We start from the raw sequence: 57,671 nt of genomic DNA, 5'->3' as shown, positions 1-57,671 counted from the left end.
ATTTATGTTGAAAAAATTGTTTGCGATGGCCGCTGTTGCCATGCTGGCCTTCTCTGCGCACGCAGCGCGTTTTAATGCAGGTGAGGACTATCAAGTACTTGACCTGCCAAAAACACAATCACCAACAGTGACCGAATTTTTCTCTTTCTACTGCCCTCATTGCTACAAGAGTGAAGGCTTGATGGAAGAGCTGAAAAAGAAAATCCCTGAGAATGCGACCTTCCAAAAGAGCCATGTTTCTTTCATGGGTGGCAACATGGGTAAGGCACTGAGCAAAGCGTATGCAACCGCCGTCATGCTGGACGTTGAAGACACCATGGTACCGGTCATTTTCAACCGTATTCACCTGCTTCAAAAGCCACCACGTGATGAAGCAGAAGTGCGTCAGATGTTCATCGATGAAGGTGTGGATGCGAAGAAATTCGACGGCACGTACAACAGCTTTGCTGTCAATGCGATGGCTAACCGTTTTGACAAAGGCTTCAACGATTCAGGCCTTCGCGGTGTACCTGCGGTGATTGTTAACGGCAAATACCACGTGACGCCAAAAACCATCAAATCAACAGATGACTACTTCGCATTGGTTAATTTCCTGCTGACCCAATAAGTCGCAGCGAATATCCAAATGCAAAAAAGGGGCCTTGAGCCCCTTTTTTATTTCCACTGTCTACGTGTCATGCCACCGTATCTGCCTGTCGTTTTTCTACCTGCGTCTGTGCGGGCGGCTCACCGTAGAGCACTGACAACTCATCGTCTTTCTCTTCCCAACGCTGATGAAGCCATTGCTGAAATTGGCGCTTGAACGTTTTGTCATTGAAGTAATCCCCTTTTACCTCGCTATCAAGTGGCAAGGTATAAATACGTACAACGACTTTTTTCATCTTTCCTGAAAGCAAGGCTTTAAAAGGGACATCTCGGTTTTCAGGGTAAGCCAAGGTGACGTTAATGATCGCATCAAACTGCTCGCCCATCGCCCCGAGTGTGTAGGCAATCCCACCGGTTTTAGGCGGCAGTAAGTGGCGAAAAGGTGAGTGTGTGGCATCCCTTTTTTCTTCGGTGAATCGCGTGCCCTCCACAAAATTCACCACGGTGGTGGGGGTGTGGCGGAAACGCTCACAGGATTTTCGCGTGGTTTTGAGGTCACAACCTCGTTTTTCAGGGTGCTTGAGCAAGTACTGGCGGGAATAGCGCTTCATAAAAGGCATATCCACGGCCCAACACGCGAGCCCCAAGAAAGGCACATACAGTAATTGCTGTTTGAGAAAAAACTTCGCCATGGGAATACGATTTCTGAACACAGAGAAAACAACGACGATGTCCGTCCAACTCATGTGATTGGCGATCAATAAATACCATTGGTCTTTGCTCAGTGACTCGCCGCCTTGTATGTCCCATTCCACCTTTGACGTGAGGTTGACCAACCCATGATTAAGTGTCGCCCATACCCACATAATGCCATTGCATGCACGCGTAATGGCGCGCTGCAATGCAGGCACAGGAAGCAGCATTTTGAACAACGCGAGACAGCAGATCAGAACAGATGCCACCGCGGTGTTTAAGCACACAAATAGAACGTTAAAGAAAAGTATCAAAGCGACGTGCCCACACACAGACTGGTAATGTTTATCAGGCGTAATAATACGTCGACAGAATAAAAAACACCATTCAGTGAGAGGTGGTCAAATGAGTGCATAAGCACCCACTTCACCGCTAACTCGCCAAGGCGGTAAGTTGTTTCAATAACCTATCCATCGAACGATAGCCCAAAGCTTCAGCAAGGTGTCCGCGCTGTATATTGGGCTCCCCCGCTAAATCCGCGATGGTTCGCGCCACTTTAATGATGCGGTGATACGCACGAATCGACAGCCCTAAACGGTGCAACGCTGTCTCTAGAAAATCCGCGTCTTCTTTTGCCAGCGGGCAATAGGTTTCAATCTCTCGGCTTGAAAGCAGACAGTTAGGCTTGCCTGCTCTGGCTAACATCACGGCACGCGCATTTTCCACTCGCGCTTTCACGACCTCCGTCGTTTCACCGCGATCGCCCCCTTCAGCTAATGTACCCCGTGGCAGCGCAGGGATTTCAATCGACAAATCAAAGCGATCTAAAAACGGCCCTGAAAGACGGTTTAAGTACTTCAAGGTTGCCTGCGGGTTAGAGCGAGAGAGTTTGCCTTCATAATGGCCTGTGGGGCTGGGATTAAGCGCACCAATCAATTGAAAACGGGCGGGAAAGCAGGTTTTGCTGTTTGCTCGGGAAATAACAATTTCCCCTGACTCCAAGGGCTCTCGAAGTGAATCGAGTACCTTACGCTCAAACTCGGGCATCTCATCAAGAAACAGTAAGCCGTTGTGGGCGAGGGATATTTCACCTGGCTTTGGGGTTGTACCACCGCCAACAAGGGCGGGCATTGAACTCGAGTGATGAGGGGTTCGAAAGGGGCGCTTTTTCCAATTCCCTTCGTGTAGCGGTCGTTCCGTCAACGACGTGATCGCCGCCGTTTCTAATGCCTCTGCATCACTCATGGGCGGCAGCAAATCTGCCATGCGTGATGCCAACATGGTCTTGCCTGTGCCTGGCGGGCCAAGAAACAGCAAATTGTGCGACCCCGCAGCAGCAATTTCCAACGCCCGCTTTCCTTGCTGCTGACCAATGATGTCTTGCATGCAGCGAGAATTGGTGACGTGCTCAACATCGGTGTTTTCGGGCTCTTTGAGCATCAATGCCCCCTGCCCGCTCAAATGACGGCACACTGACATCAAATCTGGCGCGGACACATGAATATCTCGCCCCACCAGCGCCACCTGCCCACCATTATCATCAGGTACAACAAGGCTTCTGTTTGCATCAATACTGGCGACAGCCGCAGGCAATGCGCCTTTCACCGAGCGAAGTTGACCCGACAGCGCTAATTCACCCACAAATTCATGGCCGTTCAATTTTGTCATCGGGATTTGAGAGGACGCCGCGAGAATGCCAAGCGCAATCGGTAAATCAAAACGCCCCCCTTCTTTAGGCAAATCCGCAGGGGCGAGATTGACGGTGATCCGTCTCGCAGGGAATTCGAAACCCGAATTCACGATGGCGCTACGCACACGATCGCGGGCTTCTTTTACGGTGGTTTCTGCTAGGCCAACAAGACTAAATCCGGGCAGTCCGTTGCTGATATGTACTTCAACAGTAACAAGTGGTGCACTGACGCCGACACACGCTCGGCTTTGAATAATCGCAAGACTCATAAGGTTAAATGCTTAATTAGTTATTTATCATAAAGTTAAATGCATAAACCAATAGTATTGCTGCATTACAACGCGAAAATCCTGAAAACCGCTCACTTTTTACTTGTCATGCGACGAACGTCTGTGATACCACTAAGGGCAGACAACAAGTATGCAAACAAACGTTGACATAAACGATCACCACCTAACATTTGGTGGTTAACGTAAGAGAAAAAATGAATTTATCAACTCGCGCCCTCGTCATTATTATTTCAATTATCGTGGTGGTACTACCGCGAGGGGCAGCGACGTTTAGAAAGTAACAACAACATCGCAACCAGCCCCCGCATCGAAAGGTTCGGGGGCTTTTTAACATTGGAAGTCCGGTTGTAAACGCAGAAGGAAAACGCGGTATGGAAACACCACAGGAAGCAGAGCAGCAGCTTTTCTCTCCAATGCCGACAGGGAGGAAGCAAGGATGACAGGTGCACAATTAGTTGTCAGCGCATTGCGCGAGCAAGGCGTTGAAACCATTTTCGGGTACCCAGGTGGGGCGATCATGCCCGTCTATGATGCCCTGTATGATGGCGGTGTCGACCATGTCCTATGTCGACACGAACAAGGTGCCGCTATGGCTGCCATCGGGTATGCACGTTCGACTGGCGGTGTAGGCGTTTGTCTTGCAACCTCCGGCCCTGGTGCAACCAACCTGATCACGGGCCTTGCAGATGCCATGATGGACTCTGTGCCCATCGTCGCCATCACAGGCCAAGTCGCCAGCCCCCTTATCGGTACCGATGCGTTTCAAGAAGTCGACGTGCTCGGCCTTTCCCTTGCGTGTACCAAACACAGCTTTCTGGTGACTGACCAACGTGATTTAGCCAAAACCCTTGCAGAAGCTTTCGTGGTAGCGAAAGAAGGCCGTCCGGGCCCAGTGCTGGTGGATATCGCAAAAGATGTCCAACTCAGTCAGATTGACGAAACAGTCGCGCCGACGACGACGCTACCCTCCCCGCCAGAGGTGTCCATCACATCACTGCAAGAAGCCAACACACTGATTGCAGCAAGCAAACAGCCTATCGTGTATGTCGGTGGCGGTGTTCAATTGGCACACGCGACAGACACCTTGCGCCAATTCCTTAATCACAGCCAAATTCCGGCGACCTGCACCCTAAAAGGTCTAGGGTCGGTCCATCGCGATTATCCGTACTACTTGGGTATGTTGGGCATGCACGGCACAAAAGCGGCCAACCTTGCAGTTCAACAATCCGATCTACTGATCGCGATTGGCGCGCGCTTTGATGACCGCGTGACAGGTAAACTCGATACTTTCGCCCCGAATGCGACCGTGGTTCATATCGATATTGATGCCGCAGAGTTTAATAAACTGCGCCGCGCCAATGTACCTCTTCGCGGTGAGCTGAATGCCATCTTGCCCCAGCTAGGCGAGCCAGCAGATATCTCTGAGTGGCAGCAAAACATCAACACCATGATGAACGACTTCGGCTGGCGCTATGATCACCCGGGCGACGCCATCTATGCACCGCTGCTGTTAAAGCAACTTTCAGACATGATGCCAGATTCAACCGTGGTCGCGACCGATGTCGGCCAACACCAAATGTGGGTGGCACAACACGTCGCCCCTCGTCGTCCTGAAAACCTGCTGACATCTGCGGGCTTGGGGACGATGGGATTTGGCTTACCCGCCGCCATGGGGGCAAAAATGGCAAGGCCTGAAGATGAGGTTGTATTAGTTTCGGGAGATGGTTCATTTATGATGAACGTTCAGGAGCTAGGAACTTTAAAACGACGTAATATACCCGTCAAAATGGTGCTATTGGATAATCAGCGCCTAGGGATGGTTCGTCAGTGGCAGGAGCTATTTTTCGACAAACGCTTCAGCGAAACCAATTTGTCTGACAACCCGGATTTTGTCACGCTCGCAAGCGCATTTAATATTCCCGGCAAGACCATCACCTGTAAAGAAGAGGTCATCCCTGCCCTGCAAGAGATGATGGCCAGTGACACAGCCTACCTGCTGCATGTTGCTATCTCAGAGGAAGAGAACGTATGGCCGCTGGTTCCACCCGGCGCCGCCAACCAGGATATGTTGGAGAGAACATGAGCCAATCACATACCCTACTTATTGAAGCGGACGATAAGCCTGAATTGTTGGAGCGATTGCTTCGCATCGTGCGTCACCGTGGCTTTCGCCTCACCCGCTTAGACATGCATCATACTGACAGTAATGATGTGGTTGAAATTACCTTGAAGGTGGAGAGCACGCGACCTGTTGCCAACCTTCACAGCCAATTAGACAAATTATGGGATGTCTCACACGTACGTCTGCTCCCGCAAGAATAACAGTAGTGCGTTACTAAAAAGGATGAATACATGGCAAACACAGCGGATTATATTTGGTCTAACGGTGAACTCATTCCTTGGCAAGATGCCACGGTTCACGTTCTGACTCACGCGATGCATTATGGGACATCGGTGTTCGAAGGCATTCGTTGCTACGACACGCCGAACGGCCCTATCGTTTTCCGCCATCGTGAGCACATGCAACGTCTGAAAGACAGTGCAAAAATCTACCGTTTCCCGATCCCATACAGCGTCGATGAGCTGATGGAAGCCTGTCGTGAAACCCTTCGCGCCAACAAACTCAACTCGGCTTACATTCGCCCGTTGGGTTTTGTCGGTAACGTCGGTTTGGGCGTTTGCCCACCACCAGAAACCAAAATGGACCTCATCATTGCCGCTTTCGGCTGGGGTTCATACCTCGGTGAAGAAGCGCTGGCAAACGGCGTGGATGCGATGATTTCAAGCTGGAACCGCGCTGCACCAAACACCATTCCAACCGCAGCTAAAGCAGGTGGTAACTACCTTTCTAGCTTGCTCGTCGGTGGTGAAGCTCGCCGCCATGGCTATGCTGAAGGTATTGCATTGAGCGTGGATGGTTACCTCTCAGAAGGTGCTGGCGAAAACTTGTTTGTGGTGAAAAACGGTGTGATATCAACACCACCTGCCACCAGCGCAATTTTGCCGGGCATCACGCGTGACTCCATCATGATCCTTGCTCGTGACATGGGTTATGAAGTGCGCGAAGAAAACATCGCACGAGAAGCGCTGTACCTCGCGGATGAAGTCTTCATGACAGGTACCGCCGCAGAAATCGTGCCGGTTCGCAGCGTTGACCAAATCACCGTCGGTGAAGGCGCGCGCGGCCCAATCACAGAAAAAGTGCAATCCGCATTCTTTGGCCTGTTTAACGGCCAAACAGAAGATAAGTGGGGATGGCTCGATCCGGTCTCTCCGGAAGCCAAATAAGCAGTAAAAGAGGACAAGGAAATGCCTAAGTATCGTTCAGCCACTACCACTCACGGCCGTAACATGGCCGGCGCACGCGCCCTTTGGCGTGCCACTGGCGTGAAAGATGAAGATTTCGGAAAACCCATCATTGCCGTAGTGAACTCTTTTACCCAGTTCGTACCGGGACACGTTCACTTAAAAGACATGGGCCAACTGGTTGCTCGTGAGATTGAAGAAGCTGGCGGTATCGCCAAAGAATTCAATACCATCGCCGTGGATGACGGCATCGCAATGGGTCACGGCGGCATGCTTTACAGCTTGCCATCACGTGAACTGATCGCCGACTCCGTCGAATACATGGTGAATGCACACTGTGCAGATGCCATGGTCTGTATCTCTAACTGTGACAAAATCACCCCTGGGATGCTGATGGCTGCGATGCGCATCAACATCCCAGTGATCTTTGTTTCAGGCGGCCCAATGGAAGCCGGTAAAACCAAGCTTTCTGATCAGATCCTAAAGCTGGATTTGGTGGATGCCATGATCCAAGGTGCCGATCCAAAAGTGTCGGACGAGCAAAGTGAGCAGATTGAACGTTCAGCCTGCCCAACCTGTGGCTCATGTTCAGGCATGTTCACCGCCAACTCAATGAACTGTTTGACCGAAGCGCTGGGCCTTAGCCAGCCAGGTAACGGCTCTATGCTGGCAACACACGCCGATCGCGAGCAATTGTTCCTGAAAGCAGGCCAACGTATCGTTGATTTGACCAAGCGTTACTACCAGCAAGATGACGAATCCGTCCTTCCACGTAACATTGCGAGCCGCGCAGCTTTTGAAAACGCCATGGCGCTAGATATCGCCATGGGCGGTTCGAGCAATACAGTGCTTCACCTACTCGCCGCGGCGCAAGAAGGTGAAATCGAGTTTGATATGGCCGATATCGACCGTATGTCTCGTCGTGTTCCTCACCTTTGTAAAGTGGCGCCATCTACCCAGCAATATCACATGGAAGACGTTCACCGTGCTGGTGGCGTGATCGGTATTTTGGGTGAGCTTGCCCGTGCAGATCTTCTCAACACAGACGTACCAAATGTGTTGGGACAAACGCTGGCAGAGACCATCGCACAATACGACATCACAGTGACCGAAGATGAAGAAGTTAAAACCTTCTTCCGTGCAGGCCCTGCGGGTATTCGCACCACAAAAGCCTTTTCTCAAGATTGTCGCTGGGACACCGTTGATGATGACCGCGTAAATGGGTGTATTCGTACCCGTGAAAACGCGTTTAGCCAAGAAGGTGGCCTTGCCGTGCTTAGCGGTAACATTGCTGTCGACGGATGTATTGTTAAAACCGCAGGCGTAGACGAAGAGAACCTAGTGTTCCGAGGCCCTGCACATGTCTTTGAAGCGCAAGAAGATGCCGTTAACGGTATTTTGTCTGGCGCAGTAAAAGCAGGTGAAGTGGTTGTTATCCGCTACGAAGGCCCGAAAGGCGGTCCGGGAATGCAAGAAATGCTTTACCCAACCACGTACTTGAAGTCGATGGGCTTAGGGAAAGCGTGTGCGCTGATCACTGATGGTCGCTTCTCTGGCGGTACCAGTGGTTTGTCTATCGGTCACGTTTCTCCAGAAGCGGCGAGCGGCGGCACAATCGGTTTGGTGAAGCAAGGCGACATCATCGCAATTGATATCCCTAATCGCTCTATTGTGCTGGAAGTGGATGATGCTGAGCTGGCGACACGTCGTGCTGAAGCAGATGCACGTGGCTGGAAACCAGTATCTCGTGAACGTGTTGTGTCTTTGGCATTGAAAGCCTACGCAAGCCTCGCAACCAGTGCTGACAAAGGTGCTGTTCGCGATAAAAGCAAACTGGAGGGGTAATCATGACGCAGGCCCACCAACAGACTCAAGACGTTGCACCGCTCAGTAATGCCGATTACCTGCGCGATATTTTACGCGCACCTGTGTATGAAGTGGCGATTGTCAGTCCTTTGCAGGACATGCCGCGAATTTCCCAGCGATTGGGTAATACGATTCAACTGAAGCGTGAAGACCGCCAACCGGTGCATTCGTTTAAGTTGCGTGGCGCTTACAACATGATGGCTCAACTGACCGACACGCAGAAAAAAGCCGGTGTTATTGCCGCTTCTGCGGGAAATCACGCTCAGGGTGTTGCAATGTCTAGCAGCAAACTGGGCGTGAAAGCCACGATCGTGATGCCAAGAACCACCCCTGACATCAAAGTCGCCGCTGTGCGAAGCTTTGGTGGCAATGTGGTGCTGCATGGCAATAACTTTGATGAAGCCAAAGCCAAGGCCGTAGAACTTGCTGAAGCACATGGCTACACCTTTGTTCCGCCGTTTGATCACCCGTCTATCATTGCGGGGCAAGGCACCATCGGCATGGAAATGCTGCAGCAAAATGGTCACCTTGATTACATCTTCTTGCCCGTTGGCGGCGGCGGCATCGCGGCAGGTGTTGCTGTCATCATCAAACAGCTCATGCCCCACGTAAAACTCATTGCTGTGGAAGCAGAAGACTCAGCCTGTTTGAAAGCTGCGCTCGACGCGGGAGAACCCGTTACTTTGGAGAATGTCGGTACCTTTGCAGATGGTGTCGCTGTTAAGCGCATTGGTGATGAATCCTTCCGTGTTTGCCAAGAACACCTTGATGACATCATTACTGTGTCTAGCGACGAGATTTGTGCAGCGGTGAAAGACATATTCGAAGACACACGTGCCATCTCAGAGCCTGCGGGTGCATTGTCGCTGGCTGGCCTGAAGCGTTATGTCGAGCAGCACCAGCTTAACGATAAAAACCTTGCCGCTATCCTGTCTGGCGCGAATACAAACTTCCACAGTTTGCGCTATGTCTCTGAACGTGCGGAGTTGGGCGAGAAGCGTGAAGGTTTGCTTGCGGTGACGATCCCAGAACGTACTGGCGCATTTTTGGATTTTTGCAAAGTGCTAGGCGGCCGCGCGGTGACCGAGTTTAACTATCGCCATAGCGATGACGCAGAAGCGAACATCTTTGTCGGTGTGCGTTTGCTTAATGGCCAAGAAGAGCTTGATAGCATCATTGCTGATTTACGCGAAGGTGGATATGCGGTCGAAGATTTATCCGACGACGAAATGGCCAAGGTTCACGTACGCTACATGATTGGCGGACGACCAACCAAAGCCATGAAGGAACGTTTGTACAGCTTCGAGTTTCCAGAGTACCCCGGTGCCTTGCTGCGTTTTCTCAACACATTGGGCACACATTGGAACATCAGCATCTTTAACTACCGTAACCACGGTGCCGACTATGGACGCGTACTGTGTGGTTTCGAACTTGAAGAAGCGGACCTGCTGTCATTTACCACTCATCTGCGTGAGCTTGGGTATTCGTGGAAAGATGAAACGGAAAATCCGTCCTATCGATTCTTCCTCGCGAAGCAATAAGGACAGAAACAGAAATAAAAAAACCGGCGTCAGCCGGTTTTTTTTCACGTTATTCATTGTTTGGTGACGAGCCGATATCAACCATGTACGCCGCCAACAATAAAGCTTGCTCCATCACGAGGTGACGCGCGGACAGAGGTAATTTGTTAAACAACATTAATAATGTGTTTAACTCATCTCTGTGCGTAAACGCGATATCACTGCGTGTACTTTCACCGTATAACAACCAATTTAATGGTCGGCCAGTAACGTCAGCAATTACCGCAAGCGACGATATTTTTGGCTCAGTCTTTCCCGACTCGATATCCAAATACGTCTGACGTGCAACATCAAGATGTTGCGCCATTTCTACTTGCGTAATTTCGCGATATTCGCGCGCTTCTCGAATGCGCTGCGCAACGTGAGCTTTGACAATCAACATCACTTCTTGCCCCACAACTCGACGCTAAAGCGTTGTAGCGAAATTGCCACACCACCGTAAAGCGCTTAACAGCTAGATCCTGCATTATGCACAGCGGCGTTGGCTTCACATGTAAAGCGTCATTGAATTGTGAATCTAGGCCGTTGTTGCCTAAGCCAGATGACAAGCAAATAGTGCAATACCTATTTTGGCAGGCAAGGTCTGACCTAGCCTGCCGCGTAAGTAAGTGCTCAACCTCTTTGGGCTGATTTAGAGTAGTTAACTAAAAAAGATGCCATGTTTACGCTTTGATTTAGGATGGCTGTACGTGCCTCGTGAGGCAGTTTTGAGAAGTGTTCAAGCAGACGATTTACATCTTGCTTATATTGAACATCGTGCAGTTCTACATCTGCATCACCGTAAACAAACCAAACCAATGGGCGTTCTGTGATTTCTGCAATCTCAGACAGCATTCGAACGCGAGGTTCGGTTTTACCGGTTTCGATGTCTAAATACGTTTGGCGCGCTACTTCGAGTAGTTTTGCCATTTTTACCTGAGTGATACCTTTCCACTCACGTGCTTCTTTGATGCGTTTCGCTACTTGTGATTTTGAGTCAATCATACTTCACCTTCACTCCCTACGACGTGCAGCTCGTTTTTAATTTTTGCTGCTTTATCGACAATATGCACAATACGCGCCAACTATTTAGACAAGGCTTTAATTAATTAAAATCATATAGTTACGGATACAGAATGGTGTTGTGTTTATCTTTCTAGGCGTGATGTCTTGTTATCACTGCGAAATGATTTGCAAAATGCAAATATCAGCCAATATTTCGAAGTTGCAAATAGCAAAGAGCAAATTTCGTGTCTTATTTACGATACAAAAAAGGCGCTCCAAGCGCCTTTCAATGTATTTAACGAGCGGTAGATCTACATCTATACAATTGAAATATAAATTATTCTACCGTTACTGCTTTCGCGAGGTTACGTGGCTGGTCGACATCCGTACCTTTGATAAGGGCAACGTGATACGAAAGAAGCTGCATGGGCACCGTGTAGAAAATCGGCGCACTGACTTCATCAACATGTGGCATAGCAATGATCGTCATCCCTTCGCTTTCCTGGAATCCTGCCGATTCATCTGCAAACACATACAACTGACCACCACGTGCGCGCACTTCTTCGATGTTCGACTTAAGCTTCTCGAGCAGTTCATTGTTTGGTGCAATCACAATGACAGGCATATCCGCATCAATAAGCGCCAGAGGACCGTGCTTGAGCTCGCCAGCGGCATACGCTTCAGCATGGATGTAAGAAATCTCTTTGAGCTTTAGCGACGCTTCCATGGCGATAGGGTAAAACTCACCACGGCCAAGGAATAAGGCGTGATGCTTATCAGCAAACCCTTCGGCAAGCGCCTCAATCTGCTTATCAAACGTGAGTGCTTTTTCAATATTCGCCGGCAAGCGGTGCAACGCTTTTACGATCTCCGCTTCTTTCTCTGCACTCACCGTGCCTTTTTGCTTACCAAGCGCCGTCACCATCATCAGAAGAGATGTTAGCTGTGTCGTGAAGGCTTTGGTGGATGCCACACCAATTTCGGTTCCAGCACGCGTCATGATCGCAATATCAGATTCACGCACCAAGGATGAGCCCGCCACATTACACACTGTCATGGCAGCCATAAAGCCGCGCTCTTTCGCCAAACGCAATGCTGCCAGCGTATCCGCGGTTTCGCCCGACTGTGACAAGGTGATAAGCACACTGTTTGGACGTGTGACAAAGTTGCGGTAACGGAATTCAGATGCAATTTCGACATCACAGCTCACACCTGCAATTGATTCAAACCAGTAGCGCGCCACCATACCAGCGTTATAGGACGTACCACAGGCAATGATTTGGATATGCTCTGCTTTTTGCAAAATATCCTTTGCGCCATGGCCCAATGCGTCCACCAGCACGGTTTCAGCGTCGATTCGCCCTTCAAGTGTGTTGATGATTGCTGAAGGCTGTTCAAAGGTTTCTTTTTGCATGTAGTGGCGGTATTGACCTTTGTCCGCCGCATCATGCTCTGCGGTTGATTCATGAACAGTGCGCTCTACCGCATTGCCATCAACATCAAAAATGTCCACATTGCGGCGGGTAATTTCTGCAACATCGCCTTCTTCAAGGAACAAGAAACGACGCGTCACGTTTAACAGCGCTAACTGATCAGAAGCCAGGAAGTTCTCGCCGATCCCCAAACCGATCACCAATGGGCTTCCAGAACGCGCAGCGATCAGTCTTTCAGGATCTCGGCGATCCATCGCTACCGCGCCGTAAGCACCTTCAAGTTGTGAGACGGTGCGTTTGAATGCGTCAAGCAGCGAACCGCCTTGCTCAAGCTCCCAGTGCACAAGGTGTGCGATCACCTCAGTATCGGTCTGAGAGGTGAAAACATAGCCTCGACCAATAAGCAACTCTCTCAGTGGCTCGTGGTTTTCGATAATGCCGTTATGAACCACGGCAATGTTTTCACCCGACATGTGTGGGTGAGCATTTGCTTCACTTGGTTCGCCATGTGTAGCCCAGCGGGTGTGCGCAATCCCTGTACCACCCGCAATCGGCTGTTCGTCGAGCGCATCAGACAACATTTTTACTTTGCCCAATCGGCGTAAGCGGCTCAGTTGAGCGTCGGTGTCTACCACCGCTAACCCAGCGGAGTCATACCCGCGATACTCCAATCGACGTAATCCTTCTACCAGAATTTCCGCCACATCCCTTTGCGCCACCGCGCCAACTATTCCACACATAGCAAATCCCCGTAATCAATCAGGGGCGCAGATAACCTCTGTGCCCGTCTTTTCAATGGCCAGTTTTGTGGTACTGTCGATGTTGTTATCTGTAATCACGGTTGTGATAACTTGCCAAGGCAACTCCAGATTGGGGATTTTCCGTCCAATCTTTTCTGATTCGATCATCACGACAATTTCTCTGGAAACCTCAGCCATTACCTGGCTAAGCCCTACGAGTTCATTAAACGTCGTGGTGCCTCGAATGACATCTAAACCGTCAGCACCGATAAACAGTTGGTCAAAGTCATATGCGCGCAGCGCTTGTTCCGCCATTTGCCCCTGAAACGCTTCAGAGTGCGGGTCCCATGTCCCCCCCGTCATCAACAAGGTTGGTTCGTTCTCCAATTCTTTGATTGCTTGAGCAACACTCAAAGAATTTGTCATGACAACCAAGCCACGTTTTTGATTCAGAAGGGGAATTAACGCTGCCGTTGTTGAACCGCTATCCACCACAATACGATTATGGTCTCGAATACGGCTCGCCGCCATTTTCGCTATCGATAACTTTTGTTCCGAAACTTTAACTGCATTATCCGAAACCATTTCGTGCGGTACAGGTACAGCGCCCCCATAGCGACGAAGCAATATTCCGTTTTTCTCAAGCTCAGCAAGGTCTTTACGGATAGTAACTTCTGATGTTTCAAATAAGCCCGAGAGTTCATCTACGCTGACTTTTCCTTTCTCACTCAACATTGCCACGATAGCGTGACGCCGTTGTTGAGTATTACGTTTCGACATGTAACCACCAAACTTTCGTTTCGAAAGATAATATTCACTTTAACCTAAAGATCAAGAATCAAATGCGAGAAAACTCACAGCAATTTTGTTAAAGCGTGAAGATAGACATTATACAAGGGACTGGAATAACAGGGAGATTGAACATGAAGGGCAAAATATAGACGAAAAAAAGCAGGCTAATCAGCCTGCTTTTTTTATATGGTGCGGAAGGAGAGACTTGAACTCTCACACCTTGCGGCGCCAGAACCTAAATCTGGTGCGTCTACCAATTTCGCCACTTCCGCGTATTTCTTTTGTCTATCCCTTGAAGGGAAAGTAAATCTGGTGCGGAGGGAGGGACTTGAACCCTCACATCCGTTAGGACACTAGCACCTGAAGCTAGCGCGTCTACCAATTCCGCCACCACCGCATGTTTTGCTCAGACTCTGAGTTTGTCACTCTAGACACTTGGTAGTGCGTCAGTCTGTTTGAAAGCCAAAGACTTTCGGAATAAATGGTGGCTACGACGGGATTCGAACCTGTGACCCCATCATTATGAGTGATGTGCTCTAACCAACTGAGCTACGTAGCCAAACCAAAATATGGCTGGGGTACCTGGATTCGAACCAGGGAATGGCGGCATCAAAAGCCGCTGCCTTACCGCTTGGCGATACCCCAACAGCAATCACGCGATAAGCATGATCCTTTAAATATGGTGCGGAAGGAGAGACTTGAACTCTCACACCTTGCGGCGCCAGAACCTAAATCTGGTGCGTCTACCAATTTCGCCACTTCCGCATTTTGTCTCTATCATCTAAACCCCTGGAAGGGAGAAGATGGCGCGTCCGGGAGGATTCGAACCTCCGACCGCCTGGTTCGTAGCCAGGTACTCTATCCAGCTGAGCTACGGACGCGTTGTTGGCTGGGGTACCTGGATTCGAACCAGGGAATGGCGGCATCAAAAGCCGCTGCCTTACCGCTTGGCGATACCCCAACAGAGGCGCGTATAATATTGCGGATTCAGAGGGGCGTCAACCCCCTATTTTTCGTTTGATGGCGATTTAATCGCTTCAATAAAAAAACACCGCTTTTGCGGTGTTTTTTTATGCATAACAAGTGTTATTTCTTCTTAACGGGGCGGTTCCAACCGTCAAACGCACGCGCTTTGGCGCGAGTGATCACAAGCTGTCCTTCCGCTACATCACTGGTTAGCGTTGTGCCCGCACCGATTGTCGCCCCTTTCTTCACAGTAACTGGCGCGACAAGCTGAGTATCAGACCCGACAAAGACATCGTCTTCAATGATGGTTTTGTGTTTATTCGCACCATCGTAGTTACAGGTAATCGCACCCGCACCGATATTCACACGATCACCAATCTCAGCATCACCAAGGTATGTCAGGTGATTTGCTTTCGACCCTTTACCTAGACGGGCATTTTTCACTTCGACGAAGTTGCCTACGTGAGAGTCACCCACCAGCTCCGCACCAGGGCGTAAACGTGTAAATGGACCTACGGTGCAGTCTTCACCCACAGACGCTCCTTCAATCACGCTGTAAGGACGAACAACGGTGTTGTCATCGATTTCACAATCTTTCAGCACACAACCCGCACCGATAACCACGTTATCACCTAACGTCACAGTACCTTCAATCACGACGTTCACGTCGATTTCGACATCGGTACCGCATTGCAGTTGACCACGAAGATCGAAACGCGCTGGGTCACGCAGCATCACGCCGCTTTCTAACAATTTTTCCGCCTGAGCCGCTTGGAAAGCACGCTCAAGACGCGCCAATTGAATACGGTTATTAACACCTTCAACTTCAATCGCACTTTCTGGGTGTACAGCTTCAACCGCACGACCTTCATTGTGAGCAATAGCAATCACGTCTGTAAGGTAATATTCGCCCTGCGCATTTTCATTGTTAAGCGCAGACAACCAACGACGCAGGTCTCGGCCCGTTGCAACCATCACACCGGTATTGATTTCTTTGATCAGCTTTTGCTCTTGTGACGCATCTTTGTCTTCGACAATGGCCACAACAGGACCATTGCGACGAACGATACGACCGTAACCTGATGGGTCGTCAAGCACGACGGTCAAAAGCGCGATACCACCGTCAGGCTGCGCATCGAGCAAGTTCTCAATCGTTTGCTCGCTGATAAGCGGAACATCACCGTACAGCACCAAGACTTGCTCATCATCTCTGAATTCACTAGACGCCTGATCAACCGCGTGCCCAGTTCCCAGCTGCTCTGCCTGCAACACCCAATTTACAGGCTCTTGAGACAGCGCCGCTTTCATGTCATCGCCGCCATGTCCGTAGACTAAGTGAAGCTGCTGGGCACCCAATGAACAACAGGTATCGATAACGTGTTTCACCATAGGCTTGCCCGCAAGGGTATGAAGCACCTTTGGTAAATTTGAATACATACGGGTGCCTTTACCCGCGGCCAGAATGACGGCACTGAAATTCATGAGAAGAGGTATCCTTATTGCTCAGTATCAACTTCAACTATAATTGTTGTGTATTGTAGCGATTTCGATCAGGGAACGGGATTCAAATTATTAAGAATAAGAAAGATTTCCGTCACCCTGTCTCAATAAATCGACGAAGTGAGAATTTTTAGTGATAAAAAAGGCGACCTACTTGGTCGCCTTTTACTTTTGGCTGTTTATCCGGCCGGATATTAGCGCGCCTTTTTCGTCAGCTCGATAACTCGTAGCTGGGCAATCGCTTTGGCCAGGTCACTGGCCGCCTGAGCGAAGTCCATATCACCGTGCTTGTTGAGGATTCGATCCTCAGCACGTCGCTTCGCTTCTTCCGCCTTAGCTTGGTCCAAATCAACACCGCGAATCGCGGTATCAGCAAGCACAGTCACTGCGCTTGGTTGTACTTCCAACGTACCACCAGAAAGATAAATCACTTCCTCATGGCCATGTTGTTTAGTAATTCGGATCATGCCAGGCGTAATGGCGGTCAGCAGCGGGGTGTGACTTGGGAAAATACCAAGCTCACCTTCGCTACCAGTTACCTGAATAGATTCAGCACGGCCAGAAAACAATTGTTTCTCCGCACTTACTACATCCAGATGGAAGGTCATCGCTGCCATATCGCCTCCTAAAAAACCTTACAGGTTCTTCGCTTTTTCGAGGACTTCTTCGATACCACCACAGTACAGGAATGCCTGCTCTGGGATATCGTCGTACTCGCCACTCATCAGGCCTTTAAAGCCAGCGATGGTTTCTTTCAGCGAAACGTATACACCAGGTTGACCAGTGAATACTTCAGCAACGTGGTATGGCTGCGTCAAGAAACGCTCAATCTTACGTGCACGAGATACAGCAAGTTTGTCGTCTTCTGACAGTTCATCCATACCCAAGATAGCGATGATGTCTTTCAGTTCTTTGTAACGCTGCAGTACAGACTGAACGCCACGCGCAACATCATAGTGCTCTTGACCGATAACCAATGGATCTAGCTGACGAGAGGTCGAATCCAATGGGTCGATTGCTGGGTATAGACCCAAAGAAGCGATGTTACGTGAAAGTACAACTGTCGCATCCAAGTGAGCAAACGTGGTTGCTGGAGATGGGTCAGTCAAGTCATCCGCAGGGACGTAAACGGCCTGTACAGATGTGATAGAGCCACTCTTGGTAGACGTGATACGTTCTTGAAGAACACCCATCTCTTCCGCTAGCGTAGGCTGGTAACCTACCGCAGAAGGCATACGACCTAGCAGTGCTGATACTTCAGTACCTGCCAAGGTGTAACGGTAGATGTTATCGATGAACAGAAGTACGTCACGGCCTTCGTCACGGAACTTTTCAGCCATAGTTAGACCGGTCAACGCTACGCGTAGACGGTTACCTGGTGGCTCGTTCATCTGACCATAAACCATGGCTACTTTTGATTCTGCTGGGTTTTCGATGTTAACAACACCGGCTTCCTGCATTTCGAAGTAGAAGTCGTTACCCTCACGAGTACGCTCACCAACACCTGCGAATACTGATAGACCCGAGTGTTGCAGTGCGATGTTGTTGATAAGTTCCATCATGTTAACGGTCTTACCTACACCTGCACCACCGAATAGACCGATTTTACCACCCTTCGCAAATGGGCAAACCAAGTCGATTACTTTTACACCGGTTTCTAGCAGTTCAGTCGCGTTTGACTGTTCTTCATAGCTTGGTGCTGCACGGTGGATAGAGTAGCGCTCTTCTTCACCGATATCGCCACGCTCGTCGATTGAGTCACCCAGTACGTTCATGATACGACCTAGGGTTGCAGTACCTACTGGCACTTCAATCGGCTTGCCTGTGTTCTCTATTTCTAGTCCACGACGCAGACCATCAGACGAACCCATCGCGATGGTACGGACAATACCACCACCCAGCTGTTGCTGAACTTCCAGCACCAGACGCTCGCCTTCACGTTTCACGTTCAGGGCATCATATACCTGAGGTACTGATTCCTGTGGAAACTCCACGTCGACTACCGCACCGATGATCTGAACGATCTTACCTGTAGCCATCGTTATTCCTCTAAAATAGTTCGTTGGCCCTTGCCTTACACAGCCGCTGCACCGGAGACAATCTCCGAGAGCTCTTGTGTAATTGCAGTCTGACGGGCTTTGTTATACACCAGTTGCAGTTCATCAATGATGTCACCTGCATTATCTGTTGCAGCCTTCATCGCAACCATTCTCGCTGCTTGTTCGCACGCGAGGTTTTCCACCACACCTTGATAAACCTGTGATTCAACATAGCGAACCAACAAGGTATCTAGCAGTGGTTTAGGCTCAGGTTCATAAATGTAATCCCAAGCATGGCTGCGTTTCATTTCTTCGTCTTCTGACTTAGGCAAAGGCAGCAATTGATCGATCACTGGTTCTTGCGTCATGGTGTTTACAAACTTGTTGTACACCAGATACAGACGATCCAGTTGGCCGTCATCGTATTTCTTCAGCATCACACCGACCGTACCGATCAGATCTTCCAGTGATGGGTTATCACCCAAACCAGAAACTTGTGCTGAAACATTTCCGCCGTAGCTGTTAAAAAATGCCGTTGCTTTAGCACCAATAAGGGCAGTTTCAACCTCTGCACCTTTTTGAGTCCACGCTTGCATTTCAGTGATAGCACGCTTAAACACGTTAATGTTCAAACCGCCACACAGACCACGATCAGACGATACGATGATATAACCGACGCGCTTGGCTTCACGCTCTTCCAAATAAGGATGGCGATACTCTAATTTACCAAGGGCGACATGACCGATCACTTTGCGCATAGTAGTCGCGTATGGACGAGAAGATTCCATTGCGTCTTGCGAACGACGCATTTTAGAAGCTGCTACCATTTCCATCGCTTTGGTGATCTTCTGTGTGCTTTTCACACTTCCGATCTTGTTACGAATTTCTTTTGCGCCGGCCATCGTTACTCTCCGTTGTCAGAAGGCCGCATAAGCGGCCTTCTACGCATTACCAGGTTTGCGTTGCCTTGAAATCTTCAACCAACTTAGCAAGTTGCGTTTCGATTTCGCCGTTGTAATTACCCGACTCTTCAATCTGGGCAACCAACTCAGCATATTGCGCCTTAGCAAATGCAAGCAGAGCAGCTTCGAAGTCAGCCAGTTTCACCAACTCAACGTCAGTCAAATAGCCTTTTTCAGCTGCAAAAATTACCAAGCCCTGCTCAAACACAGACATTGGTGCATATTGCTTCTGCTTCATCAGCTCGGTCACTTTTTGACCATGATCCAGCTGCTTCTTCGTTGCTTCATCAAGATCTGATGAGAACTGAGCAAACGCCGCAAGTTCACGATATTGCGCCAGTGCGGTACGGATACCACCAGACAACTTCTTCATGATCTTGGTTTGTGCTGAACCACCTACACGAGATACCGAAATACCTGGGTCAACCGCTGGGCGAATACCCGCGTTGAACAGTTCGGACTGTAGGAAGATCTGACCATCGGTAATGGAGATAACGTTGGTTGGAACGAACGCAGATACGTCACCCGCTTGGGTTTCGATGATAGGCAGTGCGGTCAAAGAACCTGTTTTGCCTGTCACTTCACCGTTGGTGAATTTCTCAACGTAGTCAGCATTAACACGCGCAGCGCGTTCTAGAAGACGTGAGTGGAGATAGAAAACATCACCTGGGAATGCTTCACGACCTGGCGGACGGCGTAGCAATAGAGAAATCTGACGGTAAGCAACTGCTTGCTTAGACAAATCATCGTATACGATCAGCGCATCTTCACCACGGTCACGGAAGTACTCACCCATCGCACAACCTGCATAAGGCGCAAGGTATTGCAGTGCCGCTGCTTCAGAAGCAGATGCAACAACAACGACAGTGTTCTTCAGTGCGTCGTGCTCTTCCAGTTTACGAACCACGTTAGCAATGGTTGACGCTTTCTGGCCGATAGCAACATAGATAGAGTAGATACCAGAGTTCTTCTGGTTGATGATCGCATCGATAGCCATCGCAGTTTTACCTGTCTGGCGGTCACCGATGATCAGCTCACGCTGACCACGGCCGATTGGGATCATGGCATCAACTGCCTTGTAACCGGTCTGTACTGGTTGGTCAACAGATTGACGAGCGATAACGCCCGGTGCAATCACTTCTACAGGAGAAGTCAGTTTTGCTTCAATCGGACCTTTACCGTCGATTGGCTCACCCAAGGTGTTAACCACGCGACCCAGTAGCTCAGGACCTACTGGCACTTCAAGAATGCGACCAGTACCCGTTACTTTCATGCCTTCCTGAAGGTCGGCATATGGACCCATAACAACCGCACCTACAGAGTCGCGCTCAAGGTTAAGCGCCAACGCGAAGCGGTTGCCTGGTAGTTCAATCATTTCACCTTGCATCGCATCAGCAAGGCCATGGATACGAATGATACCGTCACTGACTGACACGATGGTACCTTCGTTGCGAGCTTCACTAACAACGTTAAAATTTTCGATACGTTGTTTGATTAGTTCGCTAATTTCCGTGGAATTAAGTTGCATGCTCCAATTCCCCAAATCAAGACTGCAATGCATCGCTCAGTCGACGGACACGGCCGCTTACTGAGTTATCAATGATCAAGTCTCCAGCTCGAATCACAACCCCGGCAACCAGGGTCTCGTCTACACTACAGTTCAGCTTCACTTTGCGCTCAAGGCGCGCTTCCAGTTTGCTGGCAATAGCATCTATTTGCGCTTGGTTAAGCGCGACAGCTGATAGGACTTCAACATCCACAAGCTTTTCAAGTTCACGGCGCAGAGCCAAAAACTGGATAGATACATCCGGCAACGCTGCAAGGCGTCCATTCTCAGCCATTACCTTAATCAGGTTCTGGCCTTGTTCATTGAGCTGTTCGCCACATACAGAAACAAAAATTTCTGTCAGCTTTTCCGCTGAATTCATACCACTGAGAAAATCTGCAATGGTTTCGTTACGGGCGACTTCAGCAGCAAAGGCAAGCATTTCAGACCATTGGTCTAACTCGCCTTTCTCTACTGCAAGATCGAAGGCTGCTTTAGCGTAGGGGCGTGCGATGGTAGTCAGTTCAGACATATCTGCCCCTCCTTCTTAAAGTTCTGCAGTGATTTTATCGAGAATATCTCGGTGAGCGTTTTCATCGATTGAACGCTCAAGGATTTTCTCTGCACCGATCACGGCTAGAGTTGCAACTTGTTTGCGCAGTTCATCGCGGGCACGGTTGCGTTCAGCCTCGAGTTCAGCCTGTCCTTGATTAAGGATATTTTCACGTTCAGCGTTAGCTTCTTCGCGGGCTTGGTCGATAATTTGTGCTTTACGCTTGTTTGCTTGCTCGATGATCTCAGTTGCAGAGCGCTTTGCTTCTTTAAGTTGATCTGAAGCATTAGCCTGGGCCAAATCCAGGTCTTTTGCGGCACGCTCAGCTGCCGCTAGACCGTCAGCGATTTTCTTCTGACGTTCCTCAATCGCTTGCATGATTGGTGGCCATACATATTTCATGCAGAACACAACAAACATGCTGAATGCGATCGCCTGGCCGATTAGAGTTGCGTTGATATTCACAACACCGCCTCCATTAGTTGGCTAAAGGTACGATTCAGACGACTTAACCCAGCTGACCGACGAATGGGTTCGCGAAGGTGAACAGCAATGCGATTACGATACCGATCATTGGAACAGCATCTAGCAGACCAGCGATGATGAACATCTTAACTTGCAGCATAGGAGCCATCTCTGGTTGACGCGCAGCGCCTTCAAGGAATTTACCGCCAAGCAATGCGAAACCAATCGCAGTACCCAGGGAAGCAAGACCTACAATGATGCCCACGGCAATTGCAGAAAAGCTCAATAAAGTTTCCATCACTATCTCCAGTTTCTTGTTGTCGGCCTAATATGCCGGAAGGTCTAACAAAAGTTGCTTACTTAAAAACGTATTAATGATCTGAATCTTCATGTGCCTGAGACAGGTACACGATAGTCAACATCATAAAGACGAACGCTTGGATGGTAATAACCAAAATGTGGAATATTGCCCACGGTAGTGACCCCAACCATTGCGCCCACCACGGCAGTAGTGCCGCAATCAGGATAAATACCACTTCACCTGCAAACATGTTACCGAACAAACGCATACCCAATGAAATTGGTTTCGCCAGTAGCGAGACCACTTCAAGAAGCAGGTTGAAAGGAATCATAACAGGGTGATTGAACGGGTGAAGAGCCAGTTCTTTAGCAAAGCCGCCAATGCCTTTCACTTTGATGCTGTAATAAATCATCAAGAAGAAGACACCCAGCGCCATCGCCAGCGTGATATTTACGTCTGCTGTTGGTACCACTTTAAGGTAAGGGATACCGAACCAATGTTCCGCCGGATAAGGAAGAAAATCGATAGGAATTAAATCCATCGTATTCATCAAGAATATCCAGACGAAAATGGTCAGAGCCAGTGGAGCAATCAGTGGGTTTTTTCCATGGAAGGTTTCGCGAACGTTCTCATCAACGAACTCGACTAGTATTTCCACAAAACACTGAAGCTTACCAGGGACTCCGGTGGTTGCTTTCTTCGCCACAGAGCGGAATAGCCACAAAAAGCCAAAACCGATCAAGACTGAGAAAAACAGGCTATCAATGTGCACGGCCCAGAAACTACCATCCTCAACCAGTCCTAACTTGTCAGTAGACAGATTAGACAGGTGGTGGGAGATATAACTAGACGGTGTAAGCGCTTCACCTGGCGCAGCCATAACTCATCCTATTTGTTGTTGTTAATGAATAAAACTGGCGCGAGGATGTTGATTCCAAGTACCAGCAAATAGGTCAGTTTGAGGGGAACAAGTTCCACCTCGGCATACAGGTAAACAACGGAGAATAAAACGACAGTTAGTAGAATTTTGAGTACTTCACCGCTGTAGAAAGACGCTACAACCAGCTTGGCCGCTCTTGCTCCACTAAACAGGAATGCACACAATGCAAAGGCTGCGTTGGCTACCACAAAGATGCCACCGCCAATGAGTGCGGAAATTCCCCAGTCGACATTGATGGTGGTCACCATCAAGATTGCCGTTGCTAACACGACGCACACCTGTAACAGCAGCAACCTTTTCGCAAGCTTGCGACCTGGTCGCGTGAGCGTCGATACCATGTATTCGTTCCTCGATTCCTTTCCTCGTAGCACTTTGTCGTGCTGGGAAAACTGCGAAAATTATACGGGTCACCCTTTTGAATGCAATCTCATCACCCCAAAAAGCGAGGCTAAATTTTACAACAGGGTAACCTGATCACAGTAAGCAAAAATATGTAACAAAATCTCAACGCGTGAAATCACACTTCTTTATCGAGAATTGCAAGAATTTGCATAAGTTTTTCGTTTTGATCAAAACTGATGACTAACTTTCCGCTGCCACTTTGGCTTTGTGAAAGTGTCACCTTGGTGCCAAGTTTATCTGCCAATCTGTCTTGCACTTCCAATATCTGAGGTGAAGGCTGATTTGCTGCAGACTCTACTGCTGGCGCTTGCATCTTTTTCACCAAAGCTTCGGTCTGTCTCACAGTGAATTTTTTATTCACCGCTAACACCGCCGCTTCGATTTGCGACTCACCTTCCAATGAAAGGAGTGCGCGCGCATGGCCCATTTCTAATTGGCGGCCAAGTAAGAGCTTTTTCACGCCGGCTTCGAGGCCGTTTAAACGTAATAAATTGCTGATTGTTGTACGCGATTTACCCAATGCCTCAGCCAATTGTTGGTGAGTCAGAGAAAAATCGTGCACTAATCGGTTGAGGGCTTCTGCCTCTTCCATGGCATTGAGGTCTTCGCGTTGAATGTTCTCTATCAACGCGATGGCGCTAGCGGCTTTGTCATTCAATTCACGTACTAAGCACGGTACGTGGGTCAAACCCGCTTTTTTCGATGCTCTCCAGCGACGCTCACCAGCAATGATTTCGTATTGCTGTGCGTCCACTTTACGAACAACAAGCGGCTGAATAACGCCTTGTGCGCGTATTGATTCAGCCAATTCGTCTAAGGCTTCAGGTTCCATTTCTTGTCGAGGTTGATACATACCAGGACGAAGAACAGCCAAAGGCAATTGTTGTAACTCACTATGATTAACGGCTTCCTGGCGTTCAACATTCATGTCGACGCGTGCTTGTGCTTTCGCACTCGTCGCAAGGAGGGCATCAAGCCCTTTGCCCAATCCACGTTTGGGAGTGTTCATTTAATTCCTTAAGAAGCGTTCGCTGCGTTTGCCGTAAATCTTGCTTGTTCTTCTCGGCGAAGCATTTCACCTGCGAGGGCAAGGTATGCTTTAGCTCCGCTTGAATATTTATCATAATACATGGCAGGTCGCCCATGGCTCGGCGCTTCTGCAAGGCGCACATTGCGCGGTATTACTGTGCGATACACTTTATCACCAAAGTGTTTCTTAATCTGATCGGACACTTCCGTGGCCAATCGATTTCTTGGATCGTACATGGTTCTGAGCAAACCTTCGACATGTAAATCCGCATTCACCACACTTGCTAGCTTGCTGATGGTATCCATCAACGCTGTTAACCCTTCCAGTGCAAAATATTCACACTGCATCGGCACAAGCACAGAGTTTGATGCTGTCATGGCATTGATTGTAAGAAGGTTTAACGAAGGGGGACAATCTATGAAGATGAAATCATAGTTTTCACGCACTTCCGCTAGCGCATTGCGCAATCTTACTTCTCGCGCAAACACTTCCATGAGTTTTATTTCGGCAGCGGTCACATCGCCATTTGCCGCGATAAGATGATACCCACCGGTTGTTTCCGTCACCACCACATCATTGAAAGGGGTTTCTTCCACAAGTAAATCATAGGCCGTGGCATCGACATCATATTTATCGACACCACTGGCCATTGTCGCGTTTCCCTGCGGGTCTAGGTCTATAACAAGCACCTTGCGCTGGGTTGCGGCCAAAGACGCAGCCAGATTAATACAGGTCGTTGTTTTACCAACGCCCCCTTTTTGGTTCGCAATTGCTATGACTTTTCCCACAAGTAAACCTCGCCAGACAATCCTATTTAGCCAAGATTACTAGATGACGTTGCCCTTCCAATCCGGGAACAGTCAAAGGTTTGATATCGGTCACAGAACAATCAGCAGGTAGGGCATCAATCTCAGCTTGGTCGACTTGTCCTTTCAATGCGAGGAAGTGACCATCCGCTGCAGGTAAATGGTGACACCAACTGATCATATCGTTCATTGAGGCAAATGCACGACTTAATACACCATCAAAACCTGCTTCCGGTTGGAAGTCTTCAACACGGCTTTGGACAGGGGTGACATTGTCAATTTTCAGCTCATGAATGACCTGACGAATAAAACGAATACGTTTCCCCAAGCTATCAAGCAAGGTAAATGATTTATCAGGGTTTACGATCGCGAGCGGGATCCCAGGAAGGCCTGGTCCAGTGCCAACATCAATAAACGTTGATCCTTCCAAATGCTGACTCACGACAATGCTGTCCATGATGTGTTTGATGATCATTTCTTGAGGATCGCGTACTGACGTCAGGTTATACGCCTTATTCCATTTGTGAAGCATTTCAACATAGCCGATCAATTGATCTTGTTGATGAGCAGGGATCTCCATCCCTGCCTGTTCAATGAGTTGCGCTAGACGTTGTTTCACAGCCCGTTAGGCTCCTTTTTTCAGCATGCCTTGTTTTTTCAAGTGCACCAAAAGAATAGAAATTGCCGCAGGTGTAATACCTGAAATACGCGACGCTTTACCGATAGTTTCAGGGCGCGTATCTTGCAATTTCGCAATCACCTCATTAGATAAACCTTTGATTTGTTTATAATCAAGTTCAATCGGCAATTGTGTGTTCTCATGGCGAATCGATTTCTCAATCTCGTCTTTTTGACGATTGATATACCCTTCGTATTTCACTTGAATTTCAACTTGTTCGCGCGCCTGCTGATCGTCATGAGCGGGGGCGAAAGCCGCTTGAGCAACAAGCTGATCGTACGTTACTTCAGGACGACGAAGCAGATCTTCACCGTTTGCTTCTCGCGTCATCGGCGCTTTTAGAATGCCATTGATCGCGTCTGCGTGTTCAGAGGTAGGGTTTACCCAAATACCGCGAAGACGTTGTGCTTCTTGCTCGATATTTTCCAGCTTCTGGTTAAAACGGGCCCAGCGCTCATCATCAACCAAGCCCAATTGACGACCCATTTCAGTCAGGCGCAAATCGGCATTGTCTTCACGTAGCAACAAACGGTATTCCGCACGGGAGGTGAACATACGGTACGGTTCTTTCGTACCCATGGTCGACAAATCGTCAATCAACACGCCCATGTAAGCCTGGTCGCGACGAGGACACCAACCTTCTTTGTCCTGCGCATACAACGCAGCGTTAGCGCCCGCTAACAAACCTTGAGCAGCCGCTTCTTCATAACCGGTCGTACCGTTGATTTGGCCAGCAAAGAATAAGCCTTGCATGTGTTTTGTTTCAAAGGTTTGCTTCAGATCGCGGGGATCGAAGAAATCGTATTCGATCGCGTAACCAGGGCGGATCACACGTGCATTTTCAAAGCCCTTGATCGAATGAATGATCCCCATCTGCACATCAAAAGGCAGGCTGGTGGAGATGCCGTTCGGGTAAAGCTCGTGGGTAGTTAAACCTTCGGGTTCAACGAAAATTTGGTGTTTGTCTTTGTCCGCAAAGCGCATCACCTTGTCTTCAATCGATGGGCAATAGCGAGGACCAATACCTTCAATCACACCTGCATACATCGGGCTGCGATCAAGGTTATTGCGAATCACATCATGTGTTTTTTCATTGGTGTAGGTGATGTAACACGGCACCTGACGCGGATGGTCAGCAGTGCTACCCATGAAAGAAAACACAGGGCGTGGGTTATCACCATGTTGCTCTTGCATCACACTAAAATCGACAGTGCGCGCATCAATACGAGGTGGTGTACCGGTTTTAAGTCGGTCAACACGGAATGGCAACTCACGAAGGCGATCAGCCAAGGCGATCGATGGAGGATCCCCCGCACGACCACCAGAATAATTCTCTAGACCAATATGGATTTTACCGCCGAGAAATGTTCCAACGGTCAAAACAACCGCTTTTGCACGGAATTTAAGACCCATTTCCGTCACAACACCTGTTACGCGATCTTTATCAACGATCACATCGATAACAGCTTGTTGGAAAAGCATTAGGTTGGGTTGATTCTCAAGCGTTTCACGAACAGCCGCTTTGTACAATGCACGGTCAGCTTGTGCGCGAGTCGCACGAACAGCTGGGCCTTTTGATGCATTAAGCGTGCGGAACTGAATTCCACCTTTGTCGATTGCACGGGCCATCAAGCCGCCAAGCGCATCGACTTCTTTCACCAGATGTCCTTTTCCGATCCCGCCAATGGCTGGGTTACATGACATTTGCCCCAATGTATCAATGTTGTGCGTCAGTAGCAGGGTTTGTTGACCCATACGTGCAGCAGCCAGTGCAGCTTCCGTACCTGCATGACCACCACCAACAACGATGACATCAAAGTTATCTTGGTAAAACATGGTGTGACCTCGAAAAAGGAAAGGTTGATCGATTGGTTGAGCAAAGGAGGATCATTCTACCGCTTTTCCTTAGGGGAGAGAACCAAAAGTGTGATCTTAGATCGCAGGGGTGCTCTTTAAAATATATAAAGATCTTTTATATAGATCTTCTATTGGATCTTTTATTAAGGAAGGCGATCTGTGTGGATAAGTGATAAATGATCAACATGATCATGCAGTTATTGAGGATCATTAACTGTGTGATAGCTTGGATCAATTACGGTACTTCTTGGGATCAAAATGGCTAGTTATCAACAGGTGAGGAAAGTGGGAAAAGTTATTATTGGGATAACTATAGGTTGATCACCGTTTAGATCTATAGTTATCCACAATGGGGAGGTCACATTTTTGAATGTTTTTTGGTGAGTGAAGAGGCTTATTTATTCACAGAACGACTTTTTCCACGTGGATAACCACGCTTCAGCAGGTTCTTCAGGAAGAGGATCGTGAAGGATATCTATCTCTAAACGCGTCGCATCACGTTGCGCACCCAATGAAGAAAGCAGGTTATCGGCATGCTGGCCAGCCCCACAAAACGTGTCATAGCTGGAGTCTCCAATCGCGATGACAGCGAAGCGGAGATGACTTAAGTCCGGGGCTTGCTGCTCAAGTTCTTCCATCACTGGTGCGATGTTTTCAGGATAATCACCGGCGCCGTGTGTAGAGGTGATAAGTAAAAGTCTTTTACTATCAATGATATCAGACAGCTCACCTTCATTGACGACAGTGACATTGTGTCCTTCATTAGAGAGCAAATCTGCAAGATGATCGCCAACGTATTCTGCGCCACCTAAGGTGCTGCCTGTTAGCAAAGTGATTGTTGTCATGTGTTGTCTTCATCTGATTGTCTTAGGTGGAATCAGTATTGAAGGGATAAGAAGGGCAAGTCAAGCTAACTCGTTTTATCGTAGTCCTTGTAATTCAAACCGTTTGTTTTTCTTGATGCTAGCGATAAGATTTTGTTTTTACCGCGTTTTTTTGCATTTTTGGTAGCAAGATAAGCGTCGTCGATAAGCTGAGACCCTGACGAACAACCGTCATACCGAGCGGAAACGCCAAGGCTAGCTGTGCGTTTTACTGCGGTATGTTCAAGCAAAACAACACTGCGACAGACAGCAATCTTTAGCTGTTCGGCCGCCAGCATGGCATCTGTTTGCGCGGTCTCTTTTAGCAAAATGACAAACACATCGGCATGAAGTCGACCGATAGGTGTGCCTTGTGGAAGGTTTTCTTTTAATAGTTTTGCGATGTGGATAAGCACATGATCGCCTGTTGTTCTTCCATGCATCTCATTGATTTGTCTGAAATCATCAATGTCTATGACGACCGCTGATAGAGGTGCATCTTTTCGAAGGGCTTGATAGTAAAGCTCATCAGCTTGCTTATAGATGGTCTGACTGTTGGTGGTTTCGGTGAGTAAATCTTCGTGGATAAGTTTTCGCGAAGATTTATCAATGCTATGTAAATCAACGAGATAAAAATCAGTTAGCGCCACGGATGCGAGTACAAGCACGAGTACAACACACAAGTATGCCGCTCGCGCGTTAGCATCGGTCAGCGCCAAGATAGGATCTTGTGCGGGTACAGTTTTGGCGAGAAAAAGCAGAACGATGGCAATTAAAGACAGAATATATCTCGGCATTCTGTCGTTAGGATCGAAGACCAAAACAACGGCAGTTGGCACCACCAGCAAGAGCAGTTCGGTTTCGAAATTATCAGATAAGACAAACAAGGGCAGCGTGAATTGTTGGATGAAAAACACCACAAAAATCCAATATTTTGCCAGCCAGAGCATGCCTTCTCGGGTGAGGACGAAAGTGATGGCAAAGATAAGTGCAAAAAGACCGTTGAAGAGCGCTGCAGAAGCACTGCCAAACGCAAACCAAAACAACGCAGAGAACAGAAGTGTGCCGCCCGCACACAGGCAAGCCAGAAGGTTCACCATACGTAGGTGATGTATCTGAAGCTTGTCGCAGCGCGCTATGCCCAAATTAAGCATAGGGTTAAGGCTATTTATCATTCACGGTTGTCTTCGGTGGGATGTGTAGATAAGTGTAGCAAAGACGAGACAATGTCGAGGGCAGAAAAAAGCTGCCCAGAGGCAGCTTTAAGGGATTATTTACCGATACAAAAGGAGCTGAAGATCCTGCCAAGCAGATCGTCTGAGCTGAACTCACCCGTGATCTCGCTGAGGTGTTGCTGTGCGATCCTAAGCTCTTCGGCCAAGATTTCGCCAGCCATATACCCTTCAAGCTGATCTTTACCCGTGTCCAAATGACGCGATGCGGCATCAAGCGCGGCAAGGTGACGTCGACGCGCCATAAAGCCGCCTTCAGTGGCGCCCGAAAAGCCCATGCAAGCTTTCAAATGTTCACGCAGTGCATCGACCCCTGTGCCTGTTTTCGCACTTAGGCGGATTAAGGTAGGCTGGCTTGCATGACAGATACCCAATAATTCGCCAGTCACATCGGCTTTATTACGGATCACCGTCATGCCAATGTTTTCTGGTAGACGGTCGATAAACTCAGGCCAAATGTCTTCAGGCGACGTCGCATCCGTTGTGGTGCCATCCACCATAAACAGTACGCGGTCTGCTTGTGCAATTTCATCCCACGCGCGCTCAATACCAATGCGTTCTACTTCGTCAGAAGCATCGCGAAGGCCCGCGGTATCAATGATGTGAAGTGGCATACCATCAATGTGAATGTGTTCACGCAATACGTCACGCGTTGTGCCGGCGATATCGGTCACGATGGCGCTGTCTTTACCAGATAGGGCATTCAGTAGGCTGGATTTCCCCGCATTTGGACGACCTGCAATCACCACTTTCATGCCTTCACGCATGATGGCACCTTGGTTCGCTTCTTTGCGCACATCATTCAGTGAATCGATGATACCGTTAAGATCCGCGGCCACTTTGCCATCAGACAAGAAGTCGATTTCTTCGTCGGGGAAATCGATGGCTGCTTCCACGTAGATACGAAGATGAATCAGTGCTTCAACAAGGTGGTTAATTTTATGCGAAAACGCCCCTTGAAGGCTTTGAAGTGCACTTTTCGCGGCTTGTTCTGAACTCGCATCAATCAGATCAGCAATGGCCTCTGCTTGTGCTAAATCCAGTTTGTCGTTCAAGAAGGCACGCTCTGAAAACTCACCAGGCTTGGCGGTGCGCACACCCTCAATCGCCACAATGCGTTTTATCAGCATGTCCATGATCACCGGCCCGCCGTGACCTTGAAGCTCTAGTACGTCTTCACCAGTGAAAGAATTTGGCGCTTGGAAGTACAAGGCGATACCTTGGTCTAGTGCCGCACCCTGTTCATCTTTAAACGGCAAATATTCAGCACGACGAACAGGCAATTCTCGGCCTGTGACTGCCATGGCGACTTCTCTCGCTTTCGGTCCTGAAACGCGAACGATACCCACACCGCCGCGTCCTGGCGGGGTAGCTTGTGCGACGATAGTGTCTGTGTAACTCATGGTAGCTAAAACCTACTGATGGAAATTGCTGCTAGTGTAACCTCAAACTTTATCAATATGCAGACTTAAGCGTCATAGCAGACTGAAGACATTCGCCTAAAAAGCGTGAGGTTGGGAAAGTTGATGGGGTATAAACGAAGAAAGGCGGCCAATGGCCGCCTTGTCTTTATTCGTTACCACTTACTTACGGCTGTGAAGGCCTTTCTTCTCCAGCGCGCGGTAAATCAACGTTTGCTGGATAAGTGTGACGATGTTCGATACCAACCAGTAAAGTACTAGGCCAGCAGGGAACCACAGGAAGAACACGGTGAACATCACAGGCATGAAGTTCATGATCTTCTGCTGCATTGGATCAGTCACTGTGCTTGGGCTCATCTTCTGGATAAGGAACATTGATGCACCCATCAGAAGTGGCAGCACGTAGTATGGATCCGGTGCTGACAAGTCTTGAATCCAAAGCATGAACGGCGCGTGGCGCAGTTCTACCGATTCCATCAATGCCCAGTAAAGCGCAATGAAGATTGGCATTTGAAGGATAAGAGGAAGACACCCACCCAGAGGGTTCACTTTCTCTTTCTTATACAGCTCCATCATTTCTTGGCTCATGCGCTGGCGGTCATCGCCAATACGCTCACGCATTTCCGCCAATTTAGGCTGCAGCATGCGCATTTTTGCCATTGAGGTGTACTGCGCTTTAGTCAGCGGGTACATCGCACCACGAACGATGAAGGTCAATAGGATGATTGCGACACCCCAGTTGCCAACGAAGCCATGAATGGTTGCTAGCAACCAATGCAGTGGGCTTGCGATGAACCACAACCAACCGTAATCAACCGTCAGGTTAAGGTTAGGTGCAGTCGCTTCCATTTGGTCTTGTAGCTTAGGACCTACCCACAAGGTTGAATCCAAGGTGGTTTCAGTACCTGCAGCAACGGTGGTTGTTGGGTAGCGAACACCGATGAAACCTTGGCCATTGCTGGTGCGGGTATACAGATTTGCTTCACCTTCAGCGTGTGGGATCCAAGCAGCAACAAAGTAGTGTTGCATCATGGCAGCCCAGCCGTCGTTGGCGATAGTCAGGTTAAGGTTCTTATCCTGCATGTCGTCAAAGCTGTATTTTTTGTATTTCGTGTCATCTGCTGAGTATGCACCACCACGGTAGGTAGGCATGGTCAAGCTGCCGCCATCATCAAGCAGGTTTTGCTTAAGTTGCGCGTACATTTGTACAGATGCTGGCTTGTCCGTTTCGTTATCAATGGTGTAATCCACGCCAACGGCGTAGTTACCACGTTTCAGAACGAACACTTTGGTGTAGTTGATGCCATCTTTTGACAACGTCAATGGTACACGAAGCTCATCTTGGCCATCAGCAAGGGTAAATTCAGTTGCTGTGGTTGAGAATTGAGCACGGCCATTTAGCGTATCGATGCCGTTAGGGCCAATCAGACCACTTTGTGCAACGAATGCATGATCGGGTTGGTTCTTCAGCAGAACAAATTTGTCCTCAGAGCCGAATTCCGCGTCATAGTTTTCCAATTCCGCACGAATGACATCACCGCCAAGCGTATCAACAGTCAGTGTCAATACATCGGTATGGATAGTGATCAGCTTGTTAGAGGCTGAATCCTGGGTCAGAGGCTGAGAAGCGTCTGTGCTGGCAGGTACATCACCACTGTGTTGTGCTTGCTGTGTTACGCCCGGTCCCTGTGGTTGAGGGGAGTTTGCTTCATTCCAGTTGAGGTACAACATGAAAGAAACGAACATTAGGGCAATCAACAGGATATTGCGTTGAGAATCCATTGCTAATTGTCTCGATTATGAGTATGACGCGGGGGCACAGGATCGTACCCACCATGATTAAGAGGATGGCATTTTAATAGACGTTTGCTAGCGAACCAACACCCTTTTACAACACCGTGACGGTTGACCGCTTCTATGGCGTATTGGGAGCATGTCGGTGTGAAACGACATCGTGGCCCTAGAAGGGGGCTGATGAAGAGTTGGTATCCGCGAAACAGTCCAGTGACTATTTTTTTCGCGGCGGTCGAGATAAACGTTGCCATAATTTATCGAGCAGCACACTCAGTTCTTCGTTACTGAGCTCATTGGCACTTTTCTTTGCAATCACAACAAAATCTTTCGCAGGCAACGAATGTTGATGCAAGCGAAAACTTTCGCGAACTAAACGCTTAAAGCGGTTGCGGTCGACAGCAAGTTTGATTTGTTTTTTTGGCACTGCCTGTCCCATGCGTGGATGGTCAAGCGTGTTATTGCGCGCAAGAATGGTTAAGTGTGGTGAGCCAGCGCGATGAGGTTGCTGGAAGACAGAGTTGAAATGTGCGGGAGTTAACAGACGTAACTCCCGACAAAAAGCGAACTTATTCACAAATCACTAGTGATTATTTAGAAAGTTGCTTACGGCCTTTCGCACGGCGAGCGGCAATAACCTTGCGGCCATTCTTAGTTGCCATGCGCGCACGGAAACCGTGAGTGCGCTTACGCTTTAGAACGGAAGGTTGAAAAGTGCGTTTCATGGTTTCTACCTTAATTACTGATCAGTTTTTAGGTTTGTTAACCCGACGTGGGACAAAGTCCGACGCCTCTCAACAAAGAGGGCGGATTGTAATCACTGACCGAGTTATAGTCAATGTTAAAACCAGAAATGGCCACAATCCGAACTCTATGGGCGCGGAATTATACGGATTTGAAAAGTTAGCGCAAGGATCCTTCACCGATCTTATCCACTTTTCGTTGTGTGAAGCCTGTTATTTTTCGTGGGGTAAAGAAGGTATAAAAAGTGGAAACGCGATCTTTCCTGCAAATCAGGTCATTTTGATCGCATGTGACTTTTTGTGGAGTAAACGAATAACTAATGTGATCAGTTCTACGTTTTTATCCCGGTTAATGGGCCTAATCTGTGAGTAACTGGGGTGAAACCGGTGCAGATCGGCAAGATAATTGTGCGATCTGTGTGTATAACTTCGATCTTATTCACTGCAAAAGGGATCTTCTCTCTAGCGATCCTTGTCGTAGAAGTATAAAATTGCTTCCCTTTTCATTTATCGAGTGTGGAGTCAGACGTGTCATCTTCGCTTTGGTTGCAGTGCCTTCAGCGCCTTCAAGAGGATCTTCCTGCAACAGAATTCAGCATGTGGGTTCGACCGCTTCAGGCGGAGTTAAATGACAACACCTTGACTTTGTTTGCACCAAACCGTTTTGTGCTGGACTGGGTGAGAGATAAGTATCTCAACAGTATCAACCAGTTACTCAACGAGTTTTGTGGTGCAGATATGCCAGTGTTGCGTTTCGAAGTCGGCAGTAAACCTGTCGCCCCTGTTGCACCACCGAGTCAACCTGCAGCACCTGCGCCGTCTGCCCCTGTTGCGAAACCGAGTGTCGGTCGTACATGGGAACCTGCGCCTTCACCGGTTCAGTCAGACGTTAACCACAGATCAAATGTTAACCCTAAACATAAGTTCACTAACTTTGTTGAAGGTAAATCTAACCAATTGGCGTTAGCGGCAGCAAGACAGGTCGCCGATAACCCAGGGGCGGCTTATAACCCTCTTTTCTTATATGGCGGAACAGGTTTAGGTAAAACGCACCTGTTACATGCTGTGGGGAATGCGATCAGCGATCGTAAAGTAGACGCCCGTGTGGTGTACATGCACTCTGAACGTTTTGTTCAGGACATGGTAAAAGCACTGCAGAATAACCAAATTGAAGAATTCAAACGCTATTACCGCAGCGTTGATGCTTTGCTTATCGATGACATTCAATTTTTTGCGAACAAAGAACGCTCGCAGGAAGAGTTCTTCCATACCTTTAATGCCTTGTTAGAAGGCAATCAGCAGATCATTTTGACCTCTGACCGTTATCCGAAAGAGATTAACGGGGTAGAAGATCGCCTCAAATCGCGTTTTGGTTGGGGTTTGACGGTAGCGATCGAGCCACCTGAGCTTGAAACGCGCGTCGCGATCTTGATGAAAAAGGCGGAAGACCACAACATTCGCTTGCCCGATGAAGTGGCGTTTTTCATTGCAAAACGTCTTCGCTCAAATGTTCGAGAGCTCGAAGGGGCGCTTAATCGCGTGATAGCGAATGCTAACTTCACAGGCCGAGCGATCACCATTGATTTCGTGCGTGAAGCGTTACGTGACTTGCTCGCACTTCAAGAAAAACTGGTTACCATTGATAACATTCAGAAGACTGTTGCTGAATATTATAAAATTAAGATGGCTGACCTATTATCTAAGCGTCGTAGCCGTTCAGTTGCTCGTCCTCGCCAAGTGGCGATGGCGTTATCAAAAGAGCTGACAAACCATAGCTTGCCGGAAATTGGTGATGCATTTGGTGGGCGCGATCATACTACGGTACTTCATGCGTGCCGAAAGATTGAACAGTTGCGCGAAGAAAGCCACGATATAAAAGAAGATTATTCAAACCTGATCCGGACTCTGTCGTCATAATATGAAATTTACACTTACTCGCGACGTATTCTTAAAGCCATTGCAGCAGGTTTCTGGTGCGCTTGGCGGCCGACCAACACTGCCGATTCTTGGCAACATTCTTCTTAAAGTAGATGCGGGTCAACTTACGATGACGTGCACCGATCTCGAAGTAGAATTGATTGCGTCTTTGCCACTTGAAGGCGAAGCAGAAGACGGTGCGGTGACAGTTCCTTCTCGTAAGTTCCTCGACATCTGTCGTGGTCTTCCAGACAGCGCGCCGATTAATTTCACGGCGGAAGGTGATCGTGCGGTTATCCGTTCTGGTCGTAGCCGTTTCACGCTGTCTACGTTGCCAGCGGCTGATTTCCCGAATATCGAAGATTGGCAAAGCACGGTCGAATTTACCTTGTCTCAAGGTAAGTTGCGTCAGCTAATTGAGAGCACCGCGTTCTCTATGGCTAACCAAGATGTACGTTATTTCCTAAACGGTATGTTGCTAGAAACCGACGGCACAACGCTTCGCAGCGTAGCGACCGACGGTCACCGTATGGCGGTGGGGATAACAGCATTAGAAAGCAGTCTCGAGAACCAACAAGTCATTGTGCCACGCAAAGGTGTGACGGAATTGATGCGCTTGCTGGATCAGCAAGATGCACCCGTTACGATCCAAATCGGCAGTGCGAACATCCGCGCACAAGTGAACCAGTTTATTTTCACGTCTAAACTGGTTGATGGCCGTTTTCCCGACTATCGCCGCGTGATGCCTCAGTCTTCTAATAAAACAATGGAAGCGGGCTGCGATGAACTGCGTCAGGCGTTTTCTCGTGCAGCCATCTTGTCTAATGAAAAATTCCGCGGTGTGCGCCTGAACGTCAGCAATGGCCAACTGCGTATTTCTGCACATAACCCTGAACAAGAAGAAGCTGAAGAATTTGTTGATGTCGATTACCAAGGTGAAGAATTGGAAATCGGTTTCAACGTCAGTTATGTGCTCGACGTACTGAATACGCTCAAGTGTGATCAAGTGCGTTTCTCTATGACGGATGGTACGGCAAGTACCTTGGTGGAAGACTGTAACAGTGATGACGCCATGTACGTGGTAATGCCAATCCGTCTATAACATGGCACTAACCCGATTATCCGTACACGATTTACGAAACATTGAAGCCTGTGACCTTAGCCTGTCATCAGGCTTCAATTTTCTTGTCGGACCGAATGGCAGCGGTAAAACCAGTGTCTTAGAAGCCGTTTATTACTTAGGGCACGGGCGCTCGTTTCGAAGTCAGCTAACGGGCCGTGTGATCAGACATCAACAAGAGAGATTGGTGGTGCATGGTCGCGTGATTTCAAGTGACTCTGATAGCTTCTTGCCAGTCGGTTTACAAAAGAACAGAGATGGCTCTACCGACGTAAAAATCGGTGTAGAAAAGGGGCAGAAACTGGTGCAACTGGCGGAAGTGCTGCCCATGCAACTGATAACCCCTGAAGGGTTTGAATTGCTGACTGGTGGCCCTAAATTCCGTCGTGCCTTTATCGACTGGGGTGTGTTCCATGTGGAACCTCAGTTTTTTCCTGTTTGGTCACGCGTGAAGCGATTGACCAAGCAACGCAATGCGTTATTGAAAACGGCGCGAAGCTATCGAGAGCTGAGCTATTGGGATGCAGAATTGGCACCGTTAGCGAATCAAATCGATCAGTGGCGACGTGAATACATCAACAAGCTTGCGGAGAGAGCCTCTGCATTGTGCCAGGCATTTTTGCCTGAATACGACATTAAGCTCAGCTATTCACGTGGCTGGGAGAAAGACACAGATTATGCCGAATTGCTGCGTGATAATTTTCTTCGCGATCAGCAATTAGGTTATACCGTCAGTGGCCCACACAAATCTGATTTGCGCTTGCGTATTAACAATACGCCGGTCGAAGATGTTCTGTCTCGTGGCCAACTCAAACTGATGGTGTGTGCACTGCGTTTGGCGCAGGGCCAACAGCTTACTGAAGACAAAGGTAAGCAATGTATCTATCTGATAGATGATTTTGCGTCTGAGCTGGATAGCCAGCGTCGGGCGCTCTTGGCTGAGCAGTTAAAAGCCACCGGTGCGCAAGTATTTGTAAGTGCCATTAGTGCCGATCAGGTCGCTGAAATGTCCGACGAAAATAGTAAGATGTTTCATGTGGAACACGGTAAAATAGCCGCAGAATAAATTAAGCGAGAGTAACTCAATGTCCAACAATTACGATTCATCGAGTATCAAGGTACTCAAGGGTCTGGATGCAGTACGAAAGCGTCCGGGGATGTACATCGGTGATACTGACGACGGTACCGGTTTGCACCACATGGTCTTTGAGGTCGTCGATAACTCAATCGATGAGGCTCTTGCTGGTCATTGTAATGATATCGTGGTGACCATCCACGAAGACGGCTCTGTTTCAGTGAAAGATGATGGTCGTGGTATCCCAGTTGATATCCACGAAGAAGAAGGTGTATCAGCTGCTGAAGTTATCATGACGGTACTTCACGCAGGCGGTAAGTTCGATGATAACTCATACAAAGTATCGGGTGGTCTTCACGGCGTAGGTGTTTCAGTAGTAAACGCCCTGTCTGAGAAGCTTGAACTGACGATCTGGCGTCACGGTCAAATCCACCAACAAGTGTATGTACACGGTGTTCCTGAAGCGCCACTTGCGCCGATTGGCGACACTGAAGAGACGGGCACTCGCATCCGTTTCTGGCCGTCTGCCGAGACGTTTACTGATCTTCTTTTCCATTACGACATTCTGGCTAAACGCCTGCGTGAGTTGTCGTTCCTAAACTCTGGCGTGTCTATTCGTCTTTCTGACGAACGCGAAGAAGACAAGCATGACCACTTCACGTACGAAGGCGGTATTCGCGCGTTCGTAGAGCACTTGAACCGTAACAAAAACCCAATCCACCCATCTGTGTTCCATTTCGAACACGAGCGTGAAGACGGTGTGACGGTAGAAGTGTCTATGCAGTGGAACGATGGTTTCCAGGAAAACATCTACTGCTTTACCAACAACATCCCTCAGCGTGATGGTGGTACTCACCTGGCTGGTTTCCGTGCTGCTCTTACTCGTACCTTGAATACCTTCATGGAAAAAGAAGGCTATTCGAAGAAAGCAAATGCAGCAACTTCTGGTGATGATGCGCGTGAAGGCCTGACTGCTGTTGTGTCGGTAAAAGTGCCTGATCCAAAGTTCTCAAGCCAAACAAAAGACAAACTCGTGTCTTCAGAAGTGAAGTCAGCGGTTGAGTCTGCGATGAATGAGAAATTGAGCGAGTTCCTGATTGAGAACCCTCAAGATTCTAAGATCGTTTGTACCAAGATTATTGATGCCGCACGTGCGCGTGAAGCAGCGCGTAAAGCACGTGAAATGACCCGTCGTAAAGGCGCGCTAGATTTGGGAGGTTTGCCAGGCAAGCTCGCAGACTGCCAAGAAAAAGATCCAGCGCTGTCCGAACTTTACATAGTGGAAGGGGACTCTGCTGGCGGTTCAGCCAAGCAGGGTCGTAACCGTAAGAACCAAGCGATTCTTCCACTGAAAGGTAAAATCCTTAACGTAGAAAAAGCGCGCTTCGACAAAATGCTGTCTTCTCAAGAAGTGACCACACTGATCACTGCGATGGGTTGTGGTATCGGTCGCGATGAGTACAACCCGGATAAACTGCGCTACCACAGCATCATCATCATGACCGATGCTGATGTCGATGGTTCGCACATCCGTACGTTACTGTTGACCTTCTTCTACCGTCAAATGCCAGAGCTTATTGAGCGTGGTTACATCTACATCGCTCAGCCACCACTTTATAAAGTGAAGAAAGGCAAGCAAGAGCAATACATCAAAGATGACGAAGCGATGGAGCAATACCAAGTATCGCTAGCGCTAGAAAACGCCTCTTTATTTGTAAACCAAGATGCGCCTGCGCTAAGCGGTCTTGCGCTTGAAGAGTTGATTCAGAAGTACAACGGCGTCATGAAATTGATTAGCCGTATGGAGCGCCGTTATCCTTCCGCGCTGCTAAACGAACTTGTTTACCAACCTCGTCTGTCTGTTGATACGCTTCAAAATGAAGCCAACGTACAAGCATGGATTGATAACATTGTTGCGGTTCTAAATAAGAACTCCTCTGGTGAAAGTCAGTACAGTTCAATCATCAAATTTGATGAAGAGCACAACGCTTATCAACCTGAGCTTATCGTACGTACTCACGGCGTCGACCATGAATACCTCATCAGCTACGACTTGTTGAATTCGAAAGAGTACGCGCGTATCGCGGATCTTTCTGAAGCACTTGATGGCTTGCTCGATGATACTGCATACATCCAGCGTGGCGAGCGTAAGCAACCCGTTAAGAGCTTTGCTGATGCATTGGCTTGGCTGATTAAAGAATCGAACCGTGGTCTTTCTCGTCAACGCTATAAAGGTCTTGGTGAGATGAACCCTGAGCAGCTTTGGGAAACCACCATGGATCCAGAATCACGTCGCATGCTTCGTGTCACCATCCAAGATGCGGTTGCTGCAGATGAGTTGTTCACCACCTTGATGGGTGATCACGTTGAACCCCGTCGTGCCTTCATTGAAGACAACGCACTGAAAGTGGCTAACCTCGACGTCTAGTCTGCTGTTTTTCAGCGTTCGCTGCTTAAAATCTGTGTATCAAACGCCGCGTTAGCGGCGTTTTTTTTACGTAGCGTCATCTGCATGATTAACTTGTTGATATATATGGCTAAAGCGCTTCAAAAAGTGCACGTTGAAGCTTGGTGTGTATTGGGAGACTGGGATCATTGTATGTATCGACGTTTTGGACCTTATCTTTGGATGCATCTACTAGCACGTGATTCATGCCTTCACAAATTGTTAGCTTCACATGATTTCCCCCAAAACCTCTTCAAACTTTATCCCATTGGTTACTCCCACCTGAAGATCGTTATCACCTTGTATGACATGTATAGATCGGTTTAACGTCGGTGCTATTGCCTACGGGTCGATAAAAAAGCATGACTTGATATAAGGAATAGCGGAACGTCGGAATACGACGTCTACATGCTCATCACCATATTGAATGTCCTTACCCTGTTTGATGGACTCAAAGATAGCCTTAACGTGTTCGGTATATTGCGGTGCGCGTAATTGATATTGCTTGACGAGGTTTTCAGCAAATGAGAGGGCAGGCGTTGCGATCAGTACTAACGAATGTATACATGCCGTCTGTGCGACGAGCAAAGCAATGAGCTCACCTTCACTATGCCCGATAAGATTAAATATTCTAAAGCCGTGTGCATCTGAAAGTGTTTGAATGATGGAATGTACATCTTTCACATACACATCAATGGTGAGATCAGACTCTAATAGTGATGGAAAATATGATCTGCCAACGCCCTTTTATCGAAGCGAAAACTGGCATATTGGTGGCTTAGAAGGCTGGTGGATATCTTTTCTAAACTGTGATTTTGCAAAGCCTCTTGATTGCCGTTTCTATCTGTAGGGCCTGATCCCGCGATGATGATTGAAACAGTGTTGCTGAGGAATTGTTCGTCAGTGACGAGAGTCCCTGATATCACTCCATCCTCTACCTCAATGTCGATCTCTAATTCAGCCATAGCAAACCACCCTGATACGAGGACACGGAATGTTTCACGTGGAACACGCAATCCGATTGCTCATTACTACAAATGAACAACGTCTTAGGCGCTCACTCTATCTTAATCTTGATCAAGAAAGAGAGTGTTGGTGCGAGAACTGAGATTAACGTCGAATAGATTTCAGTGTGAATATTGCGAGTAACAACAGCGAGCTCTGAGGAGGATACTTGAATTAAAAAGCCAGTTAATGAATAACTGGCTCGGAAATAATTAGGCCTTATCGCTCAACGTTTCACGTGAAACATTACTTTTCACCATACGCTTTCTCGACTTCTTCAGCGAGTATTTCTATCCCTCTTTGGATCTTCTCATCATCCTGAACATAGTTCATTCGCAAGCACTGACGTGTATGGTCCCACTCACTGTCGGAACCAATAAAGAAGTACTCTCCTGGCACGATGAGCAAACCTCTGGCTTTCAAACGCTGGTAGAGCTCTTTGGTGGTGATAGGGAGTTCGTCAAACCAAAGCCATAGGAAAATGGCACCCTCAGGTTTGTGAATCTTAAAACGAGGATCTGGAATCGCATCTTGGAGTAACGCCACGCTTCGGTGCGCTTTCTTCTGATAGAAAGGCTTTATGACATCCTCACTCAAGCGGAGCAAATCACCATTATTTAGCATTTGGTTTGCAATGGCTGGGCCTACGCCGCAAGGCGATAAACTCACGATACCGTTAATGTTAGTCAGTGCGGAAATGGTTTCCTCAGCCGCCACAATGATACCGCAACGAACACCAGGTAGACCTAGCTTGGATAGGCTAGAGCAGAGAATGGTATTTTCATTCCAGAAGGGTTTTACGTCTTCAAAAATGATATTTGGGAAGGGCACGCCGTAAGCATTGTCGATGATGAGGGGGATATTGTGCTTACGCGCCAACACATCGAGTTGCGCTATTTCATCATCCGTTAAAACGTTGCCGGTAGGGTTTGTTGGTCTGGAAGCACAGATGGCGCTGACTGACTCATCAACCTCTAATGTCGAGAAGTCGACGTGGTATTTAAACTGACGGTTATCTAAATACTCAATGGTCGGTTTGAAACTGGTGAACATATCGGGTGACAATCCTGAATCGGCATACCCAATGTACTCTGGCGTTAGCGGAAGTAGAATCTTCTTAAAGCTTTCATCATCGTAGTGTCCTGCAAAAAGATTAAACAGGTAGAAGAACGCACACTGACTGCCGTTGGTTAGCATGATGTTCTTGCTGGAGATGGACCAACCGTAAGTGTCACTGAGCATGGTCGCGAGTGATTCAATAAACGCAGTTTTACCTTGTGGGCCATCATAATTTGATAGCGCGGCAACCAAGGTTCCATCATTTAGCATTTGTTGGCTAAGTTCGGAGAAGTGATTGGTCATAGCTGGAATGGCGGCGGGGTTACCACCACCAAGCATGATGGCATCTGGGTTTCTTAAGCCATCATTCAAGTCGTCCATTAATTGGGTGATACCGGAGTGCTGGGAAAACTTTGTCCCAAATTTCGAAAACTGCATACGTGCGAGACCTTAATCCTTTATTTATTGTGCGTCGCGATCCGTCAAACCATACCGCAAACATTGGTCAAATTGAACGCAGATTTTGGGCTTTTTCTTAGAAGCTTAGACTTTAGATTCTTCTTATGAAGTGTTCTTTAATTATGGGGAGGTGAGGTTAGGCGGGAATGATGTTTCACGTGGAACAATTCTCTTGAGAAGCGAGAAGCAGGCAAAAAAAAGCCCCGCATTAATGCGAGGCTCTTTCTTCGTTTCTACGTTTATTTCTGAAGTAGAGAAATGTCTGCAACGTTCATAAACTGGCTACGAAGGGTATTCAGCAGTGCTAGACGGTTCGCCTTTAGGGCTTCATCTTCTGCCATTACCATGACGTTATCGAAGAAACTGTCTACTGGCTCACGAAGGTCAGCAAGTTGCGTCAGTGCGGTTTGGTAATCGCCTTCTGCAAATAGCGGTGCAAGGCTTTCAACCAAAGACGTCACTTTGTCTGCCAATGCTTTCTCTGCGTCTTCAACCAGAAGGTTCGCATCGATAGCTGCAGGTAGTTGACCTTCGAACTTCGCCAAAATGTTACCCACACGTTTGTTCGCCGCCGCTAGCGACTCTGCTGCGTCCAGTGAACGGAAATGGGTAACGGCTTTAACGCGCTGGTCGAAGTCTGCTGGTTGAGTAGGGCGACGAGCAAGTACCGCTTGAATAACGTCTACGCTATGGCCTTCATCTTGATACCAAGCACGGAAGCGACCCAACATGAATTCGATAACATCGCTTTCAACGTTGTCGTTGGTGAGTCGGCTTGAACCATCAGCTTGCGCAAACAGTGATTTTGCCTTGGCAACGAGGTCTACCAAATCCAGATCGTAACCGTATTCAACGATGATACGAAGCACACCCAAAGATGCACGACGAAGCGCGAACGGGTCAGAGCCTTTCGGTGCTTGGCCAATGCCAAAGATACCGACGATAGTATCAAGCTTGTCAGCCATCGACAGTGCAGATGAAACTCCATTGCTAGGCAAATCATCGCCCGCAAAGCGTGGCATGTATTGCTCGTTAAGCGCGACGGCGACTTCTTCAACTTCACCGTCGTGACGTGCGTAGTGCATGCCCATCACACCTTGGGTGTCAGTGAATTCGAAAACCATGGAGGTCATCAGGTCACATTTAGCAAGCAGGCCAGCACGTTTTGCGTTATCAACGTCAGTACCAATCTTGTCAGCAATGTAGCCGGCAAGCTCAGTAATACGATCGGTTTTGTCTTTGATGGTGCCCAATTGCTTTTGGAAAATCGCGGTTTCCAATTGCGGCAAACGATCAATCAATGGACGCTTACGGTCGGTGTTGAAGAAGAATTCCGCATCCGCAAGGCGAGGGCGAACCACTTTCTCGTTACCTTCGATAACGTGGCGTGGCTCTTTTGATTCGATGTTTGAAACGAAGATGAAGTTAGGCAGAAGTTGCTTGTCTTCGCTGTAAACAGGGAAGTACTTCTGGTCACCTTTCATGGTGTAAACCAAGGCTTCAGCAGGTACCTTCAAGAATTCTTCTTCGAAGGTTGCGGTGAGTACCACTGGCCATTCAACCAAAGAGGTAACTTCTTCGACCAAGTCATCTTCTAGATCAGCGATACCGCCAACCAATTCAGCTGCTTTTTTCGCATCAGCGATGATGATGGCTTTACGCGCTTCATAATCTGCCATGACTTTACCGCGCTCTTCCAGAATGGCTGGATACTGATCGGCATTGTCGATGGTAAATTCTGGTTCGCCCATAAAGCGGTGACCGCGAATGGTGCGAGCAGATGCGACGCCCATGATGGTGCCTTCGATCAGGTCTTCGCCCATCAGGATGGTCAGGGTTTTTACCGGACGGATGAATTGGGTATCTTTATCACCCCAACGCATCGGCTTCGCAATAGGCAGGTTAGCTAGCGCTTTATCTGCCAGTGACACAATGATTTCTTTCGCGTCTTGGCCTTTGACTTCTTGTTTAAACAGAAGCCATTCGCCTTTGTCTGTTGCGATACGGTCGGCTTGTTCAACGGTAATACCGTTACCACGTGCCCAGCCTTGTGCTGCTTTGGTTGGGTTACCGTCAGCATCAAATGCCACAGAGACCGCGGGTCCGCGCTTCTCAACCAGCTTGTCAGCTTGCTGCTCATCCAGCGATGCAACTTTCAGTGCAAGGCGGCGAGGTGTCGCGTACCAAGTAATACCATCATGCGTTAGCTCTGCGTCTTTTAATTCTTTTTCAAAGTTCGCTGCGAACGCTTCTGCAAGAGTACGAAGTTGCGTTGGTGGCAATTCTTCTGTACCTAGCTCAATCAGAAAATTCTTTGCCATCTTACTTCTCCTCACCCTTTTTACACATTGGGAAGCCGAGTGCTTCACGTGATGCGTAGTACGCTTCAGCAACTGACTTTGTCAGGTTACGAATGCGAAGGATGTAGCGTTGACGCTCAGTCACAGAAATTGCCTTACGCGCATCCAATAGGTTGAATGCATGGCCTGCTTTTAGAATGCGCTCGTACGCTGGAAGAGGCAGTGGTTTTTCAAGTTCAAGAAGGTGCTTACACTCTTTCTCGCACTGATCGAAGTACGTGAACAAGAAGTCTACATCTGCGTGCTCAAAGTTGTAGGTCGACTGCTCAACTTCGTTTTGGTGGAAGATATCGCCGTACGTTACTTTGCCGAACGGGCCATCCGTCCATACCAAGTCATAAACAGAATCTACCGCTTGGATGTACATCGCAAGACGTTCGATACCGTAAGTGATTTCGCCGGTCACAGGCTTACACTCAAGACCGCCTACTTGCTGGAAGTAAGTGAATTGCGTCACTTCCATGCCGTTTAGCCAAACTTCCCAGCCAAGACCCCATGCACCCAATGTTGGGTTTTCCCAGTTGTCTTCTACGAAGCGAATGTCATGCACTTCTGGGTCGATACCAAGAACACGTAGCGAACCTAAGTACAGTTCCTGAATGTTGTCAGGAGAAGGCTTCATGATGGTCTGGAACTGATAGTAGTGTTGTAGACGGTTAGGGTTTTCACCGTAACGGCCATCAGTCGGGCGACGTGAAGGTTGAACATAAGCGGCTGCAATTGGCTCGGGGCCGATTGCACGCAGACATGTCATTGGGTGAGAGGTGCCTGCACCTACTTCCATGTCGAGTGGTTGCACGATGGTGCAACCTTGTTGGGCCCAGTAATCCTGCAGCGCGAGGATCATGCCCTGAAAAGTTTTAACGTCGAATTTTTGCATCGTCAGGTTCGCGCGATTAGTGAATGGAAAATAACACGCGATTATAGCGCGCTAGGCGTGGGATAAGTAGCGTTGATGGCGGTTTTTTGTCCGTCGAACATGAGACAAGCGATGTTTGTCGGAACTCTTGAATTGAGACTATTGAGCCAATGCTGCAGATAATCGTAGAATGCAGGTCGTTTTTGGGGAGTAGTCTCTCGCGCCAGCGAGGTCATTATCAACATAGTTGAAGCCACATGCTTCATGGTAATGACGACTTACATTGTGAGTTTGACGAGACCAATGACATTTCACATGAACCGGGCGGGGCATGGGATTTGTCATTGCTGTCGAATCAATCACCCGCCCTGGAAAACAATAATGAGCATACTTGTCGTCTCCATCACTACCGTCGCTTTGGCGGAAATCGGTGATAAAACCCAACTCTTGTCTTTGCTGTTAGCAAGTCGATACCGCAAACCCGTACCTATCATTTTGGCCATCTTTTTCGCGACGTTATTGAATCATGCCTTAGCTGCTTGGTTAGGTGTCGTGGTCGCTGATTATCTTTCTCCTGAGATTTTAAATTGGGTGTTGGTATTGAGCTTTGTCGCGATGGCGGGCTGGATATTGATCCCTGATAAATTTGATGAAGAATCGAAATCGAAGCATGGACCGTTTGTGGCAAGCTTTATTGCGTTTTTCGTTGCTGAGATAGGGGATAAGACGCAAGTGGCAACCACCATGCTAGGCGCGCAATATCATGATGCATTGTGGGTGGTGATCATCGGCACAACGATAGGCATGTTGCTGGCCAATGTACCTGTGGTGTTGTTTGGTAAGAAAGCAGCGAATGCATTGCCTTTGGACACCATGAGGTACATAACTGCGACAGTATTTTTGGTTCTTGCTGTGGTGGTGCTACTGAAACTGTAATGTCATATTCTGGCGTATAAATGTGTGATTATCTCGACACTCCCGATTCGAACTTCATGGTAGCGTGAGGGGAGTTAGGTTGATGTAAGGAGCACGTTATGGAGCGGTTTCTCGCGATCAGTCCACGTAGTCAACTGTGGTTGTTTCACACGGCGTTAGCACTCAATATTTTGGGTATGATGCTTACCGATATGTGGATACCTATGGTGGTTGGCGCAATAGTGACCACTTACTTATCTATCGATGCGCTTATTCGTGTTCGGTATATCTTGCCGCTGAAAAAAACGTTGCTGGAACTAGAGCGTGAAAATGCAGTGTTGCGTAAGAAGATAAGTGATGTTGAGCAGTCGTCAGCGTTTGAGTATTGAACATTAAAAAAGGCAGTCTCGGCTGCCTTTTCTAGTTTTATTTGTCGCTTATTATACCGACAGCGTTGTTCAAACGCCTTTGCGGATCAGGTAGCGATAAGGTGCTGACTCTGATTCTTGTGCAACGAGCGTGTGATCCATAAATCTGCAGAAGCTTGGAATGTCGCGTGTCGTCGATGGGTCATCGGCAACAATCAGCAACGATTCGCCTTCTTTCATGTTGCGGATAGTTTTTCTCACCATCATCACTGGCTCAGGACAACGCAGACCTTCTGCGTCTAAATAGTGATCCGGTTTTTCAAATTCTGAACTCATATTCTTTCGTCGCATTAAAAACGTCGACCTGATCATACTTATGACGACTAAATATTCAACAGGGCTTGGATTTGTAAAATATCTGTGTAATTTAATTAACAAGCTGTTAACGATTGTGTTGTGAACCCCTAAGCAGACAGACTTCTCCTTCTGTCGCGATACGGATAATAGGTTGGTTCAGCAGCTAGGCTACTCACTCATCGACTACACTCACACCCAGTTTCTTGGGCTTCCCCGCTATATGCGGGATTTTTTTTATCTAAAATTCAGTTATCTCAGTCGTGCCAGACGCATAAGCATAATGGTTGCGCTTGAGTATAATGACCGCACATTACCTTGTTTGAGCTATCTATGGAACTTGAAGATATTTATCGCCGTGATCTCAACTTGCTCATCGCATTGCGGGTTCTGCTCGAAGAAGGCAGTGTCAGTAAAGCGGCAGTGCGGTTAAGCCTGAGCCAGTCAGCGATGAGTCGTGTGCTGGGGCGTCTTCGTCGATTAACGGGCGATCCGTTGTTCACACGCCATGGTCAGCAGTTGATTCCAACGCAACGCGCATTGGAACTCAACACCTCGCTAACTGCGCCGCTGGATTCACTTCGGACGATTCTCTCTCCCGAGGAGTTTGACCCTGCGAATTGCGATCAGTTGTTCAAGATAGCGACGACGGATTATGCCATGCAAACCATTTTGCCGTTTGCTCTTCCGCGTATCTATGAAGAAGCGCCGAATGTGTCGCTCGAGTTTGCGCCGCTGCAACACGATCAGTTGTTGCGTCAGTTAGCATCTGAAGGGTGTGACATGGCGATATGTCGATCGACAGGTGCCATTGACCCATTAGAGTATGACAAGCTTGGCTTGGTCAGCGTATTTTGTTTATTGGCGAAGCATCACCCATTGGCGGATGAAACCCTAACGTTAGACGACTACCTTTCTTATCCTCATGCTGTGATAGCCATCAGTGATGGTGTTAAAACCCTGATTGATGATGCGCTCAGAGGGTACCCCAAACCAAAGTTGGCATTGCGCGCTTATCATCTAGAAGCGGCGCTTGCGATGGTCGATTCGATTCCTTTGATCATTACAGTGCCCGCTGATCTCGCCTATTTAGTGGCGGAGAAATACGATTTGGTGATCAAGCCGCTGCCATTTGATTTTAAGCCGTTTGATTATTCGCTCATTTGGCACCCGCGCACTGAGCATTCAACGGCACAAGTTTGGCTGCGCAATTTGATCAAAGAAGAGTGCGGACGATTGATAGCGAGCCGAACGAAAGACATGGGGCTGGTGTAGTGATCTTGCAGACAACAGCATAGTTGCTCAAGGTCTTAGGATAAGATCAAAAAACGGAGCGCAAGGCTCCGTTTTCTATTGGGCGCTCACTTTGCTTACAGCTTGATCAACACGCGGCCTTTGATTTGACCGTTAGTGATGGCTTCAGCGGCATCAGCTACTTCTTCTAGGCTGATTTCAGAACAGCCGTGCTCGAAGTAGCTTGCCGGTAGAAGTTCTGAAATACGTTTCCATGCTTTTTGACGACGCTCGAACGGTGCGTAGACGGAGTCAACACCCAGCAACTTAACGCCGCGCAAAATGAAAGGCATCACGGTGGTTGGCAGGTCAAAACCGCCCGCCAAACCGCAAGCGGCTACAGCACCGTCGTAATCTGTTTGTGCGAGTACACGTGCCAGCATTTTGCTGCCCACGGTATCAACCGCACCGGCCCACAGTTGTTTTTCTAACGGGCGGCCAGCGTCATCGAATTCACTGCGCTCTACAATGCGAGATGCACCTAGTTCTTTCAGCCACTCACCGTTTTCGCTTGCACGGCCCGTCACGGCAACCACTTGGTAACCCAGTTTCGAAAGAAGCGTAACGGCCACAGAGCCCACACCACCACTTGCGCCCGTGACAAGGATTTCACCTTTCTCTGGTGTAATGCCAGCATCTTGAAGTGCTTGCACACATAGCATTGCGGTTAGGCCTGCAGTACCAATTTTCATTGCTTGGGCGCCAGATAGCGCTTCTGGTAGTGGAACAAGCCAATCGGCTTCTAGGCGCGCTTTTTGCGCCATGCCACCCCAGTGACCTTCGCCAACACCCCAACCAGTCAACACAACTTTTTGGCCCGTGGTGTAACGTGAATCTGAAGATTCAACAACGGTGCCTGTTAGGTCGATGCCTGGAACCATTGGGAAATCACGCACGATACGACCTTTGCCTGTGATCGCGAGGCCATCTTTGTAGTTCAATGATGAGTAATCAACATCAATCAAAACATCGCCGTCTGGCAATTGGCTAACGTCCAATTCTTGGATGCTTGAAGTGGTGATTTTGTCTGCTTGATCCAGCACGAGAGCTTTAAACATGCCGTATTCTCCGGAAAGGGCAAGAAATGATGAATAGAGTGTAGAACCAAATTCGCCATGAAAATAATGAATCTAATTCATTTATCCTATGCATTAAAGACATAGTCTGTTTTGATTCGGATAGTTAGGCGCGATGTTGAGTTGTTGTGAGGTGGTATTTGGTCGATATGACGCGACATTTTTAGGCGCTTTTCGGTTTTGAAACAGTGTTGAGTAGGCTATTACACGCTGATATAAAGAAAAAGCCGGACGTGGTATGCATCCGGCTTTCAATGACGAATATTGCTACTTACTCAACACGTTCAAAGACGGTTGCGATACCTTGGCCAAGGCCGATACACATGGTAGCAAGACCAAATTCAACATCGTTCGCTTCCATCAAGTTAATGAGCGTTGTTGAAATTCGCGCACCAGAACAACCCAATGGGTGACCCAGTGCAATCGCGCCGCCATTGAGATTAACTTTTTCGTCAACCTTATCGAGTAAACCGAGGTCTTTAGCACACGGCAGTGATTGCGCGGCAAAGGCTTCATTCAACTCAACCATGCCGATGTCATCGATGCTGAGGCCCGCGCGCTTCAGTGCCTTGTGGCTTGCAGGAACAGGGCCGTAACCCATGATGGATGGATCGCAACCTGCCACCGCCATAGAGCGGATACGTGCGCGGATAGGAAGGCCGAGAGATTTGGCCTTTTCCTCGCTCATGACCAGCATGGCCGCCGCGCCATCGGAAAGGGCTGATGATGTGCCCGCGGTAACCGTTCCGTTTGCTGGGTCAAACACTGGGCGCAGTCCCGCTAAGCCTTCAACCGTCGTTTCTGGGCGAATCACTTCATCGTTCTCTAGAAGGATTAATCCGCCTTTCTCATCATGGCCTTCGGTTGGCATGATTTCGTTTTTGAAGCGACCTTCAATGGTGGCAGCATGAGCGCGTTGGTGTGAGCGAGCAGCAAAGGCATCTTGTTGTTCGCGACTAATGCCGTGAATGCGGCCAAGCATTTCCGCCGTCAGTCCCATCATTCCAGCGGCTTTCGCGACCGATTTTGAAAGACCAGGGTGGAAATCAACGCCGTGGGTCATCGGAACGTGTCCCATGTGTTCCACACCACCAATCAGGCATACATCAGCATCGCCTATCATGATGGCACGGCTTGCATCATGCAGCGCCTGCATGGATGAACCACAAAGACGGTTCACTGTGGTCGCAGCCACCGAATGCGGAATACCTGCGAGTAGCGAGGCGTTACGCGCGACGTTGAAACCTTGTTCTAGGGTTTGTTGCACACAGCCCCAGTAAATATCTTCAATGTCTGCTGGGTCGAGTTGTGGGTTTCGTGCCAGCAAAGATTGCATCAAGTGTGCAGACAAATCTTCCGCACGGACGTTTCGATACGCACCGGCTTTGGAGCGTCCCATTGGGGTTCGAATGCAATCGACAATCACTACGTTGTTCATTGTGTTTTCCCTCTTATTCTTAATCCGTGTGGTTAGGCAGACTGTCGTTGGGCATCGAAGTACCCTTCGCCTTTGGCTGCTTTATCGCGCAGACCTTGTGGTACGTGATAAACCGCACCGAGGTCAGCAAGCTTGTCAGCCATTTCTACATAATTCGCCAATCCGATGGTGTCGAGATAGCGGAAAACGCCACCACGGAAAGGAGGGAAACCAAGACCATATACCAACGCCATGTCCGCTTCTTGCGGTGTGGCGATGATGCCTTCTTCTAAACAACGCACCACTTCGTTGATCATCGGTACCATCATTCGGTTGATGATATCGCTATCACTGAATTCAGTGCTGTTGCCAACAACCGGTGCCAATAGTGCTTCCGCATCTGCATCCACGTCTTTCTTTGGCTTACCTTTGCGGTCGATGGAGTAGCGGTAGAAGCCAGAACCATTTTTCTGACCGAAACGCTGATTTTCAAACATGACATCAACGCCATCTTTGTAGTCTTTTGCCATGCGCTCAGGGAAACCTTCCGCCATCACGGCTTGTGCATGGTGCGCGGTATCGATGCCCACCACATCCAGCAAGTAAGCAGGGCCCATTGGCCAGCCAAATTGCTTCTCCATGATCTTATCGACCGCTTTGAAGTCTGCACCATCGCGCAGTAACAAGCTAAAGCCAGCAAAGTAAGGGAAAAGAACACGGTTAACGAAAAAACCAGGGCAGTCGTTAACAACGACAGGGCTTTTACCCATTTTGGCGGCGTAAGCCACAACGCGAGACACTGTTTCATCAGAGGTATCTTTACCGCGAATCACTTCCACCAGCGGCATACGGTGCACAGGGTTGAAGAAGTGCATGCCACAGAAGTTCTCTGGGCGTTTGAGGGATTTCGCCAGCAAGTCGATAGGAATGGTGGATGTGTTCGACGCAAGTACTGCATCTTCACTGATCATGCCTTCTACTTCACTGAGCACTGCCGCTTTGACTTTCGGGTTTTCAACCACGGCTTCAACAATCACGTCAGCTTGTTCAATACCTGCGTAATGAAGGCTTGGTGTGATTGAGGCCAATACATCTGCCATTTTCAAGCCGTTGATTCGACCACGCTCAAGTTGCTTGTTCAGCAGCTTCGAGGCTTCTTTCATGCCCGTTTCTAGGGATGCTTGGCTGATGTCTTTCATCAACACTGGCACGCCTTTACTGGCTGATTGGTAAGCGATACCGCCACCCATAATGCCTGCACCCAATACAGAAGCGCGCTCTGTCGCTTTTCCGGCTTTGGCTGCTTTCTTGGCCTCTGCTTTTAGGTACTGGTCATTGAGGAAGATACCGACTAAGGCTTGGGTGACTTCGTTTTTCGCGAGCTTAACGAAATATTTGTTTTCAACGAGCAATGCTTCGTCGCGACCGCCTCTTGCTGCTTCTTCAATCGCGATGACAGCGGTCATCGGTGCTGGGTAATGCTTACCCGCGACACGTGCAACCATGCCTTTCGCCATGGTGAAGCTCATGGTGGCTTCCATTTTGTTCAGCTGCAGTGGCGCTTTTTTCTGTGCGCGACGTGATTGCCAATCAAGTTTTCCTTCAATGGCTTGTGTTGCCAACTGAATGGCAGCATCACGAAGGTCGTCAGGGGCCGTCACTGCATCAACCAAACCGAGTTTCAGCGCTGCTGGCGCTTTGCTTTCTTTACCCGCGGTGATGAGCTCCATCGCGGTATCAGCACCTAACAGGCGCGGCATACGAACCGTTCCGCCAAAGCCAGGCATGATGCCGAGTTTCGTTTCTGGCAAACCAATGCGTGCTGTTGAATCTGCAATACGGAAATCTGTCGCTAAAATACACTCACAGCCACCTCCTAGCGCGTACCCAGTGATCACTGAGATGGTTGGGAAGGGCAGATCTTCAAGTTTGTTGAAGATGTTGTTCGCGTGTGTGACCCATTCAGAGAGTTCATTTTCAGGTTTGGCAAACAAACCTAAAAATTCAGTGATGTCGGCACCGACAACAAAGGCACTTTTTGCAGAAGTAAGAAGCAGGGCTTTTACATCCGTCTCTTTTGCTATTGCGTCTAGGGCTTCGTTGAGGCTTTCCAGCGTTGCAAGGTCAAATTTGTTAACAGAACCTGGTGCGTCGAGGTTGAGTTCCGCAAGGCCATTTTCCAAATAGCGTACGGACAGCGTGTCACCTTGGTAAATCATGTTCTATCTCCGTATTGCCAGCTCTGTGTCTGGTTTTTGGTTTACCGTAAATAGGGTTAGTCTGGTAAGACCAGTTAATTCAGTCTGAACTTCACAAATCAAAAAGGCAACCAAAATGTTAAACGATTGTTTAAATCTAGTGTTTGATCTATATCCCAACGTGTTGGAGACATTGTGAAACCCGTAAACGCGGTTCGTCGTGAAAAGGTGTTACTGTGTTAACATCCCGCGCCTTTTACATGATAGGTCGATGAAATGAATATCACCCCTTATCTGATCCCGGCAGAGGCTGTTGTGTCAGAAGAGGAAATTAAAAAGAGCCGCTTTATTACTTACCTAGCTCACACGCCGGGTATCGAAAGCGCTAAAGCGTTTGTTGCGGATATCAAGGCGCGACATAGCGATGCACGCCATAACTGCTGGGCATTCGTGGCTGGACGTCCTGATGATTCGATGTCTTGGGGCTTTAGTGACGATGGAGAACCTTCAGGCACAGCAGGGAAACCAATCCTTGCGCAGCTCACAGGTTCAGGTGTCGGTGAGATAACGGCAGTCGTTACTCGCTACTATGGTGGTATTCGATTGGGTACAGGTGGCTTGGTAAAAGCTTACGGCGGAGGGGTCCAACAAGCACTGACAAAACTTGCAACAAACGAAAAGGCAATTACGGTCCAGTTCACACTAAGCTGTGAATATCCTCACATTGCCTTGATTGAATCCATCTTGGCGTCTCACAACGCGGTTCAGGTTAATACTGAATTCAGCCATAATGTGTTGATGACAGTGGAAGTGGATGCACGGAGCGCCGACCAGATCGCCAGTGAGATATTCAATCGAACGCGGGGTCAGGTGAGTGTTACCGGGCTAGATAATAAATCATGATTCAGGGCAACCCCTGGATACAAGGAATGCGCCGTCTCAGGCTATGCAGTTTCGTTCAATAATTCGAATTGTCGGGTTACTCCTGGCACTATTTAGTATCACCATGCTGGCGCCAGCGGTGGTGGCATTTATCTATCGAGACGGTGAGGGTTTCCCTTTCGTTCTCACTTTCTTCCTCCTACTCGCGGGTGGTGGCATGCTGTGGTTTCCGAACCGCCGCTATCGCCATGAACTCAAAGCCAGAGATGGCTTCCTTATTGTTGTATTGTTTTGGACGGTAATCGGGAGTGCGGGGTCAATCCCGTTCATGCTCTCCGAGCAGCCTTCGATGTCAGTGACTGATGCCTTTTTTGAATCCTTTTCTGGGCTGACAACGACAGGTGCAACAGTGATGGTAGGTCTTGATGACTTACCTAAAGCAGTATTGTTCTATCGCCAGCTTCTACAGTGGTTCGGCGGTATGGGTATCATTGTATTGGCCGTCGCGATTTTGCCCGTGCTCGGTATCGGTGGTATGCAGCTTTATCGCGCCGAAATTCCCGGCCCAGTAAAAGACAGTAAGATGACACCAAGGATTGCAGAAACCGCAAAAGCGCTTTGGTACATCTACCTCGCGTTGACTTTGTCATGTGCATTCGCTTATTGGTTGGCTGGCATGAGCGTCTTTGATGCAATCAGTCATAGCTTTTCAACTGTCGCGATTGGAGGGTTCTCGACCCATGATGCGAGCATCGGCTATTTCAATAGTCCGGCGATTAACTTCATCACGGTCTTTTTCCTCTTTATATCGGCATGTAACTTTTCGCTGCACTTTGCCGCATTCTCGAGTGGCAAATTACACCCAGGGTACTATTTCAAAGATCCCGAATTTCGCGCGTTTATCGTGATTCAGGTGATTTTGCTTTCTATCGTCTTTTGGATGTTGTTAAGTCACAGTACTTACGATTCTGAGTTTGAAGCCTTTAACCAAGCCATTTTCCAAACCGTTTCGATCAGTACAACCGCAGGCTATACCACAACAGGGTTTTCCGAGTGGCCATTGTTCTTGCCCGTGCTTTTGCTTTTCTCTTCCTTTATTGGCGGGTGTGCGGGTTCAACAGGTGGCGGGATGAAAGTGATCCGAATCTTGCTACTTTCTCTACAAGGTTCTCGTGAGTTAAAACGTCTTGTTCACCCGAGGGCGGTTTACACCATTAAAATCGGCAACAAAGCACTGCCTCATCAAGTTGTTGATGCGGTGTGGGGATTTTTCTCTGCGTATGCTTTGGTCTTTGTTCTTTGTATGTTGGCGTTGATAGCGACTGGTCTTGATGAGTTGAGTGCATTCTCAGCCGTGACTGCAACGCTTAATAACTTGGGCCCTGGCTTAGGCGAAGTTGCGGTGCATTTTGGTGATATTAATGACAGCGCGAAGTGGGTGCTGATCGTTTCAATGCTTTTTGGGCGATTAGAAGTTTTCACCTTACTGGTATTATTTACCCCAACTTTCTGGCGCAGTTAGTCAGCAAACGCCTTTTAGCTATATAAGGATAATTCGTGAAAAAAGCGCTTTTACTTCACTCGAGCCGTGAAGGGCAAACCGTCAAAATTCTTCGTTATATAGAGAAGGAGCTGGTCGATACGCATCAATGTGAGCTGGTGGATCTCCATGAGACACCAAACGTCGACTTCGCGCACTACGATAAAGTTATGATTGGCGCCTCAATTCGCTATGGTCATCTAAACAAGAAGCTTTATACGTTCATTGAAAAGAACCTTGCTGAATTAAACAACGCGAAGGCTGCTTTCTTCTGCGTGAACCTAACCGCGAGAAAGCCAGAGAAGGATACGCCAGAAACCAGTGTCTATATGAAGAAGTTCTTAACGCTCTCTCCTTGGCAGCCTCAATTACTCGATGTGTTCGCCGGTGCGCTCTATTACCCTCGTTATAAATTCTTCGATCGTGTGATGATTCAGTTCATCATGAAGATGACAGGAGGGGAAACTGACCCGACAAAAGAAATTGAGTACACCAATTGGGACCGCGTTAAGCTGCTTTCAGAGCGATTCGGCTCGCTTTAACATCACATTGATTGAAAAATGGCCGAACAGGCCATTTTTCATAAAAAACCACCCAAAAGCCCTTGCCAAGATCTGAACCGTCCCTATAATGCGACCTCACTGACACGGCGACCCGCTCCACACGGAACTGGCCACCAAATCAGGATGGCGAAACGGCTTCAAAATTGATTGAAAATAAACGCTTGACGTGACCTTCTCAATCAGTAGAATGCCCGCCTGCTTCAACGGAAAAGCCCAGTGCTTATCGCGGTTGAAGGGAGTCAACAAGACGTTTTGGATGCGGTGAACACCACGCTGAAAAATCTCAAAATTTCTTCTTGACTTCATCGCCCGGCAGCGTAAAATTCGCAGCCCTGACGATGAGAAGCGAACGCTTCTACAGTCAATGTTCTTTAACAATTTGACCTATACAATCTGTGTGGGCACTCGTACTTGATAGACATAAAGATTTATCAATGCACTGAGTGACCAAGATGGTGGAGCTTTTCGGAGTGATGCTATCAACACAGCAATGCAGTTTTGCCTACGGGCAAAAAAGTAATTCAGTATTCATTGAGCGTTAGAACTGTCTCTTCGGAGATGGGRATAACAACAAAATTCTAATTGAAGAGTTTGATCATGGCTCAGATTGAACGCTGGCGGCAGGCCTAACACATGCAAGTCGAGCGGCAGCGACAACATTGATTCTTCGGAGGATTTGTTGGGCGGCGAGCGGCGGACGGGTGAGTAAT

Annotated in this window: 52 protein-coding genes, 7 tRNA genes, 1 rRNA gene and 1 riboswitch; of the genes, 17 read left to right on the top strand and 43 right to left on the bottom strand. The window is 48.4% G+C overall.

Annotated elements, in window-relative coordinates; genetic code table 11:
* The first annotated feature begins 4 nt into the window (after nucleotides 1-4).
* Complete coding sequence (locus tag EQP46_RS21775) at nucleotides 5-607, top strand: thiol:disulfide interchange protein DsbA/DsbL (RefSeq protein WP_129495626.1); 603 nt, start codon at nucleotides 5-7, stop codon at nucleotides 605-607.
* 67 nt (nucleotides 608-674) lie between these two features.
* Here the strand turns inward: EQP46_RS21775 and EQP46_RS21770 are convergent, their stop codons facing one another.
* On the bottom strand, nucleotides 675-1,592 hold the full coding sequence (locus EQP46_RS21770) for an acyltransferase (RefSeq protein ID WP_129495625.1): 918 nt from the start codon (nucleotides 1,590-1,592) through the stop codon (nucleotides 675-677).
* A 118-nt stretch (nucleotides 1,593-1,710) separates the two neighbouring features.
* Complete coding sequence (locus EQP46_RS21765) at nucleotides 1,711-3,237, bottom strand: YifB family Mg chelatase-like AAA ATPase (RefSeq protein ID WP_129495624.1); 1,527 nt, start codon at nucleotides 3,235-3,237, stop codon at nucleotides 1,711-1,713.
* Nucleotides 3,238-3,694: 457 nt separating this feature from the next.
* On the opposite strand from EQP46_RS21765, the gene ilvG reads away from it, so the two are divergent.
* Genes ilvG through ilvA form a run of 5 tightly spaced genes read left to right on the top strand, consistent with a single transcriptional unit; the run spans nucleotide 3,695 to nucleotide 9,971 of the window.
* Nucleotides 3,695-5,341, top strand: a complete 1,647-nt coding sequence (gene ilvG, locus EQP46_RS21760; protein ID WP_129495623.1) for an acetolactate synthase 2 catalytic subunit — start codon at nucleotides 3,695-3,697, stop codon at nucleotides 5,339-5,341.
* The gene (gene ilvM / locus EQP46_RS21755; protein WP_017012295.1) at nucleotides 5,338-5,580 is read left to right on the top strand and encodes an acetolactate synthase 2 small subunit; all 243 of its coding nucleotides are present in this window, start codon (nucleotides 5,338-5,340) and stop codon (nucleotides 5,578-5,580) included. Before ilvG ends, ilvM begins: the two co-directional genes overlap by 4 nt.
* Before the next feature lie 30 nt (nucleotides 5,581-5,610).
* Nucleotides 5,611-6,546, top strand: coding sequence for a branched-chain amino acid transaminase (locus EQP46_RS21750; protein ID WP_129495622.1), 936 nt, complete (start codon nucleotides 5,611-5,613; stop codon nucleotides 6,544-6,546).
* Between the two features lie 21 nt (nucleotides 6,547-6,567).
* Nucleotides 6,568-8,409, top strand: coding sequence for a dihydroxy-acid dehydratase (gene ilvD / locus EQP46_RS21745; protein ID WP_129495621.1), 1,842 nt, complete (start codon nucleotides 6,568-6,570; stop codon nucleotides 8,407-8,409).
* A 2-nt stretch (nucleotides 8,410-8,411) separates the two neighbouring features.
* Complete coding sequence (ilvA, locus tag EQP46_RS21740; RefSeq protein ID WP_129495620.1) at nucleotides 8,412-9,971, top strand: threonine ammonia-lyase, biosynthetic; 1,560 nt, start codon at nucleotides 8,412-8,414, stop codon at nucleotides 9,969-9,971.
* A gap of 49 nt (nucleotides 9,972-10,020) precedes the next feature.
* On the opposite strand, the gene EQP46_RS21735 is transcribed toward ilvA, so the two are convergent.
* The 32 genes from EQP46_RS21735 to rpmH form a co-directional block, all read right to left on the bottom strand.
* Complete coding sequence (locus tag EQP46_RS21735; protein ID WP_017012299.1) at nucleotides 10,021-10,392, bottom strand: helix-turn-helix domain-containing protein; 372 nt, start codon at nucleotides 10,390-10,392, stop codon at nucleotides 10,021-10,023.
* A 230-nt stretch (nucleotides 10,393-10,622) separates the two neighbouring features.
* Nucleotides 10,623-10,994 (bottom strand): helix-turn-helix transcriptional regulator, encoded by a 372-nt coding sequence (locus EQP46_RS21730; protein ID WP_017012300.1) that lies wholly within the window; start codon nucleotides 10,992-10,994, stop codon nucleotides 10,623-10,625.
* Nucleotides 10,995-11,331: 337 nt separating this feature from the next.
* Complete coding sequence (glmS, locus tag EQP46_RS21725) at nucleotides 11,332-13,167, bottom strand: glutamine--fructose-6-phosphate transaminase (isomerizing) (RefSeq protein WP_129495619.1); 1,836 nt, start codon at nucleotides 13,165-13,167, stop codon at nucleotides 11,332-11,334.
* A gap of 15 nt (nucleotides 13,168-13,182) precedes the next feature.
* Nucleotides 13,183-13,947: a DeoR/GlpR family DNA-binding transcription regulator gene (locus tag EQP46_RS21720; RefSeq protein ID WP_129495618.1), complete on the bottom strand. Its 765-nt coding sequence runs from the start codon at nucleotides 13,945-13,947 to the stop codon at nucleotides 13,183-13,185.
* Between the two features lie 199 nt (nucleotides 13,948-14,146).
* Nucleotides 14,147-14,231: transfer RNA gene (locus tag EQP46_RS21715), tRNA-Leu, on the bottom strand.
* 38 nt (nucleotides 14,232-14,269) lie between these two features.
* Nucleotides 14,270-14,356 (bottom strand) — tRNA-Leu (locus EQP46_RS21710).
* A gap of 85 nt (nucleotides 14,357-14,441) precedes the next feature.
* A tRNA-Met gene (locus EQP46_RS21705) sits at nucleotides 14,442-14,518 on the bottom strand.
* 11 nt (nucleotides 14,519-14,529) lie between these two features.
* Nucleotides 14,530-14,604, bottom strand: a tRNA-Gln gene (locus EQP46_RS21700).
* A gap of 35 nt (nucleotides 14,605-14,639) precedes the next feature.
* Nucleotides 14,640-14,724, bottom strand: a tRNA-Leu gene (locus EQP46_RS21695).
* A 39-nt stretch (nucleotides 14,725-14,763) separates the two neighbouring features.
* Nucleotides 14,764-14,840: transfer RNA gene (locus EQP46_RS21690), tRNA-Arg, on the bottom strand.
* A 5-nt stretch (nucleotides 14,841-14,845) separates the two neighbouring features.
* Nucleotides 14,846-14,920, bottom strand: a tRNA-Gln gene (locus tag EQP46_RS21685).
* 125 nt (nucleotides 14,921-15,045) lie between these two features.
* Nucleotides 15,046-16,407, bottom strand: a complete 1,362-nt coding sequence (glmU, locus tag EQP46_RS21680) for a bifunctional UDP-N-acetylglucosamine diphosphorylase/glucosamine-1-phosphate N-acetyltransferase GlmU (RefSeq protein WP_129495617.1) — start codon at nucleotides 16,405-16,407, stop codon at nucleotides 15,046-15,048.
* A 212-nt stretch (nucleotides 16,408-16,619) separates the two neighbouring features.
* Complete coding sequence (locus EQP46_RS21675) at nucleotides 16,620-17,042, bottom strand: F0F1 ATP synthase subunit epsilon (RefSeq protein ID WP_129495616.1); 423 nt, start codon at nucleotides 17,040-17,042, stop codon at nucleotides 16,620-16,622.
* Nucleotides 17,043-17,060: 18 nt separating this feature from the next.
* Nucleotides 17,061-18,464 (bottom strand): F0F1 ATP synthase subunit beta, encoded by a 1,404-nt coding sequence (gene atpD / locus EQP46_RS21670; RefSeq protein WP_129495615.1) that lies wholly within the window; start codon nucleotides 18,462-18,464, stop codon nucleotides 17,061-17,063.
* A gap of 35 nt (nucleotides 18,465-18,499) precedes the next feature.
* Entirely contained in the window at nucleotides 18,500-19,366 is an 867-nt protein-coding gene (gene atpG, locus EQP46_RS21665; protein WP_129495614.1) for a F0F1 ATP synthase subunit gamma, read from the bottom strand.
* 46 nt (nucleotides 19,367-19,412) lie between these two features.
* Nucleotides 19,413-20,954: a F0F1 ATP synthase subunit alpha gene (atpA, locus tag EQP46_RS21660; RefSeq protein ID WP_129495613.1), complete on the bottom strand. Its 1,542-nt coding sequence runs from the start codon at nucleotides 20,952-20,954 to the stop codon at nucleotides 19,413-19,415.
* 16 nt (nucleotides 20,955-20,970) lie between these two features.
* Nucleotides 20,971-21,504, bottom strand: a complete 534-nt coding sequence (gene atpH, locus EQP46_RS21655; protein WP_129495612.1) for a F0F1 ATP synthase subunit delta — start codon at nucleotides 21,502-21,504, stop codon at nucleotides 20,971-20,973.
* Between the two features lie 15 nt (nucleotides 21,505-21,519).
* Nucleotides 21,520-21,990, bottom strand: a complete 471-nt coding sequence (gene atpF, locus EQP46_RS21650) for a F0F1 ATP synthase subunit B (RefSeq protein WP_129495611.1) — start codon at nucleotides 21,988-21,990, stop codon at nucleotides 21,520-21,522.
* Between the two features lie 43 nt (nucleotides 21,991-22,033).
* The gene (gene atpE, locus EQP46_RS21645; protein ID WP_002540812.1) at nucleotides 22,034-22,288 is read right to left on the bottom strand and encodes a F0F1 ATP synthase subunit C; all 255 of its coding nucleotides are present in this window, start codon (nucleotides 22,286-22,288) and stop codon (nucleotides 22,034-22,036) included.
* Nucleotides 22,289-22,361: 73 nt separating this feature from the next.
* A complete protein-coding gene (gene atpB, locus EQP46_RS21640) occupies nucleotides 22,362-23,171 on the bottom strand; it encodes a F0F1 ATP synthase subunit A (protein ID WP_129495610.1) in 810 nt (269 codons plus the stop codon).
* An 8-nt stretch (nucleotides 23,172-23,179) separates the two neighbouring features.
* On the bottom strand, nucleotides 23,180-23,569 hold the full coding sequence (locus EQP46_RS21635; protein ID WP_017010589.1) for a F0F1 ATP synthase subunit I: 390 nt from the start codon (nucleotides 23,567-23,569) through the stop codon (nucleotides 23,180-23,182).
* A gap of 179 nt (nucleotides 23,570-23,748) precedes the next feature.
* Nucleotides 23,749-24,642, bottom strand: a complete 894-nt coding sequence (locus EQP46_RS21630) for a ParB/RepB/Spo0J family partition protein (RefSeq protein ID WP_129495609.1) — start codon at nucleotides 24,640-24,642, stop codon at nucleotides 23,749-23,751.
* A gap of 8 nt (nucleotides 24,643-24,650) precedes the next feature.
* Nucleotides 24,651-25,451 carry a ParA family protein gene (locus EQP46_RS21625; protein WP_129495608.1) on the bottom strand — a complete coding sequence of 267 codons (801 nt, stop codon included), beginning with the start codon at nucleotides 25,449-25,451 and terminating at the stop codon, nucleotides 24,651-24,653.
* A 22-nt stretch (nucleotides 25,452-25,473) separates the two neighbouring features.
* On the bottom strand, nucleotides 25,474-26,088 hold the full coding sequence (gene rsmG, locus EQP46_RS21620) for a 16S rRNA (guanine(527)-N(7))-methyltransferase RsmG (protein ID WP_129495607.1): 615 nt from the start codon (nucleotides 26,086-26,088) through the stop codon (nucleotides 25,474-25,476).
* Nucleotides 26,089-26,094: 6 nt separating this feature from the next.
* The gene (gene mnmG / locus EQP46_RS21615; RefSeq protein ID WP_129495606.1) at nucleotides 26,095-27,984 is read right to left on the bottom strand and encodes a tRNA uridine-5-carboxymethylaminomethyl(34) synthesis enzyme MnmG; all 1,890 of its coding nucleotides are present in this window, start codon (nucleotides 27,982-27,984) and stop codon (nucleotides 26,095-26,097) included.
* Nucleotides 27,985-28,403: 419 nt separating this feature from the next.
* Complete coding sequence (gene mioC / locus EQP46_RS21610; RefSeq protein WP_129495605.1) at nucleotides 28,404-28,850, bottom strand: FMN-binding protein MioC; 447 nt, start codon at nucleotides 28,848-28,850, stop codon at nucleotides 28,404-28,406.
* 65 nt (nucleotides 28,851-28,915) lie between these two features.
* On the bottom strand, nucleotides 28,916-30,043 hold the full coding sequence (locus tag EQP46_RS21605; RefSeq protein ID WP_240671785.1) for a GGDEF domain-containing protein: 1,128 nt from the start codon (nucleotides 30,041-30,043) through the stop codon (nucleotides 28,916-28,918).
* A 95-nt stretch (nucleotides 30,044-30,138) separates the two neighbouring features.
* Complete coding sequence (gene mnmE / locus EQP46_RS21600) at nucleotides 30,139-31,503, bottom strand: tRNA uridine-5-carboxymethylaminomethyl(34) synthesis GTPase MnmE (protein WP_129495604.1); 1,365 nt, start codon at nucleotides 31,501-31,503, stop codon at nucleotides 30,139-30,141.
* Between the two features lie 180 nt (nucleotides 31,504-31,683).
* A complete protein-coding gene (yidC, locus tag EQP46_RS21595) occupies nucleotides 31,684-33,303 on the bottom strand; it encodes a membrane protein insertase YidC (protein ID WP_129495603.1) in 1,620 nt (539 codons plus the stop codon).
* Nucleotides 33,304-33,305: 2 nt separating this feature from the next.
* Entirely contained in the window at nucleotides 33,306-33,566 is a 261-nt protein-coding gene (yidD, locus tag EQP46_RS21590) for a membrane protein insertion efficiency factor YidD (protein ID WP_129495602.1), read from the bottom strand.
* Nucleotides 33,530-33,889 (bottom strand): ribonuclease P protein component, encoded by a 360-nt coding sequence (rnpA, locus tag EQP46_RS21585; protein WP_017010580.1) that lies wholly within the window; start codon nucleotides 33,887-33,889, stop codon nucleotides 33,530-33,532. The genes yidD and rnpA overlap by 37 nt, the downstream gene beginning before the upstream one ends.
* A 13-nt stretch (nucleotides 33,890-33,902) precedes the next feature.
* Nucleotides 33,903-34,037: a 50S ribosomal protein L34 gene (rpmH, locus tag EQP46_RS21580; RefSeq protein ID WP_025672864.1), complete on the bottom strand. Its 135-nt coding sequence runs from the start codon at nucleotides 34,035-34,037 to the stop codon at nucleotides 33,903-33,905.
* A 546-nt stretch (nucleotides 34,038-34,583) separates the two neighbouring features.
* On the opposite strand from rpmH, the gene dnaA reads away from it, so the two are divergent.
* From dnaA to gyrB, 4 genes are read left to right on the top strand one after another with little or no spacing between them, the layout of a single operon-like run.
* Nucleotides 34,584-35,972, top strand: a complete 1,389-nt coding sequence (dnaA, locus tag EQP46_RS21575; protein ID WP_129495601.1) for a chromosomal replication initiator protein DnaA — start codon at nucleotides 34,584-34,586, stop codon at nucleotides 35,970-35,972.
* Between the two features lies 1 nt (nucleotide 35,973).
* Nucleotides 35,974-37,074 (top strand): DNA polymerase III subunit beta, encoded by a 1,101-nt coding sequence (dnaN, locus tag EQP46_RS21570; protein ID WP_129495600.1) that lies wholly within the window; start codon nucleotides 35,974-35,976, stop codon nucleotides 37,072-37,074.
* Nucleotide 37,075: 1 nt separating this feature from the next.
* On the top strand, nucleotides 37,076-38,158 hold the full coding sequence (recF, locus tag EQP46_RS21565; protein WP_129495599.1) for a DNA replication/repair protein RecF: 1,083 nt from the start codon (nucleotides 37,076-37,078) through the stop codon (nucleotides 38,156-38,158).
* Nucleotides 38,159-38,177: 19 nt separating this feature from the next.
* Nucleotides 38,178-40,595, top strand: a complete 2,418-nt coding sequence (gene gyrB / locus EQP46_RS21560; RefSeq protein ID WP_129495598.1) for a DNA topoisomerase (ATP-hydrolyzing) subunit B — start codon at nucleotides 38,178-38,180, stop codon at nucleotides 40,593-40,595.
* Nucleotides 40,596-40,955: 360 nt separating this feature from the next.
* On the opposite strand, the gene EQP46_RS21555 is transcribed toward gyrB, so the two are convergent.
* The 5 genes from EQP46_RS21555 to glyQ all read right to left on the bottom strand — a co-directional run bounded on the left by EQP46_RS21555 (nucleotide 40,956) and on the right by glyQ (nucleotide 46,376).
* Complete coding sequence (locus tag EQP46_RS21555; RefSeq protein WP_129495597.1) at nucleotides 40,956-41,297, bottom strand: lipase family protein; 342 nt, start codon at nucleotides 41,295-41,297, stop codon at nucleotides 40,956-40,958.
* A gap of 26 nt (nucleotides 41,298-41,323) precedes the next feature.
* Nucleotides 41,324-41,578 (bottom strand): hypothetical protein, encoded by a 255-nt coding sequence (locus tag EQP46_RS21550; RefSeq protein ID WP_240671784.1) that lies wholly within the window; start codon nucleotides 41,576-41,578, stop codon nucleotides 41,324-41,326.
* A 286-nt stretch (nucleotides 41,579-41,864) separates the two neighbouring features.
* The gene (locus EQP46_RS21545) at nucleotides 41,865-43,115 is read right to left on the bottom strand and encodes a valine--pyruvate transaminase (protein WP_129495596.1); all 1,251 of its coding nucleotides are present in this window, start codon (nucleotides 43,113-43,115) and stop codon (nucleotides 41,865-41,867) included.
* 260 nt (nucleotides 43,116-43,375) lie between these two features.
* Complete coding sequence (gene glyS, locus EQP46_RS21540; RefSeq protein ID WP_129495595.1) at nucleotides 43,376-45,457, bottom strand: glycine--tRNA ligase subunit beta; 2,082 nt, start codon at nucleotides 45,455-45,457, stop codon at nucleotides 43,376-43,378.
* A gap of 1 nt (nucleotide 45,458) precedes the next feature.
* Nucleotides 45,459-46,376 (bottom strand): glycine--tRNA ligase subunit alpha, encoded by a 918-nt coding sequence (gene glyQ, locus EQP46_RS21535; RefSeq protein WP_129495594.1) that lies wholly within the window; start codon nucleotides 46,374-46,376, stop codon nucleotides 45,459-45,461.
* A gap of 172 nt (nucleotides 46,377-46,548) precedes the next feature.
* Nucleotides 46,549-46,648, top strand: a riboswitch (yybP-ykoY riboswitch).
* Nucleotides 46,649-46,736: 88 nt separating this feature from the next.
* Here glyQ and EQP46_RS21530 point away from each other — a divergent pair.
* Together EQP46_RS21530 and EQP46_RS21525 are read left to right on the top strand one after the other, a co-directional pair.
* Entirely contained in the window at nucleotides 46,737-47,291 is a 555-nt protein-coding gene (locus EQP46_RS21530; protein WP_129495593.1) for a TMEM165/GDT1 family protein, read from the top strand.
* A gap of 98 nt (nucleotides 47,292-47,389) precedes the next feature.
* Entirely contained in the window at nucleotides 47,390-47,659 is a 270-nt protein-coding gene (locus EQP46_RS21525) for a hypothetical protein (RefSeq protein WP_129495592.1), read from the top strand.
* 69 nt (nucleotides 47,660-47,728) lie between these two features.
* Here EQP46_RS21525 and tusA read toward each other — a convergent pair whose 3' ends face one another.
* Nucleotides 47,729-47,974 (bottom strand): sulfurtransferase TusA, encoded by a 246-nt coding sequence (gene tusA / locus EQP46_RS21520; RefSeq protein ID WP_017010567.1) that lies wholly within the window; start codon nucleotides 47,972-47,974, stop codon nucleotides 47,729-47,731.
* A gap of 351 nt (nucleotides 47,975-48,325) precedes the next feature.
* On the opposite strand from tusA, the gene EQP46_RS21515 reads away from it, so the two are divergent.
* Entirely contained in the window at nucleotides 48,326-49,267 is a 942-nt protein-coding gene (locus EQP46_RS21515) for a LysR family transcriptional regulator (protein ID WP_129495591.1), read from the top strand.
* Between the two features lie 95 nt (nucleotides 49,268-49,362).
* On the opposite strand, the gene acuI is transcribed toward EQP46_RS21515, so the two are convergent.
* The 3 genes from acuI to fadB all read right to left on the bottom strand — a co-directional run bounded on the left by acuI (nucleotide 49,363) and on the right by fadB (nucleotide 53,997).
* The gene (gene acuI, locus EQP46_RS21510; RefSeq protein WP_129495590.1) at nucleotides 49,363-50,343 is read right to left on the bottom strand and encodes an acrylyl-CoA reductase (NADPH); all 981 of its coding nucleotides are present in this window, start codon (nucleotides 50,341-50,343) and stop codon (nucleotides 49,363-49,365) included.
* A 289-nt stretch (nucleotides 50,344-50,632) separates the two neighbouring features.
* Nucleotides 50,633-51,799, bottom strand: a complete 1,167-nt coding sequence (gene fadA / locus EQP46_RS21505) for an acetyl-CoA C-acyltransferase FadA (RefSeq protein WP_129495589.1) — start codon at nucleotides 51,797-51,799, stop codon at nucleotides 50,633-50,635.
* A 32-nt stretch (nucleotides 51,800-51,831) separates the two neighbouring features.
* On the bottom strand, nucleotides 51,832-53,997 hold the full coding sequence (fadB, locus tag EQP46_RS21500) for a fatty acid oxidation complex subunit alpha FadB (protein WP_129495588.1): 2,166 nt from the start codon (nucleotides 53,995-53,997) through the stop codon (nucleotides 51,832-51,834).
* Between the two features lie 255 nt (nucleotides 53,998-54,252).
* On the opposite strand from fadB, the gene EQP46_RS21495 reads away from it, so the two are divergent.
* The 4 genes from EQP46_RS21495 to EQP46_RS21480 form a co-directional block, all read left to right on the top strand.
* Nucleotides 54,253-54,879, top strand: coding sequence for a YigZ family protein (locus EQP46_RS21495; RefSeq protein ID WP_129495587.1), 627 nt, complete (start codon nucleotides 54,253-54,255; stop codon nucleotides 54,877-54,879).
* A 43-nt stretch (nucleotides 54,880-54,922) separates the two neighbouring features.
* Nucleotides 54,923-56,380, top strand: a complete 1,458-nt coding sequence (locus EQP46_RS21490) for a TrkH family potassium uptake protein (protein WP_129495586.1) — start codon at nucleotides 54,923-54,925, stop codon at nucleotides 56,378-56,380.
* 35 nt (nucleotides 56,381-56,415) lie between these two features.
* A complete protein-coding gene (gene hemG / locus EQP46_RS21485) occupies nucleotides 56,416-56,940 on the top strand; it encodes a menaquinone-dependent protoporphyrinogen IX dehydrogenase (protein ID WP_129495585.1) in 525 nt (174 codons plus the stop codon).
* A 600-nt stretch (nucleotides 56,941-57,540) separates the two neighbouring features.
* Nucleotides 57,541-57,671: ribosomal RNA gene (locus EQP46_RS21480) — 16S ribosomal RNA — on the top strand; the annotation flags it as partial.

Origin of the sequence: Enterovibrio baiacu (genome assembly GCF_004120195.1) — a bacterium.
Taxonomy (GTDB): Bacteria; Pseudomonadota; Gammaproteobacteria; order Enterobacterales; family Vibrionaceae; genus Enterovibrio; species Enterovibrio baiacui.
The sequence above is the reverse complement of the archived record's forward strand: the minus strand, read 5'-3'. Positions and strand labels throughout refer to the sequence as shown.

What these genes read in the sequence shown, in the direction of transcription:
- EQP46_RS21775 (WP_129495626.1), top strand. Translation starts at nt 5, where the DNA reads ATGTTGAAAAAATTGTTTGCGATGGCCGCTGTTGCCATGCTGGCCTTC.
- EQP46_RS21765 (WP_129495624.1), bottom strand. Translation starts at nt 3,237, where the DNA reads ATGAGTCTTGCGATTATTCAAAGCCGAGCGTGTGTCGGCGTCAGTGCA.
- ilvG (WP_129495623.1), top strand. Translation starts at nt 3,695, where the DNA reads ATGACAGGTGCACAATTAGTTGTCAGCGCATTGCGCGAGCAAGGCGTT.
- ilvM (WP_017012295.1), top strand. Translation starts at nt 5,338, where the DNA reads ATGAGCCAATCACATACCCTACTTATTGAAGCGGACGATAAGCCTGAA.
- EQP46_RS21750 (WP_129495622.1), top strand. Translation starts at nt 5,611, where the DNA reads ATGGCAAACACAGCGGATTATATTTGGTCTAACGGTGAACTCATTCCT.
- ilvD (WP_129495621.1), top strand. Translation starts at nt 6,568, where the DNA reads ATGCCTAAGTATCGTTCAGCCACTACCACTCACGGCCGTAACATGGCC.
- ilvA (WP_129495620.1), top strand. Translation starts at nt 8,412, where the DNA reads ATGACGCAGGCCCACCAACAGACTCAAGACGTTGCACCGCTCAGTAAT.
- EQP46_RS21735 (WP_017012299.1), bottom strand. Translation starts at nt 10,392, where the DNA reads ATGTTGATTGTCAAAGCTCACGTTGCGCAGCGCATTCGAGAAGCGCGC.
- EQP46_RS21730 (WP_017012300.1), bottom strand. Translation starts at nt 10,994, where the DNA reads ATGATTGACTCAAAATCACAAGTAGCGAAACGCATCAAAGAAGCACGT.
- glmS (WP_129495619.1), bottom strand. Translation starts at nt 13,167, where the DNA reads ATGTGTGGAATAGTTGGCGCGGTGGCGCAAAGGGATGTGGCGGAAATT.
- EQP46_RS21720 (WP_129495618.1), bottom strand. Translation starts at nt 13,947, where the DNA reads ATGTCGAAACGTAATACTCAACAACGGCGTCACGCTATCGTGGCAATG.
- glmU (WP_129495617.1), bottom strand. Translation starts at nt 16,407, where the DNA reads ATGAATTTCAGTGCCGTCATTCTGGCCGCGGGTAAAGGCACCCGTATG.
- EQP46_RS21675 (WP_129495616.1), bottom strand. Translation starts at nt 17,042, where the DNA reads ATGGCAGCGATGACCTTCCATCTGGATGTAGTAAGTGCGGAGAAACAA.
- atpD (WP_129495615.1), bottom strand. Translation starts at nt 18,464, where the DNA reads ATGGCTACAGGTAAGATCGTTCAGATCATCGGTGCGGTAGTCGACGTG.
- atpG (WP_129495614.1), bottom strand. Translation starts at nt 19,366, where the DNA reads ATGGCCGGCGCAAAAGAAATTCGTAACAAGATCGGAAGTGTGAAAAGC.
- atpA (WP_129495613.1), bottom strand. Translation starts at nt 20,954, where the DNA reads ATGCAACTTAATTCCACGGAAATTAGCGAACTAATCAAACAACGTATC.
- atpH (WP_129495612.1), bottom strand. Translation starts at nt 21,504, where the DNA reads ATGTCTGAACTGACTACCATCGCACGCCCCTACGCTAAAGCAGCCTTC.
- atpE (WP_002540812.1), bottom strand. Translation starts at nt 22,288, where the DNA reads ATGGAAACTTTATTGAGCTTTTCTGCAATTGCCGTGGGCATCATTGTA.
- atpB (WP_129495610.1), bottom strand. Translation starts at nt 23,171, where the DNA reads ATGGCTGCGCCAGGTGAAGCGCTTACACCGTCTAGTTATATCTCCCAC.
- EQP46_RS21635 (WP_017010589.1), bottom strand. Translation starts at nt 23,569, where the DNA reads ATGGTATCGACGCTCACGCGACCAGGTCGCAAGCTTGCGAAAAGGTTG.
- EQP46_RS21630 (WP_129495609.1), bottom strand. Translation starts at nt 24,642, where the DNA reads ATGAACACTCCCAAACGTGGATTGGGCAAAGGGCTTGATGCCCTCCTT.
- mnmG (WP_129495606.1), bottom strand. Translation starts at nt 27,984, where the DNA reads ATGTTTTACCAAGATAACTTTGATGTCATCGTTGTTGGTGGTGGTCAT.
- mioC (WP_129495605.1), bottom strand. Translation starts at nt 28,850, where the DNA reads ATGACAACAATCACTTTGCTAACAGGCAGCACCTTAGGTGGCGCAGAA.
- EQP46_RS21605 (WP_240671785.1), bottom strand. Translation starts at nt 30,043, where the DNA reads ATGATAAATAGCCTTAACCCTATGCTTAATTTGGGCATAGCGCGCTGC.
- mnmE (WP_129495604.1), bottom strand. Translation starts at nt 31,503, where the DNA reads ATGAGTTACACAGACACTATCGTCGCACAAGCTACCCCGCCAGGACGC.
- yidC (WP_129495603.1), bottom strand. Translation starts at nt 33,303, where the DNA reads ATGGATTCTCAACGCAATATCCTGTTGATTGCCCTAATGTTCGTTTCT.
- yidD (WP_129495602.1), bottom strand. Translation starts at nt 33,566, where the DNA reads ATGGCAACGTTTATCTCGACCGCCGCGAAAAAAATAGTCACTGGACTG.
- rpmH (WP_025672864.1), bottom strand. Translation starts at nt 34,037, where the DNA reads ATGAAACGCACTTTTCAACCTTCCGTTCTAAAGCGTAAGCGCACTCAC.
- dnaN (WP_129495600.1), top strand. Translation starts at nt 35,974, where the DNA reads ATGAAATTTACACTTACTCGCGACGTATTCTTAAAGCCATTGCAGCAG.
- recF (WP_129495599.1), top strand. Translation starts at nt 37,076, where the DNA reads ATGGCACTAACCCGATTATCCGTACACGATTTACGAAACATTGAAGCC.
- gyrB (WP_129495598.1), top strand. Translation starts at nt 38,178, where the DNA reads ATGTCCAACAATTACGATTCATCGAGTATCAAGGTACTCAAGGGTCTG.
- EQP46_RS21550 (WP_240671784.1), bottom strand. Translation starts at nt 41,578, where the DNA reads ATGGCTGAATTAGAGATCGACATTGAGGTAGAGGATGGAGTGATATCA.
- EQP46_RS21545 (WP_129495596.1), bottom strand. Translation starts at nt 43,115, where the DNA reads ATGCAGTTTTCGAAATTTGGGACAAAGTTTTCCCAGCACTCCGGTATC.
- glyS (WP_129495595.1), bottom strand. Translation starts at nt 45,457, where the DNA reads ATGGCAAAGAATTTTCTGATTGAGCTAGGTACAGAAGAATTGCCACCA.
- glyQ (WP_129495594.1), bottom strand. Translation starts at nt 46,376, where the DNA reads ATGCAAAAATTCGACGTTAAAACTTTTCAGGGCATGATCCTCGCGCTG.
- EQP46_RS21530 (WP_129495593.1), top strand. Translation starts at nt 46,737, where the DNA reads ATGAGCATACTTGTCGTCTCCATCACTACCGTCGCTTTGGCGGAAATC.
- EQP46_RS21525 (WP_129495592.1), top strand. Translation starts at nt 47,390, where the DNA reads ATGGAGCGGTTTCTCGCGATCAGTCCACGTAGTCAACTGTGGTTGTTT.
- tusA (WP_017010567.1), bottom strand. Translation starts at nt 47,974, where the DNA reads ATGAGTTCAGAATTTGAAAAACCGGATCACTATTTAGACGCAGAAGGT.
- EQP46_RS21515 (WP_129495591.1), top strand. Translation starts at nt 48,326, where the DNA reads ATGGAACTTGAAGATATTTATCGCCGTGATCTCAACTTGCTCATCGCA.
- acuI (WP_129495590.1), bottom strand. Translation starts at nt 50,343, where the DNA reads ATGTTTAAAGCTCTCGTGCTGGATCAAGCAGACAAAATCACCACTTCA.
- fadA (WP_129495589.1), bottom strand. Translation starts at nt 51,799, where the DNA reads ATGAACAACGTAGTGATTGTCGATTGCATTCGAACCCCAATGGGACGC.
- fadB (WP_129495588.1), bottom strand. Translation starts at nt 53,997, where the DNA reads ATGATTTACCAAGGTGACACGCTGTCCGTACGCTATTTGGAAAATGGC.
- EQP46_RS21495 (WP_129495587.1), top strand. Translation starts at nt 54,253, where the DNA reads ATGAATATCACCCCTTATCTGATCCCGGCAGAGGCTGTTGTGTCAGAA.
- EQP46_RS21490 (WP_129495586.1), top strand. Translation starts at nt 54,923, where the DNA reads ATGCAGTTTCGTTCAATAATTCGAATTGTCGGGTTACTCCTGGCACTA.